Origin of the sequence: Streptococcus cristatus ATCC 51100 (assembly GCF_000222765.1) — a bacterium.
GTDB classification, from domain to species: Bacteria; Bacillota; Bacilli; order Lactobacillales; family Streptococcaceae; genus Streptococcus; species Streptococcus cristatus.
In genome coordinates, this window is sequence record NZ_AFUE01000008.1 from 2,501 (window position 1) to 60,171 (window position 57,671).

Sequence of the window (57,671 nt, forward strand, 5' to 3'; positions counted from 1 at the left end):
TTAACACACCAGATTGTGGCTCTGGCATGCGTGGGTTCGATCCCCATCACTCGCCTATTTCTTTTGATTATTGGGGTATCGCCAAGCGGTAAGGCAAGGGACTTTGACTCCCTCATGCGTTGGTTCGAATCCAGCTACCCCAGTTACTTTGCCGGCGTGGCGGAATTGGCAGACGCGCTGGACTCAAAATCCAGTGTCCGCAAGGACGTGCCGGTTCGACCCCGGCCGCCGGTATAGTAATTAAGACAAGGTTTTCGGATCTTGTCTTTTTTTACCAATTTTTATTTTTGATTTGTTTGAGATTATTTATTTTATAATCATTCTTTTGCTTTATCTACATTTTTTTTCTGGCTGTTTAGATACTAGTAAGGATTCTTGTTTGTAATAGTAAATGACTTATTCAACTCTTTCTAAGGAGAGAAGCATATGGCAATGATAGAAGTGGAACATCTTCAGAAAAATTTTGTGAAGACGGTCAAGGAACCAGGGTTAAAGGGGGCTTTGCGCTCCTTTATTCATCCTGAAAAGCAGACCTTTGAAGCAGTCAAGGATTTGACTTTTGAGGTGCCCAAGGGGCAGATTTTAGGCTTTATCGGGGCTAATGGTGCTGGGAAGTCAACAACGATTAAAATGCTGACTGGGATTTTGAAACCGACATCTGGTTTTTGTCGTATTAATGGCAAGATTCCGCAGGATAATCGCCAAGACTATGTCAAAGATATTGGAGTGGTCTTCGGGCAAAGAACCCAGCTATGGTGGGATTTGGCTCTGCAAGAGACCTACACGGTCTTGAAAGAGATTTACGATGTGCCAGACTCGCTCTTCCATAAGCGTATGGATTTTTTAAATGAAGTCTTGGATTTGAAGGATTTTATCAAGGACCCCGTGCGGACTCTTTCACTTGGCCAACGGATGCGGGCGGACATTGCGGCTTCCTTGCTCCACAATCCTAAGGTTCTCTTTTTAGATGAGCCGACCATTGGCTTGGATGTGTCGGTCAAGGACAATATTCGTCGGGCCATTACCCAAATCAATCAGGAGGAAGAGACCACTATTCTCTTGACCACTCACGACTTGAGCGACATTGAGCAACTTTGTGATCGGATTTTTATGATTGATAAGGGGCAAGAGATTTTTGATGGGACGGTGAGCCAGCTCAAGGAAACCTTTGGCAAGATGAAGACTCTTTCCTTTGAACTGCTACCAGGTCAAAGTCATCTCGTTTCTCACTATGAAGGCTTTTCGGATATGACCATTGATAGACAAGGAAATAGCCTTAATATTGAATTTGATAGTTCCCGCTACCAATCAGCTGATATTATCAAGCAAACCCTGTCTGATTTTGAGATTCGTGATTTGAAGATGTTGGATACGGATATCGAGGATATTATTCGTCGCTTCTACCGAAAGGAGCTCTAAGATGGTCAAATTGTGGCGACGTTATAAACCCTTTATCAATGCAGGGATTCAGGAGTTGATTACCTATCGAGTCAACTTTCTTCTTTATCGGATTGGCGATGTCATGGGTGCTTTTGTGGAATTTTATCTCTGGAAGGCTGTCTTTGATTCCTCGCAAGAGTCTTTGATTCAGGGTTTCAGTATGGCAGATATCACCCTCTACATCATCATGAGTTTTGTGACTAATCTTCTGACTAGGTCGGATTCTTCCTTTATGATTGGCGAGGAGGTCAAGGATGGTTCCATTATCATGCGTTTGTTGAGACCAGTGCATTTTGCAGCTTCTTACCTCTTTACGGAACTTGGATCCAAGTGGTTGATTTTTATCTCTGTTGGACTGCCATTTTTAAGTGTCATCGTATTGATGAAAATTTTATCTAGGCAAGGGGTTGTAGAAGTGCTAGGATTAACCATCCTTTATCTCTTTAGCTTAATCCTAGCCTACCTGATCAACTTTTTCTTTAATATCTGCTTTGGATTTTCAGCCTTTGTGTTTAAAAATTTATGGGGCTCTAATCTGCTTAAGAATTCTCTGATTGACTTTATGTCTGGGAGTTTGATTCCCTTGGCTTTCTTTCCAAAGATTGTATCAGATATTCTGTCCTTTTTGCCTTTTTCATCCTTGATTTACACTCCGGTCATGATCATTGTTGGGAAATACGATGCCAGTCAGATTCTTCAAGCACTCTTGCTACAGTTCTTCTGGCTCATAGTGATGGTGGGCTTGTCTCAGTTGATTTGGAAACGGGTCCAGTCATTCATCACCATTCAAGGAGGTTAGTATGAAAAAATATCAACGCATGCATCTGATTTTTATCAGACAATACATCAAGCAAATCATGGAATACAAGGTCGATTTTGTGGTGGGCGTGTTAGGTGTCTTCCTGACCCAAGGCTTGAACCTCTTGTTTCTCAATGTACTCTTTCAACATATTCCATCTCTAGAAGGCTGGACCTTTCAAGAGATTGCTTTTATCTATGGTTTTTCCTTGATTCCCAAGGGATTGGACCATCTCTTTTTTGATAATCTCTGGGCACTGGGGCAACGCTTGGTGAGAAAGGGAGAATTTGACAAATACCTGACTCGTCCTATCAATCCTCTCTTTCATATTCTGGTTGAGACCTTTCAGATTGATGCCTTGGGCGAACTTTTGGTCGGAGGCATTCTGCTAGCGACAACGGTCACCAGTATTAGCTGGACCTTTCCTAAATTCCTGCTTTTCCTAGTCTGTATTCCTTTTGCGACCTTGATTTATACTTCCTTGAAAATTGCGACAGCCAGTATTGCTTTTTGGACCAAGCAGTCAGGTGCCATGATTTACATCTTCTATATGTTTAATGACTTTGCCAAGTACCCGATTTCCATTTACAATTCGCTTCTTCGTTGGTTGATTAGTTTTATCGTGCCTTTCGCCTTTACGGCCTACTACCCTGCCAGCTATTTCTTGCAGGACAAGAATGGACTCTTTAACATTGGTGGTTTGATTCTGATTTCCCTTGTTTGCTTTTTCATTTCCCTCAAACTTTGGGATAGGGGTTTGGACGCCTACGAAAGTGCTGGATCGTAAGAGTGAGTATAAATAAAGGGCGATATGCATGCAGAAAGTCTATGAATAAGAGAACTATTAGATACAGTATAAGGACAAGGTTTGCGGCCTTGTCTTTTCTAATATATTTTAAGGTATCTATCTTTTAAATTTTACTTTTGGAATGAATAAATTCTACTTATCTTTCTAAAATGGTAGAATAGATTTAAGATTTGGTAAGAAGGAGAGCCTAATGAAATTGAGATTGGAAAATAAAGAATCTGAACGTGTCCAAGAACTTGGAAATTTAATCCGAGCCTATAATCGCTCTAAAAGGGAAGCTTCAACAAGTGAGCCTCTCAATATCTTTGTCGAAGATGAGGACGGAAATTTAATGGGCGGCCTAGTAGCCGAAACGTTTGGTTATTGGCTGGAAATTGAGTATTTATATGTGAGTGAGGCTTTACGAGGGCAAGGACTTGGCTCGGATATTTTGCAAAGGGCAGAAAAGGAAGCTCGTGACAGGAAGTGTAAGTATTCGTTTGTGGATACCTTCCATTTCCAAGCGCCAGATTTTTATAAAAAGCATGGCTATGAGGAAGTATTTAGATTAAAAGAATATCCTTATACAGGTGAGCGATATTATTATACGAAAGAGTTATAATTTATCCAAGGATAGATAGCAGATTTCTACCTGACAAATGTAGCGATTTTTGGTATAATATCATGAGGTGATTTTATGGCAAATTTGAATAGATATAAGTTTACATTTGGAAGCAAAACCTTAACTTTAACAACAGAACACGATAATCTTTTCATGGAAGAAGTGGAGCGGGTTGCTAAGGAAAAATATAAGGCCATTAAAGAGCAGATGCCTGCGGCGGATGATGAAGTCTTGGCCATTTTGTTGGCGATTAATAGTTTATCTACCCAGCTCAGCCGCGAGATTGAGTTTGATGATAAGGAAAAAGAATTGGAAAGCCTTCGTCACAAAATGCTTAGCGAATTAAGAGAAAAGTCAGCTAATACAGGGGAAAGATAGTGTTTGCGATTATTATTTTACTAATATTAGCTTGGAGCTTTTATATTGGCTACTCGCGTGGGATTGTTCTGCAGGGTTATTATGCTGCTATGACGATTGTATCCATGCTGGTGGCTGGAGCTCTATATCAGGACTTGGCTAAGTCTATCAGCTTGTGGGTGCCCTATGCTAGCGCTGTTAAAGGCAGCTCGACTTATTTCTTTGCAAGTTCTCAACTTTTCCATTTGGATAAGGTTTTTTATGCGGGGCTGGCTTATCTTCTTGTTTTTAGTCTTGTTTATATAGTAGGCCGCTTTTTGGGGATTTTTGTAAATTTAATTCCCTATCCGAATAAGTGGGATACCAAAGTTTTTAATATGGTCAGTGGGGCTATTGCGGTCTTCATCTCACTCTTTGTCATCGAGATGGGACTGACTATTTTAGCTACTGTGCCCATGTCCTTTATCCAAGAACGCTTAAATTCGAGTTTGCTGATTCGGTTTATTATCAATCACACGCCTGTAACTTCATCCATTTTACATGACCTTTGGGTCACAAAAATTATCGGATAATTAAGACTCAGTTGCCCTGTAGCTGAGTTTCTTTTTCAGTTTAAATCATATAGAAATAGAATGAACATGATGAATCATAAAATTTTAGAAACTTTGGAATTTGATAAAATTAAGGAACTTTTTTCTCCCTATCTGCTGACTGAGCTGGGAGGGTTGGAGTTGAAGCAGCTCCAGCCAAACAGTAAAAAAGAATCAATTGCTGCTGCTTTTTTGGAAATGTCCGATATGCGGCAGATTTTTGTGCAACATCCGCACTTTAGTTTGGGAGCCATTCAGGATATTAGGGGCTTAACCAAGCGCCTAGAGCTGGATAGTGACCTTAATATCGAGGAGTTTTTAGCCCTCAAGCGGATCTTGGCTGTGACGCATGAGCTGGTGTCCTTCTACGAGGACTTGGAAAATGTCCAATTGGAGCGTTTGGATCGCCTTTTTAACAATCTAGTAGAGTTTCCTAGTATTCAGGGGAGCCTGCAAGCTATCAATGATGGGGGCTTTCTCGAAAGTTTTGCTAGTGAAGAGTTGAGCCGTATTCGCCGGAAAATCCAAGAAAATGAAGTTCAGGTTCGAGATATTCTGCAAGAGATTCTCAAAACCAAGGGAGATATGCTAGCAGACCAAGTGGTGGCCAGTCGGAATGGCCGTAATGTACTACCTGTGAAAAATACCTACCGTAACCGTATTGCGGGTGTCGTTCACGATATTTCGGCCAGCGGAAGTACGGTTTACATTGAGCCGCGGGCGGTGGTCAATCTCAATGAAGAGATTGCCAGCAGTCGGGCGGACGAGCGCTATGAAATTCAGAGGATTTTGCAAGCTATGTCGGATATGATACGGCCTCATGCGGCTGAAATTGCCAACAATGCTTGGATTATCGGCCATCTAGATCTGGTGCGTGCCAAGGTCCGCTTCATGCAGGAGACGGGAGCGGTGGTGCCAGACCTGTCGGAAGAGCAGGACATCCAACTGCTCAGTGTCCGCCATCCACTGATTGAAAATGCAGTGGCTAATGACCTGCATTTTGGGCCTGATTTGACAGCGATTGTCATTACTGGGCCTAACACGGGTGGTAAGACCATCATGCTGAAGACCTTGGGCTTGGCTCAGATTATGGCTCAGTCAGGTCTGCCGATTCTGGCGGATAAGGGCAGTCGCGTCGGGATTTTCAGTCAGATTTTTGCAGACATTGGCGATGAGCAGTCGATTGAGCAGAGCCTGTCGACTTTCTCCAGTCACATGACTAATATCGTCTCTATTTTAGAGCAGGTTGATAGCGAGAGTCTGGTTCTGCTGGACGAGCTGGGAGCTGGGACTGACCCGCAAGAAGGAGCAGCTCTGGCGATTGCTATCTTAGAAGATTTGCGGCTAAGACAGATTAAAACCATGGCGACGACCCACTATCCTGAGCTCAAAGCCTATGGGATTGAGATGGATTGGGTGGAAAATGCCAGCATGGAATTTGATACAGATAGTTTGCGGCCGACCTATCGCTTTATGCAGGGAGTACCTGGCCGCTCCAATGCCTTTGAAATTGCTCGGCGTTTGGGCTTGTCGGAAGTTATCGTTGGCCACGCCCAAGAGCAGACCGATACAGACAGTGATGTCAATCGGATCATTGAGCGCCTGGAAGAGCAGACGTTGGAAAGCCGCAAGCGCTTGGATAATATCCGCGAAGTAGAGCAGGAAAATCTTAAATTTAACCGAGCCCTCAAAAAACTTTACAATGAGTTTAACCGAGAAAAGGAAACCGAGCTCAATAAGGCACGCTTGGAAGCCCAGGAAATCGTGGATATGGCGTTAGCGGAAAGCGAGAGCATTCTCAAAAATCTCCATGATAAATCTAGTCTCAAACCGCATGAGATTATCGAAGCTAAGGCTCAGCTTAAAAAGTTGGCACCAGAAACGGTTGATTTATCAAAGAATAAAGTGCTGCAGCAGGCTAAGAAAAATCGGGCGCCCAAGGTGGGAGATGATATCCTGGTCACCAGCTATGGTCAGCGGGGAACTTTGGTCAAGCATCTCAAAGACGGGCGCTGGGAGGCCCAGGTCGGTCTTATCAAGATGACTCTAGAAGAGCAGGAATTTAACTTACTCAAGGCTGAAAAGGAGCAGCAGCCTAAGCGTAAGCAGGTCAATGTGGTCAAGCGGTCCAATACTAATGGACCCAAAGCTAGGCTGGATCTGCGTGGCAAACGCTATGAAGAGGCCATGGAAGAGCTTGATGCCTTTATCGATCAAGCACTCCTCAATAACATGGCTCAGGTGGATATTATCCACGGTATCGGAACGGGTGTCATCCGTGAAGGGGTGACCAAATACCTCCGCCGTAACAAGCAGGTCAAGTCCTTTGGCTATGCCCCGCAAAATGCTGGTGGCAGTGGCGCGACGATTGTAATCTTTAAGTAGGGAAGCATAGGGTAGTCCGTAGCAAATATTTTCTTTTCCTCTGGGTTTGGTGTACAATATTATCAAAAGTAAGCAATAAAAGGAGAAAATTTATGGTAGCAGCAGTTACAGATGCAACATTCGCTGAAGAGACAAAAGACGGACTGGTTCTGATTGATTTTTGGGCAACTTGGTGCGGTCCCTGTCGTATGCAGGCGCCTATCTTGGAGCAGTTGGCAGAGGAAGTTCATGAAGATGAACTGAAAATCCTTAAAATGGATGTGGATGAAAATCCTAATACTGCCCGTGAATTTGGTATTATGTCCATTCCGACCCTTCTGTTCAAGAAAGACGGTCAAGTCGTGAAGCAAGTAGCCGGTGTTCATACGAAGGAGCAACTGAAGGCTATTTTGGCAGAGTTAAGCTAAGCAAGAAGCCTCAGGGCTTCTTTTTGTGTTAAAAAACGTTTACATGTTTAAAGTTTGTTATAAAACATTGACAAAAACCGAATATTATTTTAAAATAATAGAAAATTTAGAATAAACACCGAATGAAGTTTTTCAGAAATAAGCGTTTGAATCTTATGACTGTGAAATGGACGGAACTCTGGAGAGACCATGATTGGCACCGAAGGGGCAAGGCAGGCAACTGCTCAAACTCTCAGGTAAAAGGACAGAGCAAGGGAAGGACAGGAGTAGGTCATTCTCAGGCATCCAGAGTACATGTGTAAACATGTACTTTTCTTTTTCTCGGTGTGGAAAAGGAGCATAAGACTTATGTTGAAGTTGCTGAATCAAATTGATTCTTTGGTCTGGGGGCCTCCCCTTTTGATTTTATTAGTTGGAACAGGAATTTATCTGACTCTTCGTCTGAGGTTGTTACAGATTTCGCGTCTTTCTCGAGCCTTTCGCCTAATTTTTGTATCCGGAGAGGATCATCATGGAGACGTGTCAAGCTTTGCGGCTCTCTGTACGGCTCTGGCTGCGACTGTGGGAACGGGAAATATCATTGGAGTGGCAACTGCCATTAAAACCGGTGGACCGGGCGCCCTCTTCTGGATGTGGGTGGCTGCTTTCTTTGGGATGGCGACGAAGTATGCCGAAGGCCTCTTAGCTATCAAGTACCGCCGCAAGGATGCTCATGGTGCTATGGCGGGCGGACCCATGCACTATATCCTATTAGGAATGGGCGAGAAGTGGCGCCCGCTGGCCATCTTTTTCGCGATAGCTGGTATCTTGGTGGCTCTCTTGGGGATTGGGACCTTTACGCAGGTCAATTCCATCACAGAGGCCATGCAGAATACCATTCAGCTGCCTCCAGCTGTGACAGCTTCTATCTTGGCTATTTTGGTGGCTCTGGTTATTTTCAGCGGCATCCAGTCTATTGCCCGAGTATCGACCAAGGTTGTGCCCTTTATGGCAGCGATTTATATCTTGGGGACTGTGACTGTCTTAGCGGTCAATCTAGATCGATTGCTGCCAACCCTCCAACTGGTCTTTAGTTCTGCTTTTAGTCAGACGGCTGCTGTCGGTGGCTTTGCCGGTGCGACCATCCAGATGGCAATTCAAAACGGGGTCGCGCGTGGAGTTTTCTCCAATGAATCTGGCTTGGGATCAGCCCCTATTGCAGCGGCGGCAGCTCGGACCAAGGAACCGGTAGAACAGGGCTTGATTTCTATGACCGGAACCTTCATTGATACCCTGATCATTTGTAGTTTGACAGGATTGACGATTTTAATTACAGGAGTCTGGGATGGCAATCTTAATGGTGTGTCTTTGACTCAGGCAGCCTTTGCGACTGTCTTTGCCAATTTTGGTCCAATCCTTCTATCCGTTTTTCTAGTTCTGTTTGCTTTTACCACTATTTTAGGCTGGAACTACTACGGTGAGCGCTGCTTTGAGTTCCTGTTTGGTGTCAAATATATTCGCTTGTACCGAATTATCTTTGTTGCTATGGTGCTCTTAGGGGGCTTTATTGAGCTAGAAGCAGTTTGGGTCATTGCCGATATTGTCAATGCCTTGATGGCCTTGCCAAATCTGATTGCTCTTTTGGCCTTATCTCCGGTTATTATTGCTGAGACCAAAAAGTATTTTGACAAGAAGGGCTGAGTTTCCATTTGCTGGATTTTTGAAAGAAGATTTTCTTGCTAAAGCTGCTTTGCCAGCTTTAGTTTTTTATGGCTGGGAAATCTCTCGTCTTTTGTTATTGGTCAAAACATGGTATAATGAAGTATTAAGATTCTAGGAGGAAATGACATGCGTTGTCCCAAATGTGGCGGAAGCAAATCAAGTGTGGTTGACAGCCGGCAGGCAGAAGATGGAAATACAATCCGTCGTCGCCGTGAATGCGAGGAATGCCAGCATCGTTTTACAACTTATGAGCGCGTGGAAGAAAGAACCCTAGTCGTTGTCAAAAAAGATGGGACGCGTGAGCAGTTTTCTCGGGATAAGATATTTAATGGAATCATCCGCTCCGCTCAGAAGCGTCCGGTCTCAAGTGACGAGATCGAAGAATTGGTCAATCGGATTGAGCAAAAACTTCGCAGTCAGAGCGAAAATGAAATTGCTAGCGAATATATTGGCTCTCTGGTCATGGATGAGCTGGCCGAGCTGGATGAGATTACCTATGTCCGTTTTGCCAGTGTTTATCGGAGTTTTAAGGATGTTGGCGAGCTGGAAAGCCTTTTGAAGCAGATTACCAAGGGTTCTAAGAAGAAAAAGGAAAAATAAGGGCTTATGAAACCAAATGATCATTTTTCTTTCTTGTCTAATAACCAGGTCAGTCAGGATATGAGCGGGCTGACCCGTTATTATCTACCTATTGTGGGCAAGGATGCAGTGGCGCTTTATCTTTATCTGGTTTCTTTTTGGGATAACGGAGCTCAGCAACGACTTTTCAGCCATATTTTAAATCATCTTGATTTTGGTATGGAAGTGTTGGAGAGGAGCTTGGAACGTCTATCAGCTATTGGCTTGCTAGAGCTTTTCCAGACGGAGACGGGATTTTTCATCCGACTCTATCCAACCTTGTCCGCTGAGGACTTCTTTGCTCATCATGTGTACAGTAGTCTTTTGGAGAAAAAGATTGGTCAGGCGGCAGTAGACAAGCTACGACCAGAAAATCCAGCTGGACAAAAAATCGGTGCTTCTTTTAGCCAGATTTATGGCATGGAAGAGGTCGGTCCGACGAGAACCAGTCGCCAGAATGATTTTGACTTGACGCATTTTAAACAGAGAATGGCTCAGGATGGCTTGCGTTTTGCGGATGAAAAATCGGATCTCTTGGACTTGTTTGCTATTGCGGAGCAGAAGAAATGGACCTGGTATGAGACCTATGTCTTAGCGCGTGAAACGGCTGTGTCACATGTGATTTCGACGAAACGGATGCAGCAAAAGATTCAGCAGAAACCAGTCTCGGGAGATTTTTCTCAGCAAGAGCAGTCCATTATCCGTGAGGCTAAAAGCAAGCAGCCCTTGCTCTTTTTGGCAGAAATCAAGAAAACCCGTCAAGCGGCCATTACGCGTAGTGAACGGAAGTTGATTCGGGATTTGGCAGAGATGGGGCTTTTGGATGAAGTTATCAATATCATCCTGCTACTGACTTTTAATAAGGTAGATTCGGCCAATCTCAATGAGAAGTACGCCCTCAAGGTGGCCAATGACTTTTCTTATCAAAAGGTGACCTCGGCTGAAGAGGCAGTCCTGAAAATCCGTGAGCGTAATCAGCAGACGAATAGTCGTCCTGCGCAAGTCAGCCCAGCTGCTGCTAAAAGCAATGTGCCGAACTGGAGTCAGCCGGATTACAAGAATGAAACCAGCTTAGAAAAACAAGCGGAACTAGAAGAACAAAAAAGAAGACTTTTAGCGAGACTGGAAGAGGGAGGCGATTAAATGGAAAAAATAGGACAGGCAATGCCTCATATGAATAAGGTGAAGCAGTTTGATTATCAAAAATTAGTCCAGCAGATTTTAGCAGATCCAGATATCGCCGCCTTTATCAGTCGAGAACAACTGTCTCCAACCGAAATTCAACGGAGCATTTCTAAGTTCAATCAATTCATTACCGAACGAGATCGTTTCCTGCTAGAAGATCAGAACTATATTGCTAAGGGTTATAAGCCAATTTTGGTGAAAAATGAAGGCTATGCGGATGTTGCCTATGAGGAAACACCTGAGTTGATCGAGCAGGAGAGACAGGAAGCGATTAGAAACCGTCTCAACCTCATCAATCTACCCACCAGTCTAAAAGAAGCTAGTTTGGCCAAAGTAGACTTAGACGATGTCGGTCGTTACAAGGCTTTTGAACTCTTGACCAGTTTTGTTGCGGATTTTCCGCATTATCAGAAGGCTGTTTATCTCTACGGAGATTTCGGCGTAGGTAAGAGCTACATGATGGCTGCGCTGGCACATGATTTGTCAGAAAAACGTAGTGCTTCAACGACTCTGCTTCACTATCCAAGCTTTGTTTTGGATGTTAAAAATGCTATCAGTTCCGGCTTGGTCAAGGACAAGATTGACCAGGTCAAGATAGCTCAAGTGCTGATTTTGGACGATATCGGTGCAGAGCAGTCTAGCCCTTGGATGAGAGATGAGATTTTGCAGGTCATTCTCCAGCACCGCATGCAGGAAAATCTGCCAACTTTCTTTACTTCTAACTTTAGTTTTGCAGATTTGGAGCGTCACTTTGCTAATTCTAAGAATGGCGATGAGACCTGGCAAGCTAAGCGGGTTATGGAGCGGATTAAGTTTTTAGCTCAAGAAGTACACCTAGAAGGAGAAAATCGCCGATGAATGAAACAATTAACTTAATGAAGGCTCATACGTCTGTTCGGCGCTTTACGAAAGAGCAGATTTCGGATAAGGAATTACGTGCCATCATTGATGCTGGGCGGGCTGCGTCCAGCTGGAAGAATTTTCAGTCCTATTCGATCATTGTAGTGCGAAGCAAAGAGAAAAAAGAAGCCCTCTTTGACTTGGTGCCCCAAGAAGCCATTCGGCAGTCTTCGGCCTTCCTGCTTTTTGTTGGCGACCTCAATCGTGCTCAAAAGGGCGTTCACATGCATACGGAAGACTTTTATCCTGAGGGAACAGAAAATCTCCTGATTAGCTCAGTAGATGCTGCTTTAGCTGGACAAAATACTCTGTTAGCAGCTGAAAGTTTGGGTTATGGCGGCGTTATTATTGGTTTAGTTCGCTATGAAGCTTCAAAAATTGCCCAGCTCTTTAATCTGCCAGACTATACTTATCCAGTTTTCGGCATGGCTTTAGGAAAGCCTAATCAAAACCATGCTGTCAAACCACGTCTGCCTTATGAAGCGGTGGTCTTTGAGGAAGAATACTGTGAGCAACTCAGCTCAGTCATCGAGGCCTATGACCGTGTGCAGGCTGAGTATGCTGGTGAGAGAGCACAGGATACTTGGAGCCAGCGTTTGGCAGCCCAATTTGGTCAGGAGCCGAATCAAGCGATTGACCAACTATTCAAAGAAAAGAAATTAGAAAAATAAGGCGGAGCTCAGCTCGGTCCTAAAGAATGAAAGAGGAAAAACATGGCTTTACCAACTATTGCCATTGTCGGCCGTCCCAATGTCGGCAAGTCAACGCTATTTAACCGGATTGCGGGTGAGCGGATTTCCATTGTGGAAGACGTGGAAGGGGTTACTCGTGACCGCATCTATGCGACGGCAGATTGGCTGAATCGTAAGTTTAGTATTATTGATACAGGCGGAATTGACGATGTTGATGCGCCTTTTATGGAGCAAATCAAGCACCAAGCTGAGATTGCTATGGACGAGGCTGATGTTATCGTTTTTGTCGTGTCTGGCAAGGAAGGTATCACGGATGCGGACGAGTATGTCGCTCGCATGCTCTATAAGACCCACAAGCCGATTATCTTGGCGGTTAATAAAGTGGATAATCCCGAAATGCGCAATGAAATCTATGATTTCTATGCTCTGGGCTTGGGCGATCCATTTCCAGTATCTTCTGTCCATGGGATTGGTACAGGGGATGTTCTGGATGCTATCGTTGAAAATCTTCCACATGAAGAAGTCGTCGAAAATCCTGATATGATTAAGTTTAGCTTGATTGGCCGTCCTAATGTCGGTAAGTCCAGCTTGATCAATGCCATCTTGGGTGAGGATCGGGTCATTGCCAGTCCTGTGGCTGGTACCACGCGTGATGCTATTGATACGGTCTTTACAGACAGTGAAGGTCAGGAATTTACCATGATCGATACGGCTGGTATGCGCAAGTCAGGCAAGGTCTATGAAAATACAGAGAAATACTCTGTTATGCGGGCTATGCGGGCGATTGACCGCTCAGATGTCGTTCTGATGGTGCTGAATGCCGAAGAAGGAATTCGTGAGTACGACAAGCGAATCGCTGGCTTCGCTCATGAAGCAGGTAAAGGTATTGTTATCGTCGTCAATAAGTGGGATACGCTGGAAAAAGATAACCATACCATGAAAGACTGGGAAGAAGATATTCGTGACCAGTTCCAGTACTTGTCTTATGCCCCGATTATTTTTGTCTCTGCCCTGACCAAGCAGCGTCTCCATAAGCTGCCAGACATGATTAAGCAAATTAGTCAGAGTCAAAATACCCGTATTCCGTCAGCGGTACTCAATGATGTCATCATGGATGCTATCGCGATTAATCCGACGCCGACTGACAAGGGCAAACGTCTCAAAATTTTTTATGCGACTCAGGTTGCGACCAAACCGCCGACCTTTGTCATCTTTGTCAACGAAGAAGAGCTCATGCACTTCTCTTACCTGCGTTTCTTGGAAAATCAAATCCGCAAGGCCTTTGTCTTTGAGGGAACACCGATTCACTTGATTGCAAGGAAGCGGAAGTAGGACTTGCTTCGGACTGTTTATAAAGAAAAAATAAGAGCGATTTCAGGGAATTCATGGGCGGAAGCTTATCCTTAAATCCTTAAATTTGCTAGCTCAAAATTTGGAATAGACTGATGAGGGAAACTGAATTTGCAAAATTGAGTTTCTCTCATTTTTTAATGATGAGCTTTCTCCGTCTCAAGTCGGATTTGAGCTTAAAAAATGGTTTTTAAAAGAGTTTTAGCCTTAATTATGGTAAAATAATATCTGAATACTATTAGCTATCAAATGAATTGAATGAGGTCTTTATGATGAAAATCGGAATCGATCAAATCGGTTTTGCGACCAGCAATTATGTTTTAAAATTAGATCATCTGGCTGAGGAGCGGGGCATTGATCCCAACAAGCTCAGCAAGGGATTATTGATGAAGGAGATCAGCATTGCTCCTTTAACTGAGGATATTGTCACTTTGGGTGCGACAGCGGCTGAGCAAATCTTGACTGTTGAGGACAAGAAGGCCATTGATATGGTCATTGTCGCAACAGAGTCTAGCATCGACCAAAGCAAGGCGGCTTCGGTCTTTATTCATGGTCTTTTAGGCATTCAGCCCTTTGCTCGTAGCTTTGAAATTAAAGAGGCCTGCTATGGCGCAACTGCTGCTCTAGACTATGCCAAACTGCATATCAGACAATATCCAGAAAGCAAGGTCTTGGTCATCGCTAGTGACATTGCCAAATATGGAAAGGAAACGCCAGGCGAGCCGACTCAAGGCGCAGGCGCTGTCGCTATGTTGATCAGTCAAAATCCACGCATCCTTGAATTCAATGAAGATAATGTGGCTCAGACTCGTGATATTATGGATTTCTGGCGTCCAAATTACTCTACGACTCCTTACGTCAATGGTGTTTACTCAACCCAGCAGTACCTGGATTGTCTCAAGACGACTTGGAACGAATACCAAAAGCGTCATGGTTTAGCTTTGGGAGACTTTGCAGCGGTTTGTTTCCATCTTCCCTATCCAAAATTGGCGCTGAAGGGGCTGAATAAAATTATGGATAAAAACTTGTCTCAGGAGGAGCAAAAAGGCCTGCAAGAAAACTTTGACAAGTCTATTCTCTATAGCCAAAAGGTCGGAAACATCTACACAGGCTCCCTCTTTTTAGGGCTCTTGTCCCTCTTAGAAAACTCTGAAAATCTTAAGGCTGGTGACAAGATTGCTCTCTTTAGTTATGGGAGTGGCGCTGTGGCCGAGATTTTTAGTGCCAATCTGGTAGAAGGTTATGAAAAACAATTGACGACTAATCGTTTAGAGCAATTGAATCAACGTCAAGAACTGACGGTTGCTGCTTATGAAGAGCTTTTCTTTGCAGAAGCTCAGCTGGATGAAAACGGCTCAGCTGTTTTTTCTGACTACGATGACCAAGTTTACGCCTTGGTTCAAATCGATCAACACCAGCGCAAGTATATCAAAGTTGAGAAATCATCATGAAAATAAATTGGACCGGATTTTCTAAAAAAACGCCTGCAGAGCGACTAGAGTTTCTGAAAGCCCATGAGCTACTCCAGGCTGAGAATTGGCAAAATCTTGCTAATCAAAGCCATTTGCCGCTGGAGACAGCCAATCAAATGAGTGAAAATGTGCTTTCTGTTTTGGCTTTGCCTTATTCGATTGCACCGGACTTTCTCATAGATGGGCAGGTTTATCAGGTACCTTTTGCAACAGAGGAGCCCTCTGTCGTTGCTGCTGCTAGTTTTGCAGCAAAAATCATTCAGCGCAACGGCGGTTTCAAGACCAAGATTCATAATCGGCAGATGGTTGGGCAGGTCGCACTCTATGATGTGCCCGATGTAGCTAAAGCCCTGGAGCAGATCCAAAATGAGAAGTCAGCTTTATTAGAATTGGCAAATCAAGCCCATCCTTCCATCGTCAAGCGAGGAGGTGGGGCGCGTGACTTGCGAACGGATTTCCTGGGGGGAGAGACAGATTTTCTAGTTGTCTACCTTGTCGTGGACACTCAGGAAGCCATGGGTGCCAATATCCTTAATACAATGCTAGAAGCCCTAAAAGAACGATTAGAGGAGCTAACAGGTGGACAGAGCTTGATGGCCATCCTGTCTAACTATGCGACTGAGGCGCTCGTAACAGCCTCTTGTGAAATTGATTTCCACTCACTCAGTCGAGACAAGGCAGAAGCTGAACGAACTGCTCAAAGAATCGCTTTAGCTAGTCAGTTTGCAAAGCAGGATCCTTATCGGGCCAGCACGCATAATAAAGGTATTTTCAACGGAATTGATGCAGTTCTTTTGGCGACAGGTAATGACTGGCGGTCCATTGAAGCTGGGGCCCATGCCTATGCTGCTCGTGATGGCCGTTATCAAGGATTGAGTAACTGGGAGGCCAATCTAGAGGAAAGAAAACTCTATGGCCAGTTGACTCTACCCATGCCGGTTGCGGCCAAGGGAGGTTCCATTGGTCTTAATCCAATGGTCGTCGCTAGTTTTGATTTATTGGGGCAACCGACAGCCAAAGAATTAGCTTCGATTATCGCTTCTGTTGGTTTAGCGCAAAATTTTGCGGCTTTGAGAGCACTGGTGACCACGGGAATTCAGGCTGGCCACATGAAGCTCCAAGCTAAATCTCTAGCTTTATTGGCCGGTGCTCAGGAAGATGAGATTGCTGCTGTTGTTGCAGAACTTCTCAAAGAGAAGCAATTTAATCAGGCAAAAGCTAAGGAAATTCTAACTAAAATTCGTAAAGAAAAATGAGTCAATATGTATTGACTCATTTTTTATAGTGCAGAGGATGTTTCTTCAGGTAGCTGTAAATCTTTAAGACAACCGTCCCGCTAGCCATGCCGATAGAGATGACCAAGGCTAGGATGACGACCAAGGTAGCATTGACCATAGCATGACTGTAATCACCTGTCACAAAGAAGGCAGTTGTCCGATAGGAAATATATCCAGGTACTAGAGGCGCTAGAATGGCCAAAATAAAGACGACAGCCGGCGTTCTATAGATGATGCTGAGGATTTGGCTGGTACAGGAACCAATGATAGCAGCCACGAAGGTTGCAATGATAACATTGGTCGGCCCCTTGAGTAGGAGATAGAGTAGCCAAGTAGCCATTCCTAAAACTCCGCCAGGAATCAGCATACTACGCTGGACATTTAGAACGATTAGAAAAGTGATGATAGCCAGTAGGCTGGCCAGAGCTTGTAGTAAGAAAGTCAAGATTGTCATAGGCTTATTTCATAAGAATGAGGGCGACAGAAGTACCGGCCCCGAGAGCAAGGGTAATGAGGAGCGATTCAAAGAGTTTGCTCATTCCAGAGTTGATATGGTTGGTCATGATATCTCTAACTGAGTTGGTCAGAGCGATTCCTGGGACGAAGGGCATAACAGCTCCTGCGATGATCAAGTCTGCTGTTGAATCGAATCCTGAGTAGCGAGCCCAGATCTGGGCTAATAATCCGAAGACAAAAGCTCCAGCAAAGGCTGAAACAAAAGGAATTCGAATATATTTATCGACATAAAGGGAGAAAGAGAAGCCAAATAGAGTCGCGATACCGGCTCCAAGAGCATCGTAAAAATTTCCACCAAACATGATAGAAAAGAAAGGAGCACTGAGCGTGGCTGCTGTAATGAGTTCTCTTTTGCTATAAGGAACCCCTTTCGTTTTAAGTGCCCTTAGTTGTTCAAGAGCCTCTTCCAAATTGATTGCTCCACTGACTAATTGCCGAGAAACCTGATTGACATCGCAGACTTTCTCGATATTGTAGTTCATATGGATATTTCGCTTCATTCGAGAAATATTAGTATTTTCAATTGAAAAGAATATGGCAACGGGCATGGCTAAGGCATTGCAGTCCAGGATGCCTTGTGAATGGGCAATCCGGATCATAGTGTCTTCGACCCGATAAATCTCTGAGCCGCTTTGTAATAGCAAGGTCCCAGCTAGCATGATAACATCGACGGCCAGATTAAGATTTTTTTCATCTGTAGACATTTTCTCAGCCATTATATCCCCTTTTTTCTTTTCATTTCACAATAACTCTATTATAACATAAATGCTCAAAGCTATCTCTCCAAAGCAAAAGAAAACCAGCTGATTTTCAGCTGGTTTTACAATTAGGAAAGAGGCTTAGCTAAGTGCATCATCCATAGAAAGAACTTCGTGGAAGACACGTTGAGTCAATTCAGTCTTTTGCTCTGGAGTGAGGTATTTAGTGTTTACACAGTATCCAGAGATACGTACGATAACATCTTCGCCAGACATGATCTTGTCGTAAACATCTTGCAAGTCCATAACGTTCAAGTTAACGTGTTGTCCACCGTTTTCAAAGTAACCATCAAGGATTGTTACCAAGTTATCAACTTGTTCGTCACGAGTCTTACCAAGAGCACGAGGTGAAACTTGAGTTGTCAATGAGATACCATCAGCTGCATAACCAAAGTCCAAGCTAGCAAGTGAGTTCAAGTTTTGCAACCAGCCACCTTTAGCTTTGTTAGATGGGTTAGCACCTGGTGAGAAGAATTCAAGTTTAGACAAGTTCACAGAACCATCTTCGTTGAGGTATACACCTTTGTGGACTGGTGAGTTACCAGTTTGTTTAGAGTAAGCAACGTTAGATGTGATTGTCAAAAGTGATACAGTAGCTTCTGCGTCTTTGTAAAGTTTGTGGCTACGTAGACGAGTTGTGTAAGCTTCGATCAACCATTCTGCCAATTCGTTTGAACGTGGGTCATCTTCACCCCAACGTGGGTATTCACCGATTGTTTCGTAATCGTAGATGTAGCCATTTTCGTCACGGATTGGTTTAACTGTAGCGTACTTGATAGCTGACAATGTGTCAACAGTGTTAGCGAATCCGCAGATACCGAATCCCATGTTAGCACGTTGTTTAGTTGGCAAGAATGCCATTTGAACAGCTTCATAGTTGTACTTGTCAGTCATGTAGTGGATGATGTTCAAAGCATCTACATAAGTGTCAGTCAACCAGTCAAGTGATTTTTCAAAGTTCGCTTTAACTGATTCAAATTCAAGAACTTCGTCACGGATAGGATCGATGTCAAATACTTTGTAGTCTTTGTGAACATCGTCGTAACCACCGTTCAAACCAGTAAGAAGGGCTTTAAGAACGTTCACACGAGCACCGAAGTACTGGATGTTGTGACGTTGATCTTCGTTTTCTGGGTCAAGTGGTGACACACAGCATGAGATACAGCTCATTTCTCCGTATCCGTCTTTAGCCATTGTTGTTACACCTTCGTATTGGATAGAAGAGTGTTTGTGGCTCATATGCATACAGTAGCGACGGAATGAGTATGGAAGTTTGTCAGTCCAGAGAACTGTCAAGTTTGGCTCTGGAGAGTTACCGATATTGTCAAGAGTGTTCAAGAAACGGTAGTCCATCTTAGTAACACGGTGACGACCGTCGTTACCCATACCAGCCATAGAAGTTGTGATGAAGGTTGGGTCACCTGAGTACAATTGGTCATAAGCTTTTGTACGAGCAAACTTCACTGTACGAAGTTTCATAACGAAATCATCAACAAATTCTTGAATTTCTGATTCAGTAAATGTACCACGAGCAAGGTCACGTTCTGCAAAGATGTCGAGTACGATTGGCACACGTCCTAGAGATGTAGCAGCACCGTTGATCACACGGCAGACAGCCATGAAGGCGATGTTAACCCATTGGATCGCTTCTTTAACATTCATCGCTGGTTTGCGAACGTCAACACCGTAAAGGTCACCCAAGCGAACGACTTGTTGCAAAGCTTGGTATTGAAGGTTTACTTCTTCACGAAGGCGGATTGTTTCTTCGTCGATTTCTTTGATCGCATTCCAGTCGTTGACCTTTTCTTGCATCAAGTAGTCTGCACCGTAAAGAGCAAGACGTGCGTAAACACCGATGATACGTCCACGTGAGTAGGCATCTGGAAGACCAGTTACAGTGTGGGCGTGACGAGCACGACGGATGTTAGAAGTATAAGCACGAAAAATACCGTCGTTAACAGTTGTCACATATTTTGTGAAAATTTCGTGAACAGCTGGATCAGGTTCATAACCATTTTCCTTCAAAGTTGTTTCAGCCATACGGATACCACCTTTTGGCATGAAGTTCAATTTGAAGAGTTCATCGTTTTGAATACCGTAAATTAGTTCGTTATCTCTGTCGATATAACCAGCAGGGATATCTGCAATAGATGTTGGACGAGTGTCCATTGGGAAACGAGTTTCTTCGTAGTGAGCTTTTGTTTCTTCTACGATTTTCTTGATGTGGAGTGAGCGCTCAGTAGGACCTGCCAAGAAGCTTTCATCTCCATCATAAGGTGTGTAGTTGGCTTGAACGAAGCGAGAAACACTTGCTTTCTCTTTCCAGTCTTCACCTTTGAAGCCTTCCCAAGCTTTGTCAAAAATATCTTGAGCTTCCACAACTGTTTTAACAACCATTAGATTTTCCTCTTTATTCTAGCAACATAAACTGTTACATTTATAATTAAAGTATATCATAAGGTAATCGGTTTCACAAACGAATTTCAGTGCTAAAAGAGGCTTTCTTTTATAATACAGATTGATATTTTATTGCAAACTGTTTTATAATTTTGAAAATGGTAAATGAAAATAGTAGAAAGAAGCTGACTAGCTGAACTATTTTATACTTATTTTGAATGTTACTATGGAGAAATTTGTCCAATACTGAAATTCTTATTTTAACACTTTATCTATGTACTTCAGAAAGTTTCTCACATTTTCCGGTCTTGCTTTTGAATAAAAATCCTTTGAAACTTGCTTTAAAAATGATAAAATTTGCTAAAGATCTATTCTAACTTATAGGAGCCGGCATGCTAATTTTTCCGCTAATTAATGACACATCGCGAAAGATCATTCATATTGATATGGATGCTTTTTTTGCTTCGGTCGAAGAGCGGGATAATCCTAAGCTCAAGGGAAAGCCTGTGATTATCGGTAGTGATCCGCGTCAGACGGGTGGACGTGGTGTGGTTTCGACTTGTAATTATGAAGCCAGAAAGTTCGGAGTTCATTCGGCTATGAGCTCCAAGGAAGCCTACGAGCGTTGCCCGCAGGGAATTTTTATTTCGGGAAATTATGAAAAATATCAAACAGTTGGTTTGCAGATTCGAGAGATTTTCAAGCGCTACACGGATAAAATTGAGCCCATGAGCATCGACGAGGCTTATCTGGATGTGACGAAAAATAAGTTGGGTATCAAATCTGCAGTCAAAATTGCCAAGCTGATCCAGCACGATATCTGGAATGAGCTGCAACTGACGGCTTCGGCAGGCGTTTCTTATAATAAGTTTCTAGCCAAGATTGCTAGTGATTATGAGAAGCCGCACGGTCTGACTGTTATTTTACCCGAAGAGGCAGAGGCCTTTTTGGCGTCTATGGACATTGCCAAGTTTCATGGGGTGGGTAAGAAGAGTGTCGAGAAACTGCATAAAATGGGTGTTTATACTGGTGCAGATCTGCTCAAGATATCGGAAATGACCTTGATTGATAAGTTCGGCCGCTTTGGCTTTGATCTCTACCGGAAAGCGCGTGGTATCAGCAATAGTCCGATCAAGTCCAATCGTATTCGCAAGTCTATCGGTAAGGAGCGGACCTATGCCAAATTGCTCCATGGCGAGGAGGATATAAAAAAAGAACTATCTCGCTTGGCAGCTAAGGTCGCTTTCAGCTTAGAGAAACACCAGAAAGCTGGCAAGACGGTTGTCCTCAAAATCCGCTATGCTGACTTTTCAACTCTAACTAAAAGGAGGACCTTGGAGCAAGAAACGAAGGAAGTCGAAGTGATTGAGCGGGTTAGTCATGAAATCTATGACAGCCTGGAAGAGCAGCCGCGAGGCGTTCGTTTATTAGGACTGACAGTGACGGGGTTTGGATAAGAATGTAAAAGAGTCTGGGACATAACTATCTCAGACTCTACTGTTTTAAAGGGGAATATTTGATAAGGCACTCTTGGTCGAATCTGAGTAAAGAAGGAACTTGTGAGGCTTTCTTAGTAAGGTTCTGTGACAGCATAAAAAGTAAAACCTATTGGATTCGGTTTCCATTTAATTGCCATCGCCAAAAATACTGTGAATATCTTCTTCTGTTATACCAATCATAGGATCAATTTTCTGGAAGTTTTCTTCTGTTAGGATATAGTTTTCCACAGGCGGTTCGCTGTTATCCACAGGATTGTGGATAATTTCTTGAGGGGGTTCTACATCTCCAAAACGTTCAATCAGGTAGGTTTTGCGGGCTGTTCCAGTATTCTTTACAGCGTAGTCAAAGGCTGACTTTTCCCCAAGTAGGATCAGTTTGCTCTTGGCTCGGGTAATAGCGGTGTAGACCAGATTGCGCTGGAGCATGCGGTGGCTGCTTCGGGTAATGGGAAGGATAACCACGGGAAACTCGCTGCCTTGAGACTTATGGATGCTCATGGCATAGGCTAGGCGAATTTTGTACCATTCGCTGCGCTGGTAGCTAATTTCATTGCCGTCAAAGTTGATGGTTAATTCATCCTGCTTGGAGTCGGTGTACTTAGCTGGGAGCAGGTCGACGATGTAGCCTAAGTCACCGTTAAAGACATTGCTTTCGGCATCATTGACCAAGTGGATGACCCGGTCTCCTTGTCGATATTGGCAATCGGGTGCCTCAAAGGTCAGCTGATCTTTTTCCACAGGATTGATCAGATTTTGCATGAGGCTGTTTATCTGGTCAATGCCTGCCTGTCCGCGGTACATGGGAGCCAGCACTTGTACATCCTGAGCTGGGATGCCGCTGCGAATAGCTGCGCTGGTAATTCGTTCAATCATGGGCGGGATGTGTTCATTTCGAGCTTCGAAATAGGAACGATCCGCTTTTTTCTCAGTAAAATCTTCTGGTAGTAGTCCTTTTTGGATTTGACTAGCCAGAGTGACAATGGTCGAATCTTGGCTCTGACGGTAAATTTTTTCCAGCTTGGTTTGGGGAATGCTCGGTATTTGCAGTAGGTCAGCTAATACCTGACCAGGACTGACAGAGGGCAACTGCTCTGCATCCCCAACCAAGAGCAGTTTGGTATTGGAAGAGATATTACTGAGGAGCTGATTGGCCAGCCAAGTGTCCACCATGGAGAACTCGTCTACGATGATAAAGTCAGCATCCAGATAATCATCCAAATGACTGGTATCATCATCTCCAGTCATACCGAGATGTCGGTGGATCGTAGCGCTGGGTAGTCCAGTCAATTCGTTCATACGGCGAGCAGCTCGACCAGTCGGAGCAGCAAGGAGAATGGGCAAATCTGCCTTCTTTTTCAAATCCAAGCCCCGAATCTGGCTATAGACAGCGATGATACCATTGATAACCGTTGTTTTTCCTGTTCCTGGTCCACCCGTCAGGATAAAGACTTTTTGTGTGATAGCGTCGAAAATGGCTTGCTTCTGAATCTGATCATAGTGGATGCCTAGGTCATCTTCAGCTTGGCTGATGGCATTGAGGATTTTTTCGTCTTTAAAGCGATCCTGACGGCCTTTTTCCAAGAGGCGGACCAGATTGCTGCGGATGCCTTCCTCGGCAAAGAAGAGGCTGTTTTCAAAAATCTTGGTCTCAACATTTTGGACTTTGTCTTCTTCAATCAGGTGTGCCAATTCATCGGCTACCAGACTGGGGTCTAGCTCTACTTGGCGCGAACTTTCCAAAAGCTCAATAGTACGAGCCAATAGGTCTCTAGCTTCCAAATAGGTATCTCCAGTTTCCATACATTGGGTCAGAAGGGTATGAATCAAGCCAGCCCGAAAACGCTCAGGAGCATCACTTTCAATTCCCAACTGCTGGGCCAGCTGGTCAGCGATTTTAAAACCGATACCTTGGATATCTTCAACCAGTCGGTAGGGATAGTGCTCGACGATTTCCAGCGTTTCTTCCTTGTAGGTTTCCTGAATCTGAAAGGCTAGTTTGTTAGGAATGCCGTAGGCGGCCAGCTTAGCTAAGACCAGCTCTGTTCCATAGTTGAGTTGCAATTTGGCCACAAAGGCTTCTCGATTTTTGGCGGAAAGGCCAGTGATTTCTTTGAGTTTTTCTGGCTCAGCTAAAATCTTATCAATGGTTTCGTCCCCATAAAGATCCACAATTTTTGGGCTGTCTTGACCCCGATACCTTTAAAGTGATCACTGGAAAAATATTTAACCAGCCCCTTGCTAGTCGGTTTTGCCCTCTCGTAGCGGGAAATTTTTAGTTGCTGTCCGTACTTTGGATGTTGGACCAGGTTGCCCCAAAATGTATAATCCTCGCCTTCGATAATATCGGCCATGGTTCCGGTCACGATAATCTCAAAATCATCAAAATCTTCACAATCCGTGTCTTGGATATCCAAGAGGAGGATTCGAAAGAAATTGCTGGGATTTTCAAAAATGATGCGCTCAATAGTGCCTGAAAAATAAAATTCTGTCATTGTTTCTATATGCTCTTTAAAAAGCAAACCCAGCTGAGTAGTCAACTGAGTTTGGATGGAGTATACTCTTAAGTATTAGTAAGTCTTGAAAGGTAGGATTGGCCAGATACGAAATTTAGCCTCGCCTTGAATCTGACTGGATTTAAAGGCACCCACTTGACGGCTATCCTTGGACACGATACGATCGTCACCTAAAAGTAGGTACTCATTATCTAAGAGTTTAATGGTAAAGACGGGGCTACCTTCCTTGTCCACGGTAAAGGCCTGGGCTTGAGAGGCCAGCTTGCGGAAGAAAGTTCCGTTGTCCGTGTAATCCTTGCCTACATAAGTAGACTGGAGCTTGTCCTTTTTGAATTTCTTGATGTATTCGGTTAAGTAAGGTTCATCAGTTTTTTTACCATTGATATAAAGGGTGTCGTTTTCGTACTGAATGGTATCGCCCGGAAGACCAATCACTCGCTTGACGACTTCTTTCTTTTTGCCATCGTCATCCTTTTCAGAGGCTACGACAATATCGAAGCGATCAATGGACTGGTGTTTCAAAACCATCAAATATTCCCCATTGGCTAAGGTTGGGTCCATAGAGTGGCCGTCTACCTTGACAGGTGCCCAGAGCAGCCAGCGAGTGAGTAAGATGACAGAGATAATCAGGGTAAAGACTCCCCACTCCTTGAGGAAGGCACGGAAGTCAAAGCGTTTGTTTTTCATAGTCTACCTTTCTAAGAGCTTTTTAGCTTTTTCTGTATTTTTAAAATGAAGTTTAGCGGTATGCTGGAGGCCAGCCATTCCATAGGCTTGGAGGATTTGGCTAGCAACCTGGTCGCTCTTGCTTCCAGCTCCACTCGGAAGGGTATAGCCAAGCTCTTGACTCAGATTTTCCAGATTTTCCAGAAAGAGGTCGCGGGCGATAATGGAGCTAACAGCGACAGCTAGAAACTTTCCTTCCGCTTTCTCAATGAGACTAACAGGATTAGGGAAATGATTCTTTTCATTTTGTAGGTATTTGTCATAATTCTGCTGACTGGTAAAGGCATCGATAACTATTTTTTCTGGTCTTAACCTTTTTTGTAACAGCAGATAAATGGCTTGATTGTGAAGAGCTACCTTGACAGATACGGCATTGTAACCAGAGGCAACCACTTCGTTATATTTTTCTGGAGACAGGAGCAGAGCCTGATGTTGGATTTCCTTTTTCAAAATCGGTGCCAGTTGCCGAATCTTAAGGTCGGTCAAGGCCTTCGAATCGCCCACGCCCAACTTACGCAAGAAAGCGTGCTGTTCTGGACTGACAAAGGAAGCAACAACTGCTAAACCACCAAAGTAAGAGCCATTTCCGACCTCATCCGTACCTATAAGGGAGATCTTCTGAGAAGTCTTGCTGGCTTCCTCGGCTTGATGGCCGAAAAAAGCAGCATAGTGACCAGCTTTTTCTCCTTGGAAAAGAACCTTGCCAGAAGTATAGATACTGACAGTTGCCTGGTTCAATTTCAGTAGATATTGGATATACTGATTTTTACTAGGCACAAGCTTGTCTTGATATTTCTGGACAAAAGCCTCAATTTCTGCTCGTTTAGGACTCAAAGTAATACTTTCCATAGCCCCTATTGTACCACAAAATGAAACTAGGGAAAATGGGAAAAATAGGATATTTAAAAGATTATGAAAAAATTACACATTTTTCTTCTAAACATGACATCAATGTCATGTTGAACCACATATGGTTGTTGTATAATATAGGTGTTGAGTCAATGTTTGAAAAAAAACTGACCGCAAACAATATATTAACAAGGTTAAGAAGGCCTTGTAAAAAAGGAGAACACATATGGAAAACTTTGCTATGATGGACAACCAATTTGCTGCGTTGACTGAAGAAGAAATGATGATGATCGACGGTGGATGGGCATTCTACGGTATCCCTGTTGACATTTTCACAGTATCATTGGCTATTTTGGGTGGCTCATTGGTTTCAGGCTTCTTAGTAGGACTTTTCAGCTAATTTAATATTTTAAATAGAAGAAGGTGAATTTCATGAACAAAGATTTTAAATCATTGGATCAAAAATTTATGCCACTTACTGAAGCTGAATTGGTTGAAGTAGAAGGTGGATGGGTCGGTGGTGACCTTGTACGTGCCGTATTTGATATCGGTCGTGAAGTTGGTCGCACTGTACGTGGACTTGCTATTCGTGCATATGGTCGTATTCGTTCTAGAATTGGATCACGTTCTGGCTCTAGCAATCGTGGTGGTGCTAACAACGGTGGTGCTGCAAGTCCAGACGTTTTTAACTAATATTTTGTGTTTCGACATAGAGCCTCTTGTTCGTCTTGATTTGGACAAGAGGCTTTTTAATGTAGAATGGTCTGATAAAGTTACTTTATGTCTGTTTTTTAAGTAATTTTATGTTTACATGGAGTAAAACGACTGATACCATTGGAAAAATACGCCACATTAGTGTATGATAGAGATATCTATTTTTTGCTTGTTATGAAAGTTCTTCTCCCTAATTTATACTTGTTTTTTGCTGGAGAGAACCGCTATGGATAAAGTTGACAAGCAGTTTTTATTGAATAGTATGTTTACTAATTAGGAGTTTTTATGCGAGGGTCGCTCTCCATAAAAGCAAATTTACACTTTTGTGAATAAAGGAGTTTGTATGAGATTTACAAAGCGTCATTATAGAGCTCAAGTTGACGCGAGAGATTGTGGTGTAGCAGCGCTGGCCATGATTTATGGTTATTATGGTTCCTATTATTCTTTGGCCAGTTTGCGTGAAATGGCCAAAACGACCTTGAGGGGAACAACTGCTTTTGGGCTAGTGAAGGTTTCGGAAGAGTTAGGTTTTGAAACACGAGCCTTTAAAGCGGATATGTCTTTATTTGACATGAAGGGCATCGTTTATCCTTTTATCGCCCATGTTATCAAAGACAAGAAATTGCTTCACTATTATGTTGTGACTGGGCACGATAAACATTCGGTTTATATTGCGGATCCAGATCCGGCTGTAAAAATGACCAAGCTTTCTAAGGAACAGTTTGCGCAAGAGTGGACAGGTGTCTCTATTTTCATCGCCCCAGCGCCAGAATATAGACCACACAAGGAAAAGAAAAACGGTCTCTGGTCTTTTGTTCCGATTTTAATGAAACAAAAGGGACTGATTGCCAATATCGTTATTGCAACGATGCTGGTGACGATTATCAATATCGTGGGCTCTTACTACATGCAGGGGATTATTGATACTTACGTACCGAATCAGATGAGGAATACCTTAGGAATTATTTCTCTCGGTCTAATAGTCGTCTACATTTTGCAACAGGTCCTGACTTATGCTCAGAGCTATCTGCTCCTCATATTGGGCCAACGCCTTTCGATTGATGTGATTTTGTCCTATATTAAGCATGTCTTTCATCTACCCATGTCTTTTTTTGCGACGAGAAGGACAGGGGAAATCGTATCGCGCTTCAACGATGCCAATAGTATCATTGATGCCTTAGCTAGTACTATTCTGTCCATCTTTTTGGATGTGTCTATCGTTGTCGTCATGGCAATTGTTTTGTTCTCACAAAACTTCTATTTGTTCTTTATCAGTTTGCTTTCGCTGCCTATCTATATCGTCGTGATTTTCGCTTTCATGAAGCCATTTGAAAAAATGAATCGCGACACGATGGAATCCAATGCCATTCTGTCTTCTTCTATTATCGAAGATATCAATGGTATTGAGACGATCAAATCCTTGACAAGTGAAGATTTCCGCTATCAAAAGATTGATAGAGAATTTGTTGACTATCTGAAGAAATCATTTGCCTATAGTCGGATGGAAAATATCCAAATCGGCTTGAAGAAGACGGCTCAGCTCTTGCTGAATGTTGCAATCCTTTGGATGGGAGCCCTTTTGGTAATGGACAATAAAATGACCTTGGGGCAGTTGATTACTTATAATACTTTGCTGGTTTATTTCACAAATCCGCTGGAAAATATTATCAATTTACAGACCAAGCTTCAGACTGCCCAAGTTGCCAATAATCGCTTGAACGAGGTTTATCTGGTTGACTCTGAATTTATGGATAAAAAAGCGATCCGTGATTTGAGCATGACCAAGGGCGACATTGAGTTGCGAAATGTCAGCTACAAGTATGGCTATGGACGAAATGTTCTGTCGGATATTAATTTGACCATTGAAAGAGGCAGCAAGGTGGCATTTGTGGGAATTTCTGGTTCTGGAAAGACGACTCTTGCCAAGATGATCGTGAACTTTTACGATCCAAACGAGGGAGAAATTCTGGTTAATAATATCAACCTCAATCAGATTGACAAGCATGTCTTGCGCCGTCATATCAATTACTTGCCGCAACAGCCTTATGTCTTTAATGGTACCATTTTGGAGAATGTTCTCCTAGGTGCAAAACCCGGAACGACTCAGAAAGAAATCATTCGAGCGCTGGAAATTGCGGAAATTCGTGAAGATATTGAACGGATGCCTTTGAATTACCAAACAGAATTGACATCGGATGGTTCAGGAATTTCAGGTGGTCAGCGTCAGCGCTTGGCCTTGGCTCGGGCTCTTTTGACCGATGCTCCTGTTTTGATCCTTGATGAGGCGACCAGCAATCTGGATATCTTGACAGAGAAAAAGATCATTGACAACCTTTTGGAGTTGGACAAGACCATCATTTTCATTGCCCATCGATTGACCATTGCGGAGCGATCTGAAAAAGTGGTTGTTCTGGACAAGGGTGAAATCGTGGAGCAAGGGACGCATGAAGAGTTGGTTGCTCAGGATGGTTTCTATGCTCATCTGGTGAATAGTTAGAAAGGAGAAAGAAGATGGAAGAACATTACTTAGAGAGTGCCGAATTTTATAACCGTAGATATTCTAGCTTTTCTGTGCGCGTGATTTTACCGACTTTCTTCTTGTTGATTTTTGTGGTCTTATTCTCTCTCTTTGCTAAAAAAGAAATCACTATTACTTCAGGTGCTTCTATTGAACCTAGCAAGATTCTAGCCAACATCCAATCAACCAGTAACAATGCCATTGTCACTAATAATTTGAAGGAAAATAAGGTTGTAAAAAAAGGGGATCTTTTAGTTCAGTATAAGTCTGATAGTGAAAATACTCAAAAAGAAACTTTCTCCTCTCAAGTAGAAAGCTTGAAGGAGCAAAAACGTCAGTTGGAGCTGCTGCAAGAAAGTCTGAAGACGGGGACTAGCCAGTTTTCAGGAGAGGATCGCTTCGGCTATGAGCAAGCATTTAATGATTATAAGAACCAAGCTGCGAGTATCCGTAGTAATACCGAACAGCAAAATTCGACCATTGCTTCTCAAAATTCAGCAGCTAGTAATTCACAGGCCGAGCTGGGGAATTTGATCAATGAAACAAATGCCAAATTAGCAGATTATCAGACCCTTAGAAATGCTATCCAAAATGGGACAAGTGTCCCTTCGACTAATGCTGGCTATAGCATCTATCAGGCTTATGAGACACAAGCCGCTGCAGATAGTCAAGGTCAGCTAAAGAGTCAGGTTCTTTCGCAAATTGATAGTCAGATTTCTCAGTTTGAATCAGCTCTTGCAGGTTATCGGGTGCAGTATGCGGGCTCTGGTGCTCAGCAGGCTTATTCTGGGAGCTTGGATAGTCAGCTTGAGTCTTTGAAAGCTCAGCAGTTGACTAAAGTTGGTCAAGAATTGACGGCCTTGAATCAAAAGATTTTAGAAGTTGAAAACAATCTCAAGGTGCAAGGTGGTATCACTCAAAAGGGCATGATCACAGCAACTGAAGATGGTATTCTCCACCTAAATCCTGAAACAGCAGGAGCGAATCTAGTTCCCGAAGGGAAGTTACTCGCTCAGTTGTATCCTGTTTTGACCAAGGAAAAAAAGGTCGTTATCACAACCTATGTGACCTCAAAAGATGTTGCTAGTCTGAAAAAAGGTGAGACTTTGCGTTTCACTGCAATGGATGGAAATAATAAAGAATTTGTTCTCAAATCTAAAATTTCAAACATTGACAGCAATGCAACGAAAACGGAAAAAGGAAACTTCTTTAAGGTGGAAGCTGAAATAACCTTAACGGGTGCTCAAGCCAAGAAGGTGCGTTATGGTATTGAAGGTCGTGCAGTAGTCATCACAGGAAGCAAAACTTACTTTGACTATTACTTGGATCAATTCTTGAGAAAGGACTAAAGGAAGAATAGTTGATAAGTTTTGATTGAAGTTTTTATCTCTCAAATATGAAAAAAACCATGGCTGTGTCCATGGTTTTTCTTGTTATGAGAGGGGAATTCTATTGCCAGATGTCCTGTATTTGCGTGATTTGAGCTTGGGCTTGTTTCTCAAAAATCTTGTATTTGTAAGTCAAGTCCTGAGCCATTTCCTTGATATTGTCTCGCTGTTCTTGGATAATGGCGAGATTGTGCTGGATGTTAGCTAAATTATCCTGAATTTTATCTAGGATATCAGATGTTTCGACGACTTCTTGGCTAATTGTCTTCCGGTTTTTGACCAATCGGTAGCTGGTCCAGGCGGCACCTGTGAACAGCATAAGATTTGAAAATTTCATAGTTCCTCCTTAAGCTTGAGCAATCTTTTCAGCCAATTGAGCTAAGGCTGGAAAATCTGGTTCGTGGGTTTCAAAGCTGATTTGTAAACCGTCTGTCTCTTCATAGCGAGGAGCTAGGTGGACATGGGTATGAAAGACGGTCTGGCCGGCGATTTCTTCGTTGTTGTTAAGGATGTTCATGCCCTTGGCGCCTGTTGCTTTCATGACCTTGCGGGCGATGTCTGGGACACGAGCGAAGAGCTGACTAGAACTGTCTGCATCCATTTCTAGGAGGTTTCTGAAATGCTGCTTGGGAACGACCAAAGTATGGCCTGGAGTGACCTGAGAAATGTCTAGAAAGGCAACTACCTGGTCATCTTCATAAACTTTAGAAGACGGGATCTCCCCTGCAATAATCTTACAAAAAATACAATCAGCCATAAATGATACCTCTATTCGCTAGATTTTGTTATAATATAAGAACTATTATACCAGATTTGGAGAAAATATGTTAGAAATCAAAGAGCTTACGGGCGGCTATGTAAATATCCCGGTTTTAAAGGATGTCAGCTTTGAAGTGGGCGATGGTCAGCTGGTCGGTTTAATTGGTCTCAATGGTGCTGGTAAATCCACTACCATCAATGAAATTATCGGTTTATTGACACCTTACAAGGGAGAAATTCGGATTGATGGTTTGCAGCTGGGAAAAAATCCTAGCGCTTACCGTAAGAAGATTGGCTTTATCCCAGAGACACCGAGCCTTTATGAGGAGTTGACCCTGCGTGAGCATATTGAAACGGTTGCCATGGCTTACGATATTGAGCAGGAAGTCGCTTTTGAGCGCGTGGAGCGCCTCTTAACTATCTTCCGACTCAAGGATAAGTTGGACTGGTTTCCAGTGCATTTCTCTAAGGGGATGAAGCAGAAGGTCATGATTATCTGTGCTTTCGTGGTAGATCCTAGTCTTTTTATCGTGGATGAGCCTTTTCTGGGGCTGGATCCGGTAGCTATTGCAGACCTTATCCAGCTCTTGGATGAGGAAAAGAAAAAAGGTAAGTCCATCCTCATGAGTACCCATGTTTTGGACTCAGCTGAGAAGATGTGTGATAGCTTTGTGATTTTGCATAAAGGGCAGGTGCGCGCCAAAGGCAATCTAGCTGAGTTGCGAGGAGAATTTCAGATGCCGGACGCTAGTCTCAATGACATCTATCTGGCCTTGACGGAAGAGGCTGCGCTATGAAAGAAGTATTTTCTAAACGCAAGCAAGATTTCCGTCAGCGCTGTCTGAAGTATCTGCGCTATGTTCTCAATGATCACTTTGTCTTGTTTTTATTGATTTTTCTCGGATTTTTGGCGGTTCAGTACAATCAATTGCTGCGGAATTTTCCTAGTCAGTCTTGGCCGATCGTAGCCGGATTAGTCTTATTCTCTGTGCTCATTCTTCCTTTTGGCAGTATTGCAACCTATCTTGAGAAGCCAGATATGCTTTTCTTGCTAGTGCAGGAGCAGGCGGTCATTGAGTTTGTCAACGGACAAATCCAGCGTTCTTATATCCTCTTTGGTCTGCTGCAAACCTTGTTGCTGATCTTGCTAGCGCCCCTGTTTTTGGCTCTAGGTTTGCCAATCTGGGGCTTTGGGCTGTACTGCCTCCTTATGTTATTGCTAAAATGGCTGGTCTTTCAATTCAAGGGGCGTCGCTTTTTCTTGTCTGACCGTCTCAATTGGCAATATGCAATTGCAGCTGAGGAAGGTCGTAAGCAGAAAGTTCTTCGTTTCTTTGCCCTCTTTACAAATGTGAAAGGCATTTCTAATAGTGTCAAAAGAAGGGCTTACTTGGACGGGTTGACAAGGTTTTTGCCTAAGACCCATGCTAAGACTTGGCAAAATATGTTTTTACGCTCCTATCTTCGCAATGGCGATTTATTCCCTCTGACCTTGCGTCTCCTATTTTTAGCCCTCTTGACGATTGTCTTCGTCAGCCAGTCTTGGATTGTTGCAGGTTTTGTCTTTCTTTTCAACTATCTTTTGCTCTTTCAGTTGTTGGCCTTGTATGAAGCCTTTGATTATCAGTATCTAACCCAGCTTTTCCCGGTGGATAGTAAGTCTAAAATCAAGGGTGCAAGACAGGTTATTATAGGGATTGGACATAGTGTTTTGCTTTTTGAAACGCTAGTGGCAGTGCTCTTTTTCCAAGATAAGATGGCAGTGTTAGCAATGCTTGGAGTGACAATCTTTTTGTATCTAGTCTATTTGCCATATAAACTAAAAAGATTGGTTGACTAAAAGAATGAAAATTAGTAAAATAGTGAGGAAACTTTTTAAGGAGGGGAATCATGGTCTTGGTTGATAACGAGCTAGCCCTGACACCAATAGCTGGTAAGAGCGGAAAGGCCTATATGGGAACTTATCCAGACGGGGGGCGAGTTTTCGTCAAGATGAATACGACCCCGATTCTGGCAGGCTTAGCCAGAGAACAAATTGCTCCGCAACTTCTGTGGAGTCGACGCTTGCCAGATGGCAATGTCATGAGTGGCCAAGAATGGCTTTCAGGCGCTATTTTAACGCCTAATGATATGTCTAAAAAGCAAGTGATCAATATTTTAACGCGTTTGCATCGGTCGAAGCCTCTGATGACTCAGTTGGCCAAATTGGGTTATATTTTGGAAACGCCAATCGATCTAATCAATAGCTGGCTCAATCAAGCGCCGGTCGTTTTGAGGAACAATCAGTACCTGCAATCTATTATTCGTGATTTGCGGCAAACGGTACCTGCTTTTCGTGAAGACTATGCAACGATTGTCCACGGTGATGTGCGTCATAGCAACTGGTTTCAGACGGACAGTGGCTTGATTTATTTGGTGGATTGGGATTCGGTTCGGCTGACGGACAGAATGTTGGATGTTGCTCATATATTGAGTCACTATATCCCAGATACCAATTGGCAGGAGTGGTTGACCTACTACGGTTATAAGTACAATGACAAGGTTATCAAAAAATTGTATTGGTTTGGTCAATACTCTTATCTGATGCAGATTGCTAAATATTACGAAAATAATGATTTAGAAAATGTGAACCGGGAGATTTACGCTCTACGCAACTTCCGTTCTAAGTATGGAAAGGTAAGATGAGAGTAAGAAATCGTAAGGGGGCGACTGAACTATTAGAAGCGAACCCCCACTATGTGGTTCTAAATCCAGTTGATGCCAAGGGAAAGTGGCGAGAAATTTTTGGAAACGACCATCCGATCCATGTTGAAGTTGGGAGTGGTAAAGGAGCTTTTATCACAGGGATGGCCAAGGCTAATCCAGACATCAATTACATCGGGATTGACATTCAGAAGTCTGTCCTCAGTTACGCCTTGGATAAGGTTTTGGAAGTTGGTGTACCCAATATCAAGCTACTTTGGGTGGATGGTTCGGAATTGACCAACTATTTTGCAGACGGAGAAATTGACCGACTTTACTTGAATTTCTCTGATCCATGGCCTAAGAAACGGCATGAAAAACGTCGGTTGACCTATAAGTCTTTCTTGGATACCTTCAAGCAAATTTTGCCAGAAAAAGGTGAAATCCACTTCAAGACGGATAATCGTGGCTTGTTTGAGTACAGTTTAGTCAGCTTTTCGCAGTATGGCATGGTTCTCAAAGGTGTTTGGCTAGATCTTCATGCCAGTGACTTTGAAGGCAATGTCCTAACTGAATATGAACAAAAATTCTCTAGCAAGGGTCAGGTTATTTACCGAGTCGAAGCAGAATTTCAATAAAAATAAAGAGAGTCTTAAACAGGTTTTCTATCTTAAGTGTCGGATTTTATGACTGACTTTTGTTGGATAGAGCCCTGCAGGGGCTCTTTTATTTTGTTTTGATCATCAAATTATCAAGATCATTTTTTGTTATTTTCACTCTCTTGAAACGGCGTTGCTAAAGCTTTTGGCTATCCCTATAATATGATATTACACTTTTATTACAGAAAAAAATTAGACAGCGAAATCCTTGATATAATAGGAAAAAAGCGGTATAATTATTAGTATGGTTTAATGTCTAAACTTTGACATTAGAACCACCAATCATATGTTATAAAATACTTTGCTGCTCAGGCGTTAAGGTGTTGAGTAATAGGTGGTTGAACTATATTTTAAAAAGGAGAGATGTTCATGGATAAAAATGCGAGACGCAGATTAAACCGTGCGAGTGCTGAGAAACGACTTCGATACTCAGTCCGTAAGTTTAATGTGGGCGTGGCTTCTGTAGCAGTCGCAGCTTTCATGTTCTTTGGGGGGAATGTCGTTTCAGCCGATACGTTAGCTAAGACGGATTCTTCAAGCACCTCTACGGAGAAAACGACCTCTGTGCCAGATTCAGGAGAAGATTCGGGAGCGAATGATTCTGACTCCGAGTCGGCCATAGAAAAGAATTCTACCGTAGCAACTGTCGCTGAAAGCAACGCAGTTTCAAATGCAGCATCTACAGCATCTTCTACCTCTGCTGAAGACCTATCAAGCAAAGTGGAAGAAAAAACTGTTAAATCAGAAGTTGCTTCAAAAAGTGAAGCAGCTTTAAAAGAGGCTACTTCACAAGTATCTAAAGCTTCAGTAGCGACTAGCCAATCAACTGCTGCAACTCAGTCTGAGGCTCGAGTTAGCCCAGCTACTTCAGCTACTGCAGAGTCAACTGCAGTTTCATCTGAAGCAGCTGCAGAGTCAACTGCCGCTGTAGAACCTGCTAAGGTATCAGTTGAAAAGGCAGCTAGCCAAGCAGCTAGTTTGGCAACAGCTAGCCAAGCAGCAAATGCAGTAGCCAAAAGCGAAGCTAACTCAACATTAGCAGCTGCTCAAAACGAAGTAAATAAAGGTTACGCTGATTTCCGTAAATCGGGAGAAAGCGGCTTCCGTTCGTTTGACCCGCAAACAGGAAAAACAACTGTAACGAAAGAAAACTTCCTTGACTACTTCAGATTGAATGGTTCAGCTACCTATAACCAATATGATGGTATCGTAACCCTTACTCCAGATGAAACCTCTAAGACAGGTAACTTCAGTCTGAAGAGTAAGATCAATATGAACCAAAGCTTTAAGCTGACTGGTGGAGTTAACCTTGGTGATAAGACTCAGGAACGCTATGGTGCCGATGGTATTGGTTTTGCCTTCCATACAGGGAATACAACAGACCTAGGTGCCGATGGTGGTAACCTTGGTATTGGTGGTTTGCGTAACGCGAATGGTTTCAAGCTGGATACTTTCTGGAACGTCCACACACCACCGAAAGGGAACCGTTTTGATACTAGCAATACGGACTCATTCCAATATGGTTGGGCGGAAGACCCTCGTCTGGGACAATTTGGTGCCTGGGTAAATACTACTCATAAAAAAGTTCGTGGTGGAGGTATCTTCACTGGTGGTGAGTATGACCGCTGGTGGGCTGAGACAGATGCTGGTAGTGCTCAACGTCTAGACTCAAGTGACTTGGATGGTCGTTTCCACAGATTTGCTATCCAGTATGACGGTGTAACCAAGGAATTAACTGTCTCTTACGAAAGTAATCTTGGGATTAAGCAATGGAAGAAGAAAGTTTCTACTCCAGAACAACTGATGTCCATGGTGGTTACGGCGACGACTGGTAACTACAAGAACTTGCAACAGTTCCAAATCAAACGCTTCGACTTCTATCAAAGTGCCTCTGTTGACGTACGTTATGAAGATGAGCAAGGTCGAGAAATCGCTGAAGGCTCAGTAACTTATCCACAAGGTGCCTTCAAGGCTAAGCCTTATACCACTGAACAGAAGACGATTCCTGGCTATGGTTTCATTGGAATGAAGAGAGGTAGCTTGCCACCTTCAGGAACTCTGGCTGACTGGGGTACCAACGGTACAGTAACCTACGTTTACCGTAGAGGTGCAACTGATACGAAGACAGAAAAGAAGACAGTCTCTCGTACTATTTATTATAAATATAAACCAGGTGTGACAGGACCGACACTTCCGCCAGCTTACACTCAAACAGCTGAGTTCACTCGGACTGTGACAGGTGGTAGACCAGGTCCATGGAGTCCTGCATCTAAGAATTTTGCACCTGTAGATTCTCTAGATGTCCCAGGATATACTCCAGATACAGCAACTGTTCCCGGAGTTACAGTAAATCCAAATTCTACTCCAAGTGATGTAACGGTTTACTACGACAAGAATGCTCCAAAAGTAACAACTGAAACCAAAGATGTTACTCGTACAATTGCTTATGAATACGAAGATGGTGTGACTTCAGGTCGTCCAGCCCTTCCACGTGAAGTACAACAAAATGTACGATTCACACGACAAGTGTCAGAAGATGCAAGAACTGGTAAGAAGACATACGGCAACTGGACTCCAAGCACTCGAACTGTAGATGCGGTTGATACACCAGCAATTCAAGGCTTTACACCAAATAAAACTCGTGTAAATTCAGCTACTGTTTCACCAACAGATCCAAGCTGGCGTGAAATTGTTTCATACCGTAAGAATAATCCAAAAGTAACAACTGAAACAAAAGACGTTACTCGTACAATCGCTTACGAATATGAAGATGGTGTGACTAGAAATCGTCCAGCTCTTCCACAACCAGTTGAACAAACAGTTCAATTTACTCGTCAAGTATCAGAAGATCCAGTAACTGGTAAGAAGACATACGGCAACTGGACACCTAGCCGTCAAAATGTTGCTGCGGTTGATAGCCCAGAAGTAGCAGGCTTTACACCAAACAAACCACGTGTAAATTCAGCCTCTGTTGCTCCAACAGATCCAAGTTGGCGTGAAATTGTAAGCTATTCAGCTGCAGATCAAAAGGGAAGCATCGTTTACCGTACAGATGGTAAAAATGGTGTTCCAGCTAAGACCCTTCACACAGACAACGTAACTGGTAAGTCAGATACACCTGTAAACTATACAACAACTGCGAAAATCAACGAATTTAAACAGTTGGGTTATGATCTTGTTAGCGACGGCTTTACTAAAGCTGGCGGTCAAAGATTTGACAGTAATAACAATGTAGATCAAACATGGGAAGTTGTTCTTACTCCACGTATTGAGACAAAACAAGAAACAAAAGATGTTACTCGTAACGTTCGTTACCAATACAAGGATGGAGTGACCGCAGGTCGTCCAGCACTTCCTCGTCCAGTTACTCAAACAACAACATTTACTCGCCCAGTTTCTGTGAACAAGGTGACAGGTGTTGAAACTCCTGGACAATGGAACAAGCCAAGTGAAGAACTTCCAAAAGTTGATTCTCCAGCAGTTACTGGTTTCACTCCAGACAAACCAAGTGTTCCAGCCTCAACTGTTACTCCTACATCTCCTAACGAAGATGAAGTAGTAAGCTACAGCCAAGATGATCAACGCGGTATCATTGAGTATGTAACAGATGGACAAAACGGTGTTCCAGCTAAGACTCTTTATACAGACGGTGTTACAGGTAAATCAGGTGAAGATGTTGTTTATTCAACTGCTAGCCGTATCGCTCAACTTCAACAAGCAGGTTACAAACTTGTAAGTGATGGCTTCACTCAACCAAGTGGTCAGAAGTTTGATAACGATAAGACAAAAGACCAAGTTTGGAAAGTTGTCGTTACTCCAGTTGTTGAAACAACACAAGAAACGAAAAATGTTACTCGGACTATTCAATACCAATATGGTGATGGTGTAACAGAAGGTCGCCCAGCGCTTCCTCCAACAGTTACTCAACCAGTAACGTTTACTCGTCCAGTTTCTGTTAACAAGGTGACAGGTGAGAAAACTCCTGGTGCTTGGGATAAACCAAATGCTAATCTTCCAGAAGTGACATCTCCAGCGATCACAGGCTACAGTCCGGACAAACCAAAAGTTCCAGGTGTGACTGTTGACCCTACTTCTGAAAATCCAGTAGAAGTTGTCAAGTATAACTTGGATGAGCAACGTGGTTCTATCAAGTACGTAACAGATGGTAAGAATGGTGTTGAAGCTAAGACTCTTTACACAGATTCTGTGGCTGGTAAGTCAGGTGAGCCAGTAGCTTACTCAACAGCATCTCGTATCGAACAATTGAAACAAGCTGGTTACACTCTTGTAAGTGATGGCTTCACTCAACCAAATGGTCAGAAGTTTGATAACGATAAGACAAAAGACCAAACTTGGACAGTTGTTGTGACACCACGCTTGGATGACAATACGAATCCAGCTGATTTGAACAGCAAGGTTACACGTACCATCAAGTATCAATACGCAGATGGTCAAACAGCGGGTCGTCCAGCTCTGAAAGCTCCTGTCACTCAAGAAGCAACCTTCACACGTACTGGTAAAATAAATGCTGTAACTGGTGAAAAGACCTTCACAGCATGGACACCAGCTACGAAAGAATTGGCCCAAGAAGCTACACCAGTTGTAACTGGATTCGTGGCAGATAAAGCCAATGTAGCAGCGAAGACAGTGAAAGCTGGCGACGCTAACAGCGAAGAAGTTGTACAATACAAGAAGCTCGGTTCATACGTACCAAATGTACCAGACGGACTTCCAAAAGTACCAAACCTTCCATATCCAAACAGTCCAACAGATCCAACAAAACCAGGTACTGATCTTCCAGTGGTACCAAATGTACCAGGAACTACACCAGTAGGCCCAGATGGTACAACACCATTGACACCGAAAGATCCGAGCGATCCAAGCAAGGGTTACAACCCACCACCAATTCCAAGTGATCCAACTCAGGATACACCAATCAATTACGTTAAAGATGGTCAAAAAGCGATTATTACATTCGTAGACCAAGACGATAACAACAAGGAAGTTGGTAAGGTCGTTGAAAGCGGTAAGTCAGGTGAGCCAATCGGTACAACTAACTACGCAGCTCGTCTGAAAGAATTGACAGATAAGGGCTATGAAGTTGTGAACGATGAGTTCAAGGGACCTAAGACCTTCGATAACGATGACAAGAAGGACCAACAATTTGTGGTGACTCTTCGTCATGGTAAAGAAGCAATCAAGGATCCAGCAGAACTCAACAAGAAGGTTACACGTACCATCAAGTATCAATACGCAGATGGTCAAACAGCGGGTCGTCCAGCTCTGAAAGCTCCTGTCACTCAAGAAGCAGCCTTCACACGTACAGGTGAACGCGACCGTGTAACTGACAAGAAGACTTACGGTGCATGGACACCAGCTACGAAAGAATTGGCTCAAGAAGCTACACCAGTCGTAACTGGATTCGTGGCAGATAAGGCCAATGTCGCAGCCAAGACAGTGACTCCTGATGATAAGGATAGCGAAGAAGTTGTACAATACAAGAAACTTGGTTCATACGTACCAAATGTACCAGACGGACTTCCAAAAGTACCAAACCTTCCATATCCAAACGATCCAACAGATCCAACGAAACCAGGCACTGACCTTCCAGTAGTTCCAGATGTACCAGGCACTACACCAGTAGGTCCAGATGGTACTACACCATTGACACCGAAAGATCCGAGCGATCCAAGCAAGGGTTACAACCCACCACCAATTCCAAGTGATCCAACACAGGATACACCAATCAATTACGTTAAAGATGGTCAAAAAGCGATTATCACCTTCGTAGACCAAGATGATAACAACAAGGAAGTTGGTAAGGTAGTTGAAAGCGGTAAGTCAGGTGAGCCAATCGGTACAACCAACTACGCAGCTCGTCTGAAAGAATTGACAGACAAGGGTTACGAAGTGGTGAACGATGAGTTCGCAGGACCTAAGACCTTCGATAATGACGATAAGAAGGATCAAACCTTCACCGTTACTCTTCGTCAAGGTACAGAGAAGATTACAGACCCAGCTAAGCTCAACAAGAAAGTATCACGTACAATCAAGTACGAATACGCAGATGGTCAAACAGCGGGTCGTCCAGCTCTGAAAGCTCCTGTCACTCAAGAAGCAGCCTTCACACGTACAGGTGAACGTAACCGTGTAACGAACGTTGAAACCTTCACTCCATGGACACCAGCTACGAAAGAATTGGCTCAAGAAGCTACACCAGTTGTAACTGGATTCGTGGCAGATAAGGCCAATGTCGCAGCCAAGACAGTGACTCCTGATGATAAGGATAGCGAAGAAGTTGTACAATACAAGAAACTTGGTTCATACGTACCAAATGTACCAGACGGACTTCCAAAAGTACCAAATCTTCCATATCCAAACGATCCAACAGATCCAACGAAACCAGGCACTGACCTTCCAGTAGTTCCAGATGTACCAGGAACTACACCAGTAGGCCCAGATGGCACAACACCATTGACACCGAAAGATCCGAGCGATCCAAGCAAGGGTTACAACCCACCACCAGTTCCAAGTGATCCAACGAAGGATACACCAATCAACTTCGTGAAGGATGGCCAAAAAGCGATTATCAGCTTCGTAGACCAAACTGACGGTAATAAGGAATTGACTAAGGTTGTCGAAAGCGGTAAGTCAGGTGAGCCAATCGGTACAACCAACTACGCAGCTCGTCTGAAAGAATTGACAGACAAGGGTTACGAAGTGGTGAACGATGAGTTCAAGGGACCTAAGACCTTCGATAATGACGATAAGAAGGATCAAACCTTCACCGTTACTATGCGTCAGGTTGTAGTACCATTCAATCCAAATAATCCGCCGAAACCAGATACTCCAATGGATCCAAGCAATCCAGAAGGACCTAAATGGACAGATGATAAGATCAAGTCAGCTCAACAAGAAGCTGTGAAAGAATTGAGCCGTACGATCAAGTACGTATACGAAGATGGTAAAGAAGCAGCACCAAGCTTCACAGACAGCGCTAAATTCACGCGTATTCTGAAAGTCAACGTCGTAACGAAAGCGATCGTAGAAAAAGGCCCATGGACATCACAAGATGACGTGATCAAGGGACAAACTTCACCAGACATCAAGGGTTACGTAGCAGATAAAGCTAGCGTAGCAGATGTGAAGGTTACAGCAGACTCAGCGAAACCAGCAGATGAAGTCGTAACTTACAAGAAGGCTGATCAAAAAGCAACCATCACCTTCGTAGACCAAGCTAAGAAAGAATTGGCTAAGATCTCAGAAGGCGGTAAGTCAGGCGAACCAATTAGCCGTGACCAATACCTTGCGAAGTTGAAAGAATTGACTAACCAAGGTTACAAGGTTGTGAACGATGAGTTCAAGGATCCACAAAACTTTGATGATGATGCAAGCAAGGACCAAAACTTCACTGTTCAATTGGAAGAAGGCGTAGTACCATTCGATCCGAATAATCCACCGAAACCAAACGATCCAATGGATCCTAAGAATCCGGATGGACCTAAGTGGACAGATGATAAGATCAAGTCAGCTCAACAAGAAGCTGTGAAAGAATTGAGCCGTACGATCAAGTACGTATACGAAGATGGTAAAGAAGCAGCACCAAGCTTCACAGACAGCGCTAAATTCACGCGTATTCTGAAAGTCAACGTCGTAACGAAAGCGATCGTAGAAAAAGGCCCATGGACATCACAAGATGACGTGATCAAGGGACAAACTTCACCAGACATCAAGGGTTACGTAGCGGATAAAGCTAGCGTAGCAGATGTGAAGGTTACAGCAGACTCAGCGAAACCAGCAGATGAAGTCGTAACTTACAAGAAGGCTGATCAAAAAGCAACCATCACCTTCGTAGACCAAGCTAAGAAAGAATTGGCTAAGATCTCAGAAGGCGGTAAGTCAGGCGAACCAATTAGCCGTGACCAATACCTTGCGAAGTTGAAAGAATTGACTAACCAAGGTTACAAGGTTGTGAACGATGAGTTCAAGGATCCACAAAACTTTGATGATGATGCAAGCAAGGACCAAAACTTCACTGTTCAATTGGAAGAAGGCGTAGTACCATTCGATCCGAATAATCCACCGAAACCAAACGATCCAATGGATCCTAAGAATCCGGATGGACCTAAGTGGACAGATGATAAGATCAAGTCAGCTCAACAAGAAGCTGTGAAAGAATTGAGCCGTACGATCAAGTATGTATACGAAGATGGTAAAGAAGCAGCACCAAGCTTCACAGACAGCGCTAAATTCACGCGTATTCTGAAAGTCAACGTCGTAACGAAAGCGATCGTAGAAAAAGGCCCATGGACATCACAAGATGACGTGATCAAGGGACAAACTTCACCAGACATCAAGGGTTACGTAGCAGATAAAGCTAGCGTAGCAGATGTGAAGGTTACAGCAGACTCAGCGAAACCAGCAGATGAAGTCGTAACTTACAAGAAGGTAGAAGTTCCACCTACACCGACACCAACTCCGGAACCAAAACCAACTCCTACTCCGGAGCCAAAACCAGAACCAAAACCAGAACCGAAACCTGTTCCACCAACTCCAGCTCCGGTACCAAATAAACAAGTACCGAACAAGCCAGTGGAACCGAAAGTTCCTGTAACTACTGCTCTGCCAAATACAGGTGAGAAATCATCTTCAGCAGCAGTGCTTGGTTTAGGAATTGTTGCAACACTCGCAGGTGTCAGCTTGATTAAACCAAGATTGAAAGAAGAAGATTAATTCTTTCTAGCTTGGATAGTAATCACTGAAGAGTTGTGGACGGTTAGTTAACAGCTCGCAAAAATCGATAACTTCTTTACGAAGTTATCGATTTTTTATTTATTTGATTAGCAGACTTTGGTAGTAAGAAATGAGAGAAGATTCCAGTAAAATAGGAGATTTACTGGAGAATGAAGGAGCATCACCTTGAATTTAGTAGCATCATTCATTTTATTATCGAGAGAATGTAATGACTGATCTCGGTATTCTAAAATGTATAAGGAACTACTGCCCTAATTTTTTCTATCTTTAGTTCGTACTTCAGCAGATAATTTTAGGGAATTGAGGACTTTCCTGTTTTTGTTGGATGATTTTTCGTCTTTCCTGTGTTATAATAAGGAAGATTAAAATTGTAGAATAGTTAAAGGAGAAATTCCAATGGGACGTAAGTGGGCCAATATTGTAGCTAAGAAAACAGCTAAAGACGGCGCAAACTCAAAAGTTTATGCTAAATTCGGTGTAGAGATCTATGTAGCAGCGAAAAAAGGTGAACCAGATCCTGAGTTGAACACATCCCTTAAGTTCGTTATTGATCGTGCTAAGCAAGCGCAAGTGCCAAAGCATGTTATTGACAAGGCGATTGACAAGGCTAAGGGAAATACAGACGAGACCTTTACAGAAGGCCGTTATGAAGGCTTTGGGCCGAATGGTTCTATGTTGATCGTTGATACCTTGACTTCGAATGTTAACCGGACTGCGGCCAATGTCCGTGCAGCCTTTGGGAAAAATGGCGGAAACATGGGAGCTAGCGGCTCTGTATCTTATCTTTTTGATAATAAAGGCGTTATCGTTTTTGCTGGTGATGATGCAGACAGCATCTTTGAATTGCTTTTAGAAGCAGATGTAGATGTGGACGATGTAGAGGCTGAAGAAGGAAGTATCACAGTTTATACAGCACCAACTGACCTACATAAAGCAATTGTAGCTTTGCGTGAATCTGGCATCCAAGAATTCCAAGTGACAGAGCTTGAAATGATTCCTCAGTCTGAAGTGGAATTAACAGGAGAAGATTTAGAAACCTTCGAAAAATTGTATAGCGTCCTTGAAGACGATGAAGATGTCCAAAAAATCTACACCAACGTAGATGGATTCTAATTGAATAACATAAAAATACAGTCTGATTTAGTATAAGCTGCGTTCTAAGGCAGTTTCTAAATTAGACTGTATTTATTTTTAGTTAGTTAAGTGAAATTTTTTTAGGAATTGTTCCTGTTCCTCTTTGATAGCTTCTGTGGGATTTTTCACAGCAAGAATCATCTCAATCATTTCAGGATTGGCTTCGCGTACTAGCTGACTGAGAGCCCAGATGGCCGTAGCGATATGGATAGGATTTTGCCCTTTATCGATAAGTTCTAGCAGTTTGGGAATGGCAGAGCGATCATTGGCGTTGGCTAGAGCAATGATGGCATTGCGCTGCAGGATGTTTTTGCCCCGCCAGCTACCAGCTATATGGCCAAATTTCTCCTTGAACTGACCATTAGAAAGTTCCAAGAACGGCAGGAGCTCGGGGTGGGCCAGTTCAGGGTCAATCTCAGTTGCGAGCGGATTGTCTAAACCTTTATTATAGGGGCAGCAAATTTGGCAGATGTCGCAACCATAGATGACTGTCTTGATTTTTTTGCGAAATTCTAGGTCCATGATGCCCTTATCTTGGGTTTGAAAAGATAGGCAGCGCTTGGCGTTCATAGTCCCATCGCCAATGAGGCAGGAGGTAGGACAGGCTGTTACGCAGCGATTGCAGTCTCCGCAGTCATAGTCGACAGGCTGGTCAGGCTCAATGTCCAGATTGGTAATGAGCTCACCAAGAAACATATAAGAACCAAATTCCTTGGAGATGACCAAGCCGTTTTTGCCGATAAAGCCTATTCCTGCTCGCCGGGCTACAGCGGTGTCGACCAAGGCTCCTGTATCCACCATGCCTTTATATTCAAAGTCGGCAGTCAACTCCTCAATTCCCTTTGCAAGCCGATCTAGCTTGTCCTGTAGGACATAGTGGTAATCCAGTCCCCAGCTATTGGGAGTGAACTTTCCTCGTTTGTAAGCTGTTTTTTGTGGCTGTTGCTTGAGCTTGTGGGGGTAGGCGACTGCGATAGAGATGATGGTCTTGGCCGAGGCCAAACTCAGCTTGGGCTTGATTCGCTCCTCAATATTCTTGTGTTCAAAGCCTGAATTTCGCCCTTCTTCTACAGCCAAACGCAGCGACTTTTCCAGATAGTCAAAGTCATCCGCTGTCGTGAAGCCAATTTTAGAAATGCCAATTTCTTTTGATAATTTGATAATTTCTTCTTTGATATTCATTGCTATTATTATATCGAAATTATGAGAATTATGCGAGAAACTACTTCGTGAAAACCATGATTATTTAGCGAATTTGAGTGCAAGAAGAGTTAGGCAGTTAAGCGTGTAAATTGAGAAACGACAGCCTTTCAAGCCAATTGCTAAATGGATTATTTCTTGAAAGATATGGGGAAACATGCTATAATGAGAGGAAACATTTATAAACAGAACATAGCGAGTAAGGAATAAAATGGCTAATATTTTAAAAAAAATCATCGAAAATGATAAAGGTGAAATAAGAAAATTAGAAAAGATGGCGGACAAGGTCATGTCCTATGAAGACGAAATGGCAGCCTTGACCGATGAAGAATTGCAAGCAAAAACGGTTGAATTTAAGGAACGCTATGCAAATGGTGAAACGCTAGATCAACTTTTGTTTGAAGCATTTGCAGTTGTCCGCGAAGGAGCGAAGCGTGTCTTAGGTCTTTTCCCATATAAGGTTCAGATTATGGGGGGGATTGTCCTTCACCATGGTGATGTGCCAGAAATGCGTACGGGGGAAGGGAAAACCCTGACAGCGACTATGCCTGTTTACCTGAATGCCTTATCTGGTCAAGGAGTTCACGTTGTTACAGTCAATGAATACTTGTCAGAGCGTGATGCGACTGAGATGGGTGAACTTTATTCTTGGTTGGGACTTTCTGTTGGTATCAACCTAGCATCTAAGTCACCAATGGAAAAAAGAGAAGCTTATGCTTGTGATATCACCTACTCAACCAACTCTGAAATTGGTTTTGACTACCTGCGTGATAACATGGTGGTTCGGGCTGAAAATATGGTGCAGCGCCCGCTTAACTATGCCTTGGTTGACGAGGTGGATTCTATCTTGATTGACGAAGCGCGTACGCCATTGATCGTGTCAGGACCGACAGCTTCTGATACGAATCAGCTTTATTACAGAGCGGATAGCTTTGTGAAAACACTTCAAAAAGATGACTATATCATTGATATCCCATCTAAGACGATTGGTTTGTCAGATTCTGGTATTGACAAGGCTGAAAGTTACTTTAACTTAGAAAATCTATACGATCTTGAGAATGTTGCTTTAACTCACTTTATCGACAATGCCTTGCGTGCTAACTATATTATGACCTTAGATGTGGATTATGTCGTGAGCGAAAAGCAGGAAATCCTCATTGTTGACCAATTTACTGGACGTACAATGGAAGGTCGTCGTTTCTCTGATGGACTCCACCAAGCGATTGAAGCAAAAGAAGCTGTGCCTATCCAAGAAGAATCAAAGACATCTGCTTCGATTACCTACCAGAACCTTTTCCGTATGTATAAAAAGCTGTCAGGGATGACAGGGACTGGTAAAACAGAAGAAGAAGAATTCCGCGAAATTTATAATATCCGTGTAATTCCAATTCCAACTAACCGTCCGGTCCAACGTATTGACCATCCAGATCTGCTGTATCCTAGCTTGGAAGCGAAGTTTAAAGCAGTCGTAGAAGACGTCAAGGAACGCTACAAAACAGGTCAACCTGTCTTGGTCGGTACAGTATCGGTTGACACGAGTGACTATCTTTCTCAAAAATTAGTGGCTGCGGGAATTCCTCATGAAGTTCTGAACGCTAAAAACCACTATAAAGAAGCACAGATTATCATGAATGCTGGTCAGCGTGGAGCTATTACTATTGCGACCAACATGGCTGGACGTGGTACAGATATCAAGCTAGGTGAAGGTGTGCGTGAATTGGGTGGACTTTGTGTCATTGGTACAGAGCGCCATGAAAGCCGCCGGATTGATAACCAGCTTCGTGGACGTTCAGGTCGTCAAGGGGATCCAGGTGAATCACAATTCTACCTATCTCTAGAAGACGATTTGATGAAACGCTTCGGTTCAGAGCGTATTAAGGCCTTGCTAGACCGGATGAATCTGAGCGAAGAAGAGTCTGTCATCAAGTCTCGGATGCTAACGCGTCAGGTGGAAGCAGCCCAAAAACGGGTTGAAGGAAATAACTACGATACTCGGAAGCAAGTCCTCCAATATGACGATGTCATGCGCGAACAACGTGAAATCATCTATTCTCAACGCTATGATGTCATCACAGCAGATCGTGATTTGGCTCCAGAAATCCATGCTATGATCCGTCGGACGATTAATCGGATTGTGGATGGCAGCAGTCATTCAGATCATGATGAAAAGATAGAAGCGATTCTGAATTTTGCTAAATATAACCTTGTAGCAGAGGATTCTATCTCAGCTGATGATTTAGAAGGTAAATCAAATCAAGAGATCAAAGATTACTTGATGGAGCGAGCATCTGAAGTTTATGCCAATCAGGTTTCTAAACTCCGTGATGAAGAAGCAGTTCAAGAGTTCCAAAAAGTGCTGATTCTACGAGTTGTAGATAATAAATGGACAGATCATATCGACGCCTTGGATCAATTGCGTCAGGCTGTGGGACTTCGTGGCTATGCTCAGAACAATCCAGTTGTTGAATATCAGGCAGAAGGTTTCCGGATGTTTAATGATATGATCGGCTCTATCGAGTTTGATGTGACTCGTCTTATGATGAAAGCACAGATCCATGAGCAAGAACGTCCACGTACAGAGCACAGTATCAGCACGACAGCTACTCGAAACATTGCTGCCCAAAACCCAAATCTTCCAAAAAATGTTGATTTATCCTCTGTAAAAAGAAATGATTTATGTCCATGTGGTTCAGGTAAGAAATTTAAAAACTGTCATGGCCGCAAGAAGTAGTTTATAAGGAGAGAAGATGACCTTTAAAGCAACTAGTCAACCAATTAATGTAGCAGAAGTGCGTCAGCTTGCTAAGTTAGAAGGTTCTATTCTAGCTCATAAGCAAGAGCGAGATCGCCAACTAGAAGCCATTATCCGCGGTGAGGATGATCGCATCCTTTTGGTCATCGGTCCTTGCTCTTCAGACAATGAAGAAGCTGTCTTGGAATACGCTAAGCGTTTGGCAGCTCTTCAGGAAGAAGTCAAAGATCGGATCTTTATGGTCATGCGGGTCTACACTGCCAAGCCACGGACCAATGGCGATGGCTACAAGGGCTTGATTCACCAGCCTAATGCGACAGCGGCACCTAGCCTAATCAACGGTATTAAGGCGGTTCGCAATCTGCATTACCGCGTGATTTCAGAAACTGGAATGACGACGGCTGACGAGATGCTTTATCCAGAAAATCTTCCCCTAGTAGATGATTTGATTTCCTATATGGCGATCGGTGCTCGTTCTGTTGAAGATCAGCAGCACCGCTTTGTAGCCAGTGGAGCGGATTTTCCTACTGGTTTGAAAAATCCAACATCTGGAAATCTAAATGTCATGTTTAATGGCATTTATGCGGCTCAGAACAAACAGAGCTTCCTCTTTGCCAATCGGGAAGTAGAGACGAGTGGAAATCCTTTGGCTCATGCGATTCTGCGCGGTGCCATCAATGAATATGGGAAGAACATTCCGAACTACTATTATGATAATCTGCTGGACACAATCGCCCAGTATGAAGCAATGGGATTAGAAAATCCATTTATCATCATCGATACCAACCATGACAACTCTGGCAAGCAGTATTTGGAGCAAGTCCGTATTGTTCGTCAGACTTTGATCAATCGCGACTGGAATGATAAAATCAAGAAGGTTGTTCGTGGCTTTATGATTGAATCTTACTTGGAAGATGGCCGACAAAATGAACCAGAAGTCTTTGGCAAGTCTATCACAGATCCATGCCTAGGCTGGGACAAGACGGTCGAACTCGTCCATGAGATATACGACACACTAGGTAAATAATATGGCATTTATAGAAAAAGGTCAGGAAATTGATATCGAGCAGATCAAGTCTGCAACGATTTTGTCAGACCAAGCTCTGAAAAAGAAACATCAGCGTGATCAGGAATTAGCCGCCATCATCAAGGGAGAAGATCAACGCTTGCTCTTGGTTATCGGCCCCTGCTCGTCTGACAATGAAGAGGCGGTGCTGGAGTATGCTCGCCGGTTAGCCGACCTACAGCAGAAAGTGGCAGATAAGATTTTTATCGTCATGCGGGTCTATACCGCCAAGCCTCGGACCAATGGAGACGGCTACAAGGGGCTCGTTCACCAGCCAGATACTTCAAAAAGTCCAAGCTTGATCAATGGGTTAAAGGCGGTGCGCCAGCTTCATTACCGAGTCATTACTGAGACGGGCTTGACTACTGCTGATGAAATGCTCTATCCTTCTAATCTAGTGCTGGTAGATGATTTGGTCAGTTATCATGCCGTAGGTGCTCGCTCGGTTGAGGACCAAGAACATCGCTTTGTAGCTTCTGGAATTGATGCGCCGGTCGGTATGAAAAATCCAACATCTGGCAATCTTGGAGTCATGTTTAATGCCGTCTATGCTGCTCAAAATAAGCAAATCTTCCTTTATCATGGTCAGGAAGTAGAAACGTTAGGAAATCCTCTTGCGCATGTGATTTTGCGTGGTGCGTTAGATGAGTACGGTAAGAACAAGCCTAACTTCTATTACGAAAATCTTCTGGATGTGATCAAACGCTATGAAGAAATGAAACTATCTAATCCTTTTATCCTGATTGATACCAACCATGATAATTCTGGCAAGCAGTATTTGGAGCAGATCCGGATTATCCGTCAGACTCTGATCAACTGTGCTTGGAATGAGCAGATCAAGAAGGCGGTGCGTGGTTTCATGATTGAATCCTATTTGGAGGATGGCCGTCAGAATGAGCCAGAAGTCTTTGGTAAGTCCATTACCGATCCTTGCTTGGGCTGGGATAAGACAGAAGAACTCGTTCAGGAAATTTATGAAACCTTAGAAAAAGAAGCTTAAATAGAAAGGATTAGGAGACTTTGCTAGAAGTCTACTAATGAATATAGGCAAGCTCATACTCTACGAAAATCTAATTTTGATGATGTTAAACCTCTTTGATGCATTTCAGTGTCATTCTCATCGGTTTGCCTTGTCGAAATTAGATTTTCTTTCAATCTCCTTGGGAGAAGGACCTTGCTTTGTATTCCTGATAGAAGTATGATAAGAGGACATGGAATAGATATAGAAGAGATTTCCAGCATTGGTCGGGCCTACGAGAAGAATGAGCGCTTTGCTGAGAAAATCTTGACGGCTCAGGAGTTGGCTCGGTTCAGCTCCTTAAAGGGCAAGCGAAAGCTGGAATATTTGGCAGGTCGTTGGTCAGCCAAAGAAGCCTTTGCCAAGGCTTGGGGAACCGGTATTGGCCCTGTGACTTTTCAAGATTTGGAAATTTTAAATGATGATAAGGGGGCACCTTATTTTAGTAGGTCTCCCTTTGCTGGTTCGGTATGGCTATCAATCAGTCATGCCGGAAATCTAGTAACCGCTAGTGTGATTTTGGAGGAAGATAATGAAAGCTAGTCTACATAGACCCACTAAAGCAGTCATAGACCTGTCTGCTATTGCATTTAATATTGAGCAAATTGCGGCTCATATTCCCCAGTCGGTCCAGAAGTGGGCAGTAGTCAAGGCCAATGCTTATGGACATGGTGCGGTTCCTGTCTCTCAGCATATTCAGCCGCTTGTAGATGGTTTTTGTGTATCTAATATTGACGAAGCCCTCGAACTACGAGAAGCTGGCATTGCTAAATCCATTCTTATTTTGGGTGTTTCTTCATTGGAGGCTGTGCCTTTAGCGATCCAGCAGCAGATTACCCTGACAGTGGCTAGCCTAGCTTGGTTGGAGGAGCTCTTGAACCAGCAAGCTGATCTGACGGGCTTGACTGTTCATATAAAGATTGATTCAGGCATGGGACGCATTGGCTTCCGTGATAGTCAAGAAGCCCAGCAAGCAATTAGCCGCTTGCAAGCAGCAGGAGCTGTGGTAGAAGGAATTTTTACTCATTTTGCAACTGCAGATGAATTAGATACAAGTCATTTTGTAGCCCAATTAAATCGTTTTAAAGAGATTTTGAGTGAGTTAGCTTTCTTGCCGCCAGTTGTGCATGCTAGTAACTCTGCAACAACTCTTTGGCATAGTGAAACGATTATGAATGCTGTTCGGCTGGGCGATATTATTTACGGATTGAATCCTAGCGGACGAGTGCTGGACCTGCCTTATGAGGTCAAACCAGCTCTGAGCTTAGAATCTGCTCTGGTTCACGTCAAAGAAATTCAAGCGGGCGCCCATGTCGGCTATGGGGCGACCTATACCAGTGATAGCCAGCAAATCATTGGAACGATTCCTCTGGGTTATGCCGATGGCTGGACCCGCGACATGCAGGGCTTTGATGTCTTGATCGATGGTCAGCGCTGTCCTATTGTCGGTCGGGTTTCTATGGATCAAATCACGGTACGTCTGCCTCGAGTCTATCCTTTGGGAACGCAGGTGGTCTTGATTGGCCAGAGTGGCGCCGAGCTTATCACAGCAACGGATGTGGCAGAAAAGCGTGGTACGATTAACTATGAAGTGGTCTGCTTAATCAGCGATAGGGTACCGAGAGAGTATAAAAAGTAAAAGACAATCAAGAAGAAGGAAAGGAGACGGGATGAATCTGCATCAGGCTTTAACGGCCCTGCCAGGAGTGGGGCCAAAATCGGCTGAAAAATTTAAAAAACTAGGCCTTGAGAGCCTACAGGATCTCCTGCTCTATTTTCCTTTTCGCTATGAAGATTTTAAGAGTAAGAATGTCCTTGATTTAGAAGATGGAGAAAAGGCGGTCATTTCTGGGATCGTCGCGACTCCAGCTAATGTCCAGTACTATGGCTACAAGCGCAATCGCCTGCGTTTCACGATCAAGCAGGGAGAAGTCGCAATTGCAGTCAATTTTTTCAACCAGCCTTATCTGGCAGATAAGATCGAGCTGGGAGCAACGGTGGCTATTTTTGGTAAATGGGATAAGACCAAGGCTAGTCTGACGGGGATGAAGGTGTTAGCTCAGGTCGAAGACGACTTGCAGCCAGTTTATCGAGTTGCCCAAGGGATCAGTCAGGCCAGTCTAGTCAAGCTGATTAAGGTGGCCTTTGACCAAGGTTTGGATCGGTTGTTAGAGGAAAATCTTCCTCCTGTCCTTCTGGAGCGTTACCAGCTTTTGGAGCGCACTCAAGCTGTGCGTGCCATGCACTTTCCTAGGGATTTGGCGGAATATAAGCAGGCCCTGCGTCGAGTCAAGTTTGAAGAACTTTTTTATTTTCAGATGCAACTGCAGGTTTTGAAGCATGAGACCAAGGATGTCAGTCAGGGACTGGCTATTCCTTGGCAGGAAAAAATGCTGGCTCAAAAGAAGGATGCATTGCCATTTTCTTTGACGGAAGCTCAGGAGCGGAGTCTGGAAGAAATTCTCAGTGATTTGCAATCGCCTGCCCATATGAACCGCCTCCTGCAGGGAGATGTTGGTAGTGGTAAGACTGTGGTGGCTGGTTTGGCTATGTATGCCGCCTATACGGCAGGTTACCAGTCGGCTTTGATGGTTCCGACAGAAATCTTGGCTGAGCAGCATCTGGACAGCCTGGCTCAGCTCTTTCCTGAGCTGAATTTGGCCCTCCTGACTGGTGGCATGAAAGCCGCTGAACGCAGAGAGACTTTAGCTGCCATAGAGTCGGGGCAAGTAGATATGGTGGTCGGCACTCATGCCTTGATTCAGGAAGGGGTAGTTTATCATCGACTTGGCTTAGTCATCATTGATGAGCAGCATCGTTTTGGGGTGGACCAGCGTCGGATTTTGCGGGAAAAGGGAAATAATCCAGACGTTCTCATGATGACAGCCACGCCGATTCCTCGAACTTTGGCTATTACCGCTTTTGGCGATATGGACGTCTCCATCATTGACCAGATGCCGGCTGGCCGCAAGCCCATCATTACTCGCTGGGTCAAGCACGAGCAATTAGAAGTGGTTTTGGACTGGATGAAAAAAGAGCTGGCCAAGGGCGCCCAAGTCTACTTTATTTCTCCCTTGATTGAGGAATCGGAGGCTTTGGATTTAAAAAATGCGATTGCTCTAGAGGAAGAACTTAAGGCCTACTTTGCCAATCAGGCTCAGGTGGCTCTCCTTCACGGTCGTATGAAAAATGACGAAAAAGAAGCCATTATGCAGGATTTCAAGGATGGGAAAACGGATATTCTAGTGTCAACTACAGTTATTGAAGTCGGCGTCAATGTTCCGAATGCGACCATCATGGTTATCATGGATGCTGATCGCTTCGGACTCAGCCAGCTTCATCAGCTGCGGGGCCGAGTTGGTCGGGGAAATAAGCAATCGTATGCCGTTCTAGTTGCCAATCCCAAGACAGAGTCTGGCAAGAAACGGATGAAAATCATGACCGAGACAACAGATGGCTTCGTTCTGGCTGAGGAAGACCTCAAGATGCGTGGCTCTGGTGAAATTTTCGGTACCCGTCAGTCTGGTATTCCAGAGTTTCAGGTGGCGGACATCGTGGAGGATTATCCCATTCTGGAAGAAGCGCGCAAGGTAGCCAGTCAAATAGTCGCCAATCCTAGCTGGCGGCAGGATGCCAACTGGCACCTAGTATCCCTGCATCTAGAAAAACGCGATTATCTGGACTAGCTAGATAAAGTTTGGATTTATTTGTTTAAGCTTTCTGCAAGAAAATTCTAAGCCTTCCTTAAGCTTTGAGGTCTATAATAAAAGTATCAAAAGAAACGAGGTGGCAAAAATGAAAGTAGCAGTTAAAGTAACCTATAAAAAAGAATTCAAACAGATGCGCCGCGTGAACAAGACTTATGGAATCTAATAATTCCAAGTGAAAGATAAAAGAAGATACCTCCGGAAGAAATTCTGGAGGTATTTTGCTATTGAATCAAGGCTTTCTTGCAATTTATGTTATAATATAGAATAACTATGATAAAAGGAGCTCAATTATGTTTCCAGATGACAGTTTGACTTTACATACAGACTTATACCAAATCAATATGATGCAGGTTTATTTCAACGAAGGTATCCATAATAAGCGTGCTGTTTTTGAAGTCTATTTTCGCAAGAATCCTTTTAATAATGGCTATGCCGTTTTTGCGGGCTTAGAGAGGATTGTGGCTTATCTGAATGATTTGACATTCAGTCAGACGGATTTGGACTATTTAGCGTCTTTGGGCTATAATGGAGCTTTCTTAGAGTATTTACGCGATTTCAAGATGCAGCTGACCGTGCGTTCAGCTAAAGAAGGAGATTTGGTTTTTGCCAATGAGCCGATTGTTCAGGTCGAAGGACCGCTGGCTCAATGTCAGTTGGTGGAAACAGCGATTTTAAATATCGTGAATTTCCAAACCTTGATTGCGACCAAGGCAGCTCGCATCCGCTCTGTGATCGAAGATGAGCCGTTGATGGAGTTTGGTACCCGTCGTGCTCAGGAAATGGATGCGGCGATTTGGGGTACGCGGGCGGCCGTTATCGGTGGAGCCAATGGCACCAGCAATGTTCGAGCAGGTAAGCTCTTTGATATTCCCGTTCTGGGGACGCATGCCCATGCACTTGTGCAGGTTTATGGCAATGATTACGAGGCTTTCAAGGCTTATGCAAGTACTCATCGGGACTGTGTGTTCTTGGTAGACACCTATGATACCCTTCGGATTGGGGTTCCTACGGCCATCCGTGTAGCGCGTGAATTTGGGGATAAAATCAATTTCTTGGGCGTGCGGATCGATTCTGGAGACCTAGCCTATATTTCCAAAAAAGTTCGTCAGCAGTTAGATGAAGCGGGCTTCCCAAATGCTAAAATCTACGCTTCCAATGATTTGGATGAGAATACCATCCTCAACTTAAAAATGCAAAAGGCTAAGATTGATGTCTGGGGTGTGGGAACCAAGCTCATTACAGCCTACGACCAGCCGGCTTTAGGAGCAGTTTATAAGATTGTTGCTATTGAAGATGAGAATGGAGAATTGCGCAATACCATCAAGCTGTCCAATAATGCCGAAAAAGTTTCTACTCCAGGTAAGAAGCAGGTTTGGCGGATTACCAGCCGTGAAAAAGGCAAGTCTGAGGGCGACTACATCACTTATGATGGTGTGGATGTCAATCATCAGGAAGAGCTCGAAATGTTCCATCCGACTTATACTTATATCAATAAAACAGTCAAGAATTTTGATGCGGTGCCGCTCTTAGTAGATATTTATAAAGAAGGTCAGCTCGTTTACGAGTTGCCGAGTCTATCTGAAATTCAGGACTATGCCCGCCAAGAATTTGACAAACTCTGGGACGAATACAAGCGGGTCCTCAATCCGCAAGATTATCCAGTTGACTTGGCGCGTGATATTTGGCAGGACAAGATGGACTTTATTGACCAGATGCGCAAGAAAGCCTACCAGACAGGAGCAGAAAAATGAGCCTACAAGAAGAAATCATCGCTCAACTGGGCGTCAAACCAATCATTGACCCAAAGGAAGAAATTCGCAAGTCGGTGGACTTTCTCAAGGCCTATCTGAGAAAGCACCCTTTTTTGAAAAGCTATGTTCTGGGAATTTCTGGCGGTCAGGACTCAACCTTGGCTGGTCGTTTAGCCCAGATAGCCGTAGAAGAAATGCGGGCAGAGACAGGAGATGAGAGCTATCGTTTTATCGCTGTCCGCCTGCCTTACGGCATTCAAGCGGATGAAGACGATGCCCAAAAAGCTCTAGCTTTTATCCAGCCTGATGTCAGTCTGACAGTCAATATCAAGGAATCTGCTGATGCCATGACAAAGGCTGTAGAAGCAACGGGTGCCAAAGTCTCTGATTTTAACAAGGGCAATATCAAGGCCCGCAGCCGCATGATTGCCCAGTATGCTTTGGCTGGTTCATATAGTGGGGCTGTCATTGGGACCGACCACGCAGCAGAAAATGTTACGGCCTTTTTCACCAAGTTCGGAGATGGCGGAGCAGATATCTTACCACTTTACCGTCTCAACAAGCGGCAAGGCAAGCAACTTTTGGCTGCCTTAGGAGCGGATCCGGCTCTCTATGAAAAGGTGCCGACGGCTGATTTGGAAGAAGAAAAACCGGGGATTGCGGATGAAGTCGCTCTGGGCGTGACCTATAATGAAATTGACGACTATCTCGAAGGCAAGTCCGTTTCACCCCAAGCCCAAGAAACGATCGAGTCTTGGTGGCATAAAGGTCAGCACAAACGCCATTTGCCGATTACGATTTTTGATGAATTTTGGAAGTGAAAATCTCGATCGAAACTTTTTAGTCTGAGCCAAGAAATGAGGAAGCAATGAAAAAGTTAGGCTTGCCTAACTTTTTCACTTGCGCTCTTTTTTTAAAGTTCTATAATAGATGTATAATGACAAGGAGGACTCTATGAATTCATTAAAACAAGATTTTACAGATAAGTTATACGCTGCTTATGAGGCTAACCCCAAGTATGCGGCAATGGAAAATGCTATTAGCCACAATGGTCTATTGACTTCTTTGGAAAAACGGACTGCTGCTGTAGAAAATGCCCCTGTTTTCTCACTAGATCTCACCAAAGACAAGGTCAGTGACCAAAAAGCATCTGGCCGCTGCTGGATGTTTGCGGCTCTCAATACTTTCCGCCACAAGATGATTGCAGGTTTCCAATTGGAGGATTTTGAGCTCTCTCAGGCTCATACCTTCTTTTGGGATAAGTATGAAAAGTCCAACTGGTTCTTGGAGCAGGTTTTGGCAACGTCTGACCAAGAATTGACTAGTCGCAAGGTCAAGTTTCTCCTAGATACGCCTCAGCAGGATGGCGGTCAGTGGGATATGGTCGTGGCACTTTTTGAGAAATACGGCGTCGTGCCTAAGTCAGTCTATCCAGAGTCAATTTCTTCCAGCAATAGCCGTGAGCTCAATCAGTTGCTCAATAAACTCCTGCGTCAGGATGCGCAAATCTTGCGTGAGCTGGCCCTGAATGGTGCGGATGAAGCTAGTCTACAAGCTAAGAAAGAAGCTTTGCTACAGGAAATTTTCAACTTCTTAGCGATGTCGTTGGGCTTGCCACCTCGGAAGTTTGACTTTGCTTATCGGGACAAGGACGGTAATTACCATAGGGAAGCTGATTTGACTCCGCAGGCCTTTTACCAAAAATATGTCGACCTCAAGCTGGATG

44 protein-coding genes, 3 tRNA genes, 1 pseudogene and 1 riboswitch (2 of these 49 running past the window's edge) are annotated in these 57,671 nt (G+C 43.6%); of the genes and pseudogenes, 39 read left to right on the forward strand and 9 right to left on the reverse strand.

The features are described 5' to 3' along the window. From HMPREF9960_RS06765 to HMPREF9960_RS06855, 19 genes are all read left to right on the forward strand, one after another. Positions 1-55, forward strand: a tRNA-His gene (locus HMPREF9960_RS06765); it begins 18 nt to the left of the window's first position. 16 nt (positions 56-71) lie between these two features. After that, positions 72-143, forward strand: a tRNA-Gln gene (locus HMPREF9960_RS06770). Positions 144-150: 7 nt separating this feature from the next. Beyond that, positions 151-234 (forward strand) — tRNA-Leu (locus HMPREF9960_RS06775). A gap of 192 nt (positions 235-426) precedes the next feature. Then, positions 427-1,419 carry an ABC transporter ATP-binding protein gene (locus HMPREF9960_RS06780; RefSeq protein WP_005591120.1) on the forward strand — a complete coding sequence of 331 codons (993 nt, stop codon included), beginning with the start codon at positions 427-429 and terminating at the stop codon, positions 1,417-1,419. 1 nt (position 1,420) lies between these two features. Beyond that, positions 1,421-2,239 (forward strand): ABC transporter permease, encoded by an 819-nt coding sequence (locus HMPREF9960_RS06785; RefSeq protein WP_005591119.1) that lies wholly within the window; start codon positions 1,421-1,423, stop codon positions 2,237-2,239. 1 nt (position 2,240) lies between these two features. Further along, positions 2,241-3,026, forward strand: a complete 786-nt coding sequence (locus HMPREF9960_RS06790; protein ID WP_005591118.1) for an ABC transporter permease — start codon at positions 2,241-2,243, stop codon at positions 3,024-3,026. Between the two features lie 211 nt (positions 3,027-3,237). Next, a complete protein-coding gene (locus HMPREF9960_RS06795) occupies positions 3,238-3,648 on the forward strand; it encodes a GNAT family N-acetyltransferase (RefSeq protein ID WP_005591117.1) in 411 nt (136 codons plus the stop codon). Positions 3,649-3,723: 75 nt separating this feature from the next. Further along, positions 3,724-4,026, forward strand: a complete 303-nt coding sequence (locus tag HMPREF9960_RS06800; RefSeq protein WP_005591116.1) for a hypothetical protein — start codon at positions 3,724-3,726, stop codon at positions 4,024-4,026. Then, positions 4,026-4,577 carry a CvpA family protein gene (locus HMPREF9960_RS06805; RefSeq protein WP_005591115.1) on the forward strand — a complete coding sequence of 184 codons (552 nt, stop codon included), beginning with the start codon at positions 4,026-4,028 and terminating at the stop codon, positions 4,575-4,577. Before HMPREF9960_RS06800 ends, HMPREF9960_RS06805 begins: the two co-directional genes overlap by 1 nt. A 69-nt stretch (positions 4,578-4,646) precedes the next feature. Further along, positions 4,647-6,980, forward strand: a complete 2,334-nt coding sequence (locus tag HMPREF9960_RS06810; protein ID WP_037586325.1) for an endonuclease MutS2 — start codon at positions 4,647-4,649, stop codon at positions 6,978-6,980. 92 nt (positions 6,981-7,072) lie between these two features. Next, positions 7,073-7,387, forward strand: coding sequence for a thioredoxin (gene trxA, locus HMPREF9960_RS06815; protein WP_005591113.1), 315 nt, complete (start codon positions 7,073-7,075; stop codon positions 7,385-7,387). A gap of 168 nt (positions 7,388-7,555) precedes the next feature. After that, a riboswitch (glycine riboswitch) is annotated at positions 7,556-7,645 on the forward strand. Positions 7,646-7,735: 90 nt separating this feature from the next. Then, positions 7,736-9,067, forward strand: a complete 1,332-nt coding sequence (locus tag HMPREF9960_RS06820) for an alanine/glycine:cation symporter family protein (protein ID WP_005591112.1) — start codon at positions 7,736-7,738, stop codon at positions 9,065-9,067. A 147-nt stretch (positions 9,068-9,214) separates the two neighbouring features. Continuing rightward, the gene (gene nrdR / locus HMPREF9960_RS06825; RefSeq protein WP_005591110.1) at positions 9,215-9,688 is read left to right on the forward strand and encodes a transcriptional regulator NrdR; all 474 of its coding nucleotides are present in this window, start codon (positions 9,215-9,217) and stop codon (positions 9,686-9,688) included. 6 nt (positions 9,689-9,694) lie between these two features. Beyond that, positions 9,695-10,849 (forward strand): replication initiation and membrane attachment family protein, encoded by a 1,155-nt coding sequence (locus HMPREF9960_RS06830; protein ID WP_005591109.1) that lies wholly within the window; start codon positions 9,695-9,697, stop codon positions 10,847-10,849. After that, the gene (dnaI, locus tag HMPREF9960_RS06835) at positions 10,850-11,749 is read left to right on the forward strand and encodes a primosomal protein DnaI (RefSeq protein WP_005591108.1); all 900 of its coding nucleotides are present in this window, start codon (positions 10,850-10,852) and stop codon (positions 11,747-11,749) included. Beyond that, positions 11,746-12,462, forward strand: a complete 717-nt coding sequence (locus HMPREF9960_RS06840; protein ID WP_005591107.1) for an NADPH-dependent oxidoreductase — start codon at positions 11,746-11,748, stop codon at positions 12,460-12,462. Before dnaI ends, HMPREF9960_RS06840 begins: the two co-directional genes overlap by 4 nt. A 42-nt stretch (positions 12,463-12,504) precedes the next feature. Further along, positions 12,505-13,815, forward strand: coding sequence for a ribosome biogenesis GTPase Der (der, locus tag HMPREF9960_RS06845; RefSeq protein WP_005591106.1), 1,311 nt, complete (start codon positions 12,505-12,507; stop codon positions 13,813-13,815). Positions 13,816-14,105: 290 nt separating this feature from the next. After that, positions 14,106-15,284 carry a hydroxymethylglutaryl-CoA synthase gene (locus tag HMPREF9960_RS06850; RefSeq protein ID WP_037586327.1) on the forward strand — a complete coding sequence of 393 codons (1,179 nt, stop codon included), beginning with the start codon at positions 14,106-14,108 and terminating at the stop codon, positions 15,282-15,284. Continuing rightward, positions 15,281-16,561 carry a hydroxymethylglutaryl-CoA reductase, degradative gene (locus HMPREF9960_RS06855; protein ID WP_005591104.1) on the forward strand — a complete coding sequence of 427 codons (1,281 nt, stop codon included), beginning with the start codon at positions 15,281-15,283 and terminating at the stop codon, positions 16,559-16,561. The genes HMPREF9960_RS06850 and HMPREF9960_RS06855 overlap by 4 nt, the downstream gene beginning before the upstream one ends. 16 nt (positions 16,562-16,577) lie before the next feature. Here the strand turns inward: HMPREF9960_RS06855 and HMPREF9960_RS06860 are convergent, their stop codons facing one another. From HMPREF9960_RS06860 to pflB, 3 genes are all read right to left on the reverse strand, one after another. After that, complete coding sequence (locus HMPREF9960_RS06860) at positions 16,578-17,036, reverse strand: threonine/serine exporter family protein (protein ID WP_005591103.1); 459 nt, start codon at positions 17,034-17,036, stop codon at positions 16,578-16,580. A gap of 4 nt (positions 17,037-17,040) precedes the next feature. After that, positions 17,041-17,814 carry a threonine/serine exporter family protein gene (locus tag HMPREF9960_RS06865; RefSeq protein WP_005591102.1) on the reverse strand — a complete coding sequence of 258 codons (774 nt, stop codon included), beginning with the start codon at positions 17,812-17,814 and terminating at the stop codon, positions 17,041-17,043. A 123-nt stretch (positions 17,815-17,937) separates the two neighbouring features. Beyond that, positions 17,938-20,253, reverse strand: coding sequence for a formate C-acetyltransferase (pflB, locus tag HMPREF9960_RS06870; protein ID WP_005591101.1), 2,316 nt, complete (start codon positions 20,251-20,253; stop codon positions 17,938-17,940). Positions 20,254-20,645: 392 nt separating this feature from the next. Here pflB and dinB point away from each other — a divergent pair, with 392 nt between their 5' ends. Continuing rightward, positions 20,646-21,710 carry a DNA polymerase IV gene (gene dinB / locus HMPREF9960_RS06875; RefSeq protein ID WP_005591099.1) on the forward strand — a complete coding sequence of 355 codons (1,065 nt, stop codon included), beginning with the start codon at positions 20,646-20,648 and terminating at the stop codon, positions 21,708-21,710. Positions 21,711-21,878: 168 nt separating this feature from the next. On the opposite strand, the pseudogene recD2 reads toward dinB, so the two are convergent. The 3 genes and pseudogenes from recD2 to rnhC form a co-directional block, all read right to left on the reverse strand. Beyond that, positions 21,879-24,244: pseudogene (gene recD2, locus HMPREF9960_RS06880) on the reverse strand (SF1B family DNA helicase RecD2). A gap of 75 nt (positions 24,245-24,319) precedes the next feature. Then, the gene (gene lepB, locus HMPREF9960_RS06890; RefSeq protein ID WP_005591096.1) at positions 24,320-24,952 is read right to left on the reverse strand and encodes a signal peptidase I; all 633 of its coding nucleotides are present in this window, start codon (positions 24,950-24,952) and stop codon (positions 24,320-24,322) included. A 3-nt stretch (positions 24,953-24,955) separates the two neighbouring features. Then, positions 24,956-25,840 (reverse strand): ribonuclease HIII, encoded by an 885-nt coding sequence (rnhC, locus tag HMPREF9960_RS06895; RefSeq protein ID WP_005591095.1) that lies wholly within the window; start codon positions 25,838-25,840, stop codon positions 24,956-24,958. Positions 25,841-26,066: 226 nt separating this feature from the next. Here rnhC and HMPREF9960_RS06905 point away from each other — a divergent pair, with 226 nt between their 5' ends. From HMPREF9960_RS06905 to HMPREF9960_RS06920, 4 genes are all read left to right on the forward strand, one after another. Continuing rightward, entirely contained in the window at positions 26,067-26,240 is a 174-nt protein-coding gene (locus tag HMPREF9960_RS06905; RefSeq protein WP_005592399.1) for a class IIb bacteriocin, lactobin A/cerein 7B family, read from the forward strand. A 32-nt stretch (positions 26,241-26,272) separates the two neighbouring features. Beyond that, on the forward strand, positions 26,273-26,533 hold the full coding sequence (locus HMPREF9960_RS06910) for a hypothetical protein (RefSeq protein ID WP_005591092.1): 261 nt from the start codon (positions 26,273-26,275) through the stop codon (positions 26,531-26,533). Between the two features lie 364 nt (positions 26,534-26,897). Next, on the forward strand, positions 26,898-29,051 hold the full coding sequence (gene comA / locus HMPREF9960_RS06915) for a peptide cleavage/export ABC transporter ComA (protein ID WP_005591091.1): 2,154 nt from the start codon (positions 26,898-26,900) through the stop codon (positions 29,049-29,051). Between the two features lie 14 nt (positions 29,052-29,065). Further along, on the forward strand, positions 29,066-30,421 hold the full coding sequence (locus tag HMPREF9960_RS06920) for a bacteriocin secretion accessory protein (RefSeq protein WP_005591090.1): 1,356 nt from the start codon (positions 29,066-29,068) through the stop codon (positions 30,419-30,421). A 100-nt stretch (positions 30,422-30,521) separates the two neighbouring features. On the opposite strand, the gene HMPREF9960_RS06925 is transcribed toward HMPREF9960_RS06920, so the two are convergent. Further along, positions 30,522-30,797, reverse strand: coding sequence for a hypothetical protein (locus HMPREF9960_RS06925; RefSeq protein ID WP_005591088.1), 276 nt, complete (start codon positions 30,795-30,797; stop codon positions 30,522-30,524). Positions 30,798-30,806: 9 nt separating this feature from the next. Then, complete coding sequence (locus HMPREF9960_RS06930) at positions 30,807-31,217, reverse strand: HIT family protein (RefSeq protein WP_005591086.1); 411 nt, start codon at positions 31,215-31,217, stop codon at positions 30,807-30,809. Between the two features lie 67 nt (positions 31,218-31,284). On the opposite strand from HMPREF9960_RS06930, the gene HMPREF9960_RS06935 reads away from it, so the two are divergent. The 6 genes from HMPREF9960_RS06935 to HMPREF9960_RS06965 all read left to right on the forward strand — a co-directional run bounded on the left by HMPREF9960_RS06935 (position 31,285) and on the right by HMPREF9960_RS06965 (position 44,427). Continuing rightward, positions 31,285-32,016 carry an ABC transporter ATP-binding protein gene (locus tag HMPREF9960_RS06935; protein ID WP_005591084.1) on the forward strand — a complete coding sequence of 244 codons (732 nt, stop codon included), beginning with the start codon at positions 31,285-31,287 and terminating at the stop codon, positions 32,014-32,016. Continuing rightward, positions 32,013-33,059, forward strand: coding sequence for an ABC transporter permease (locus HMPREF9960_RS06940; protein ID WP_005591082.1), 1,047 nt, complete (start codon positions 32,013-32,015; stop codon positions 33,057-33,059). Before HMPREF9960_RS06935 ends, HMPREF9960_RS06940 begins: the two co-directional genes overlap by 4 nt. A gap of 50 nt (positions 33,060-33,109) precedes the next feature. Beyond that, positions 33,110-33,904: a cell cycle regulator CcrZ gene (gene ccrZ / locus HMPREF9960_RS06945; RefSeq protein WP_005591081.1), complete on the forward strand. Its 795-nt coding sequence runs from the start codon at positions 33,110-33,112 to the stop codon at positions 33,902-33,904. After that, entirely contained in the window at positions 33,901-34,539 is a 639-nt protein-coding gene (gene trmB / locus HMPREF9960_RS06950) for a tRNA (guanosine(46)-N7)-methyltransferase TrmB (RefSeq protein ID WP_005591080.1), read from the forward strand. Before ccrZ ends, trmB begins: the two co-directional genes overlap by 4 nt. A gap of 390 nt (positions 34,540-34,929) precedes the next feature. Continuing rightward, complete coding sequence (locus HMPREF9960_RS09835) at positions 34,930-43,293, forward strand: mucin-binding protein (protein ID WP_005592364.1); 8,364 nt, start codon at positions 34,930-34,932, stop codon at positions 43,291-43,293. 417 nt (positions 43,294-43,710) lie between these two features. Further along, positions 43,711-44,427 carry a YebC/PmpR family DNA-binding transcriptional regulator gene (locus tag HMPREF9960_RS06965; RefSeq protein WP_005591076.1) on the forward strand — a complete coding sequence of 239 codons (717 nt, stop codon included), beginning with the start codon at positions 43,711-43,713 and terminating at the stop codon, positions 44,425-44,427. A gap of 78 nt (positions 44,428-44,505) precedes the next feature. Here the strand turns inward: HMPREF9960_RS06965 and queG are convergent, their stop codons facing one another. Next, on the reverse strand, positions 44,506-45,630 hold the full coding sequence (queG, locus tag HMPREF9960_RS06970) for a tRNA epoxyqueuosine(34) reductase QueG (protein ID WP_005591074.1): 1,125 nt from the start codon (positions 45,628-45,630) through the stop codon (positions 44,506-44,508). A 229-nt stretch (positions 45,631-45,859) separates the two neighbouring features. Here queG and secA point away from each other — a divergent pair, with 229 nt between their 5' ends. The 9 genes from secA to pepC all read left to right on the forward strand — a co-directional run. Continuing rightward, positions 45,860-48,379 (forward strand): preprotein translocase subunit SecA, encoded by a 2,520-nt coding sequence (gene secA / locus HMPREF9960_RS06975; protein WP_005591073.1) that lies wholly within the window; start codon positions 45,860-45,862, stop codon positions 48,377-48,379. Between the two features lie 16 nt (positions 48,380-48,395). Further along, positions 48,396-49,427, forward strand: a complete 1,032-nt coding sequence (locus tag HMPREF9960_RS06980; protein ID WP_005591072.1) for a 3-deoxy-7-phosphoheptulonate synthase — start codon at positions 48,396-48,398, stop codon at positions 49,425-49,427. A 1-nt stretch (position 49,428) separates the two neighbouring features. Next, entirely contained in the window at positions 49,429-50,466 is a 1,038-nt protein-coding gene (locus HMPREF9960_RS06985) for a 3-deoxy-7-phosphoheptulonate synthase (protein ID WP_005591071.1), read from the forward strand. Positions 50,467-50,664: 198 nt separating this feature from the next. Then, positions 50,665-51,027: a holo-ACP synthase gene (gene acpS / locus HMPREF9960_RS06990; RefSeq protein WP_037586297.1), complete on the forward strand. Its 363-nt coding sequence runs from the start codon at positions 50,665-50,667 to the stop codon at positions 51,025-51,027. Next, entirely contained in the window at positions 51,017-52,123 is a 1,107-nt protein-coding gene (alr, locus tag HMPREF9960_RS06995) for an alanine racemase (protein WP_005591069.1), read from the forward strand. The genes acpS and alr overlap by 11 nt, the downstream gene beginning before the upstream one ends. A 31-nt stretch (positions 52,124-52,154) precedes the next feature. Next, positions 52,155-54,170: an ATP-dependent DNA helicase RecG gene (gene recG / locus HMPREF9960_RS07000; protein WP_005591068.1), complete on the forward strand. Its 2,016-nt coding sequence runs from the start codon at positions 52,155-52,157 to the stop codon at positions 54,168-54,170. 314 nt (positions 54,171-54,484) lie between these two features. After that, entirely contained in the window at positions 54,485-55,945 is a 1,461-nt protein-coding gene (locus HMPREF9960_RS07005; protein ID WP_005591066.1) for a nicotinate phosphoribosyltransferase, read from the forward strand. Further along, positions 55,942-56,766, forward strand: a complete 825-nt coding sequence (nadE, locus tag HMPREF9960_RS07010; RefSeq protein WP_005591064.1) for an NAD(+) synthase — start codon at positions 55,942-55,944, stop codon at positions 56,764-56,766. Before HMPREF9960_RS07005 ends, nadE begins: the two co-directional genes overlap by 4 nt. A 133-nt stretch (positions 56,767-56,899) precedes the next feature. Continuing rightward, positions 56,900-57,671: the 5' portion of an aminopeptidase C gene (gene pepC, locus HMPREF9960_RS07015; RefSeq protein ID WP_005592378.1), read on the forward strand. It continues 575 nt past the right edge of the window; the window shows 772 of its 1,347 coding nt (coding positions 1-772); it begins with the start codon at positions 56,900-56,902; its stop codon lies off the right edge, out of view.

What these genes read in the sequence shown, in the direction of transcription:
- HMPREF9960_RS06780 (WP_005591120.1), top strand. Translation starts at nt 427, where the DNA reads ATGGCAATGATAGAAGTGGAACATCTTCAGAAAAATTTTGTGAAGACG.
- HMPREF9960_RS06785 (WP_005591119.1), top strand. Translation starts at nt 1,421, where the DNA reads ATGGTCAAATTGTGGCGACGTTATAAACCCTTTATCAATGCAGGGATT.
- HMPREF9960_RS06790 (WP_005591118.1), top strand. Translation starts at nt 2,241, where the DNA reads ATGAAAAAATATCAACGCATGCATCTGATTTTTATCAGACAATACATC.
- HMPREF9960_RS06795 (WP_005591117.1), top strand. Translation starts at nt 3,238, where the DNA reads ATGAAATTGAGATTGGAAAATAAAGAATCTGAACGTGTCCAAGAACTT.
- HMPREF9960_RS06800 (WP_005591116.1), top strand. Translation starts at nt 3,724, where the DNA reads ATGGCAAATTTGAATAGATATAAGTTTACATTTGGAAGCAAAACCTTA.
- HMPREF9960_RS06810 (WP_037586325.1), top strand. Translation starts at nt 4,647, where the DNA reads ATGAATCATAAAATTTTAGAAACTTTGGAATTTGATAAAATTAAGGAA.
- trxA (WP_005591113.1), top strand. Translation starts at nt 7,073, where the DNA reads ATGGTAGCAGCAGTTACAGATGCAACATTCGCTGAAGAGACAAAAGAC.
- HMPREF9960_RS06820 (WP_005591112.1), top strand. Translation starts at nt 7,736, where the DNA reads ATGTTGAAGTTGCTGAATCAAATTGATTCTTTGGTCTGGGGGCCTCCC.
- nrdR (WP_005591110.1), top strand. Translation starts at nt 9,215, where the DNA reads ATGCGTTGTCCCAAATGTGGCGGAAGCAAATCAAGTGTGGTTGACAGC.
- HMPREF9960_RS06830 (WP_005591109.1), top strand. Translation starts at nt 9,695, where the DNA reads ATGAAACCAAATGATCATTTTTCTTTCTTGTCTAATAACCAGGTCAGT.
- dnaI (WP_005591108.1), top strand. Translation starts at nt 10,850, where the DNA reads ATGGAAAAAATAGGACAGGCAATGCCTCATATGAATAAGGTGAAGCAG.
- HMPREF9960_RS06840 (WP_005591107.1), top strand. Translation starts at nt 11,746, where the DNA reads ATGAATGAAACAATTAACTTAATGAAGGCTCATACGTCTGTTCGGCGC.
- der (WP_005591106.1), top strand. Translation starts at nt 12,505, where the DNA reads ATGGCTTTACCAACTATTGCCATTGTCGGCCGTCCCAATGTCGGCAAG.
- HMPREF9960_RS06850 (WP_037586327.1), top strand. Translation starts at nt 14,106, where the DNA reads ATGAAAATCGGAATCGATCAAATCGGTTTTGCGACCAGCAATTATGTT.
- HMPREF9960_RS06855 (WP_005591104.1), top strand. Translation starts at nt 15,281, where the DNA reads ATGAAAATAAATTGGACCGGATTTTCTAAAAAAACGCCTGCAGAGCGA.
- HMPREF9960_RS06860 (WP_005591103.1), bottom strand. Translation starts at nt 17,036, where the DNA reads ATGACAATCTTGACTTTCTTACTACAAGCTCTGGCCAGCCTACTGGCT.
- HMPREF9960_RS06865 (WP_005591102.1), bottom strand. Translation starts at nt 17,814, where the DNA reads ATGGCTGAGAAAATGTCTACAGATGAAAAAAATCTTAATCTGGCCGTC.
- pflB (WP_005591101.1), bottom strand. Translation starts at nt 20,253, where the DNA reads ATGGTTGTTAAAACAGTTGTGGAAGCTCAAGATATTTTTGACAAAGCT.
- dinB (WP_005591099.1), top strand. Translation starts at nt 20,646, where the DNA reads ATGCTAATTTTTCCGCTAATTAATGACACATCGCGAAAGATCATTCAT.
- lepB (WP_005591096.1), bottom strand. Translation starts at nt 24,952, where the DNA reads ATGAAAAACAAACGCTTTGACTTCCGTGCCTTCCTCAAGGAGTGGGGA.
- rnhC (WP_005591095.1), bottom strand. Translation starts at nt 25,840, where the DNA reads ATGGAAAGTATTACTTTGAGTCCTAAACGAGCAGAAATTGAGGCTTTT.
- HMPREF9960_RS06905 (WP_005592399.1), top strand. Translation starts at nt 26,067, where the DNA reads ATGGAAAACTTTGCTATGATGGACAACCAATTTGCTGCGTTGACTGAA.
- HMPREF9960_RS06910 (WP_005591092.1), top strand. Translation starts at nt 26,273, where the DNA reads ATGAACAAAGATTTTAAATCATTGGATCAAAAATTTATGCCACTTACT.
- comA (WP_005591091.1), top strand. Translation starts at nt 26,898, where the DNA reads ATGAGATTTACAAAGCGTCATTATAGAGCTCAAGTTGACGCGAGAGAT.
- HMPREF9960_RS06920 (WP_005591090.1), top strand. Translation starts at nt 29,066, where the DNA reads ATGGAAGAACATTACTTAGAGAGTGCCGAATTTTATAACCGTAGATAT.
- HMPREF9960_RS06925 (WP_005591088.1), bottom strand. Translation starts at nt 30,797, where the DNA reads ATGAAATTTTCAAATCTTATGCTGTTCACAGGTGCCGCCTGGACCAGC.
- HMPREF9960_RS06930 (WP_005591086.1), bottom strand. Translation starts at nt 31,217, where the DNA reads ATGGCTGATTGTATTTTTTGTAAGATTATTGCAGGGGAGATCCCGTCT.
- HMPREF9960_RS06935 (WP_005591084.1), top strand. Translation starts at nt 31,285, where the DNA reads ATGTTAGAAATCAAAGAGCTTACGGGCGGCTATGTAAATATCCCGGTT.
- HMPREF9960_RS06940 (WP_005591082.1), top strand. Translation starts at nt 32,013, where the DNA reads ATGAAAGAAGTATTTTCTAAACGCAAGCAAGATTTCCGTCAGCGCTGT.
- ccrZ (WP_005591081.1), top strand. Translation starts at nt 33,110, where the DNA reads ATGGTCTTGGTTGATAACGAGCTAGCCCTGACACCAATAGCTGGTAAG.
- trmB (WP_005591080.1), top strand. Translation starts at nt 33,901, where the DNA reads ATGAGAGTAAGAAATCGTAAGGGGGCGACTGAACTATTAGAAGCGAAC.
- HMPREF9960_RS09835 (WP_005592364.1), top strand. Translation starts at nt 34,930, where the DNA reads ATGGATAAAAATGCGAGACGCAGATTAAACCGTGCGAGTGCTGAGAAA.
- HMPREF9960_RS06965 (WP_005591076.1), top strand. Translation starts at nt 43,711, where the DNA reads ATGGGACGTAAGTGGGCCAATATTGTAGCTAAGAAAACAGCTAAAGAC.
- queG (WP_005591074.1), bottom strand. Translation starts at nt 45,630, where the DNA reads ATGAATATCAAAGAAGAAATTATCAAATTATCAAAAGAAATTGGCATT.
- secA (WP_005591073.1), top strand. Translation starts at nt 45,860, where the DNA reads ATGGCTAATATTTTAAAAAAAATCATCGAAAATGATAAAGGTGAAATA.
- HMPREF9960_RS06980 (WP_005591072.1), top strand. Translation starts at nt 48,396, where the DNA reads ATGACCTTTAAAGCAACTAGTCAACCAATTAATGTAGCAGAAGTGCGT.
- HMPREF9960_RS06985 (WP_005591071.1), top strand. Translation starts at nt 49,429, where the DNA reads ATGGCATTTATAGAAAAAGGTCAGGAAATTGATATCGAGCAGATCAAG.
- acpS (WP_037586297.1), top strand. Translation starts at nt 50,665, where the DNA reads ATGATAAGAGGACATGGAATAGATATAGAAGAGATTTCCAGCATTGGT.
- alr (WP_005591069.1), top strand. Translation starts at nt 51,017, where the DNA reads ATGAAAGCTAGTCTACATAGACCCACTAAAGCAGTCATAGACCTGTCT.
- recG (WP_005591068.1), top strand. Translation starts at nt 52,155, where the DNA reads ATGAATCTGCATCAGGCTTTAACGGCCCTGCCAGGAGTGGGGCCAAAA.
- HMPREF9960_RS07005 (WP_005591066.1), top strand. Translation starts at nt 54,485, where the DNA reads ATGTTTCCAGATGACAGTTTGACTTTACATACAGACTTATACCAAATC.
- nadE (WP_005591064.1), top strand. Translation starts at nt 55,942, where the DNA reads ATGAGCCTACAAGAAGAAATCATCGCTCAACTGGGCGTCAAACCAATC.